Raw genomic sequence first — 54,238 nt, forward strand, 5'->3', positions numbered from 1 at the left:
TGTGGCGCTTCCGTAGCGTTACGGTAAATTAGGCCGATTAAAATTATTAAACAAGAATTTTATTTATTGCGGCGGCGCTTCGCGGTTCAAGAAATGAGCCGCCGCTAGACAAGATCTTCTCGGAAAGGGCGGATCATGTGCAGACCTGCGATAGCCGCCTTGGCGACCGGCTTGGTCTTTGCACTCGCCAATTTCTTGCCGAGTGCGGCTCAAGCCCAAATTGATTCCGCTGGGCCCGCCGTCGCCAGCTCGTCGTCGAAACCGATCGGGAAGGTGGTGGCGGCCACGGGCTCGGTCACGATCGAACATGCGGCCGCAGTGGTCGTTCAGGCGAATGTCTCGGGTGAGCCCGGCCGGGCCAAGACGGGTGATCCCGTATATCTCGGTGACGTGGTGCTGACCGGGGCCGATGGCCGAGTCGGAATCAACTTTACCGACGGCAGCTCGTTCAATCTATCGAGCAACGCCCGTATCGAGTTGGATCATTATGTGTATGAGCCGGCGGGCAAGTCCAATGCGGCCCTGTTCGATCTCGCCAGGGGAACGTTCACTCTTGTTGCGGGCAATGTCGCCAAGACCGGTGACATGAAGGTCGATACTCCCGTCGCCACGCTGGGGATCCGAGGCACGACGCCGCATATCGAGATTTCGGATGATGGGTCAGCCAAGTTTTCGACCCTGATCGAAGAAGGCAAGCTCCTGAAGAAGCCGCCGACATCCGCGGCGCCGAAGCCCGATCGGCGCGTCGATCGCAGGCTCAACATCTGTCGGGGATGCTGAGAAGTTTGCCTGACTTGAAGCCGCCGTGATGCAGGCGCAACGCCGGTCGGGCAGATAGACTGGGATGAGCGCTTCGTTCACTCGCGGAGCTTGACGGCTGGTGTGAAAATGACCGCAAGAGCCAGTGTCATCAAGGCAGCGATGCTCATTCTCGTCGTTGTGCTGTCCGGTTCGTCGAGCTTGGCGCAGAAGCCGAAGAAGGGCAGCTCACTCAAGAATGTTGAACTGTGTAACGGCTCAGATCGCGTGTCGCCCGAAGCTCGGATCGATGGCTGCACGGCGTTTATCGATGCGGGCGAGGGGAGCGCCAACGGCTTCGCCGTCGCCCACAACAACAGGGGCAATGCGTACAGCGCCAAGGCCGACTACGAACGTGCGATCAGGGATTTCGTCGAAGCGACCAGGCTTAACCCGAATTATGCGAAGGCCTTCAACAACCTCGGCGTGGCCTATCTGAGAACGGGCTCACACGACCTCGCTGTTGGCGCTCTTGAAGAGGCGCTCAAGCTCAACCCCAACTATGGCGCTGCTTTTGCCAACCGTGCGGCAGCCCACCTGAAGAGGAATGCGTACGACCGTGCAGCGCAGGACTATGACGAGGCAATTCGCCTCGACCCGAAGCTGGAGGCGGCATGGAGCGGGCGCTGTTGGGCCCGAGCCGTCCTTGGCGCTTTGCAGGCTGCGCTGGAGGACTGCGAAATGGCGCTTCGATCGGGGCCAAACGATGCCGCAACATACGACTCGCGAGCCCTGATCAAACTGAAAATGGGACAACTCTCCGCGGCTATCGATGACTACAACTCAGCGCTGCGGTTCGCGCCCAAGCTGGCGAGCGCGCTCTACGGTCGCGGGATAGCCAGATTGAAGCTCGGCGACATAGATGGCAGCAAGAGCGATATCTCGGCGGCCAGAACAATCGACGCTGGAATTGGCGAAGATTTTGTCCGCTATGGGGTGCCGTGAAGGGACTGACCAAACCGCGACGGCACTGGTGCAGATGTTAACAACTCCTTAACCGCCTGCGTCTCAAATCCAAGACTGGCGGATCGGCCCCGCTCGATCCGGCACGGCGCGCTGCCCACAGTGCAAATCAAGATATAGCATTAACAAGTCCTTAATTGGCGAGACCTACAGTCGACGGCACCGCCGGCGCCATTGCCGGCATGACCGCCGAACTGGAAGAAATGCCGCCAATGGCGCGAGAGGCTGCCGCTGGATTTGTGTCGCGAGCCCGCGCGTTGGCACGGGGCTTGTCGCGTCATGTCCGCAAGGCGCCCTTGCTGGCGGCCTGTTTCCTGATTGGCCTCGCGGCGCCGGCCCGGGCGGCCGATCCGATCAGGGGCGAGGCGACGTTTTCCGCCGGCGGCGGCTTTGCCCGTCTGGTCATCAAGCTCGGCGAGGACGTTCCCTCCGAGGTGACGACCGCAGGCTCCATCCTCATCATCCGCTTCGACCGGCCCGTCGATGTTCCCGTCGACCGGGTTCCGGAAGGCGCGCCCGACTACGTCAACTCTGCCCGCCGCGACCCTGACGGCGGCGCCATCCGCCTGTCGCTGTCGCGGCGCGTCACCGTCAACACCATGAACGCCGGCGAGCGCACCTTCGTCGACCTGCTGCCCGAGGGCTGGAAGGGACCGCCGCCGAGCCTGCCCATGGACGTGGTCAAGGAACTCGCCGAGCGCGCACGCGCAGCCGAACGCGCGCTGCGCGCCCAGCGCGCCGCCGCCGAGGCCAAGAAGCGTCCGCAGATCCGCGTGCGTGCCTCGGTGCAGCCGACCTTCGTGCGCTTCGTGTTCGAGATGCCCGAGGGCGTCGGCGTCTCCTCCGTGCTCAACGAGCAGAAGCTCACGCTCGTCTTCAACGCCAACCTCAATTTCGACCTGGCGGACGCGGTCGTCGCGGCGCCGCCGAATGTCGCCTCGATCAAGCAGAAGTCCGACATCGACCAGACCAATGTCGAGATCGCGCTGATCGGCGATTCCGACGTGCATTCGTTCCGCGACGAGAAGAACTATGTCGTCGACGTCTCCTTCCAGCCCGACAAGGGCAAGTCGGCCGCGACGCCCGAGGCGGCGATCGCGCAGATGAAGCCGGCCGGCCAGGGAGCCGCGTCTGCGCCGGAAAAGCCGGCGGCCGAGAAGCCGAAGGATGCCCATCGCGAGATCGCGCCGCCCACGTCAGAGACGATCGCACGCGAAGCCAGGATTGACGTAAAGCCCGAGGCGAAGCCGCAAGCGCCCGCCGCAATGCCGGTCGCCGAAGCGCCGAAGCCGGCACCGGCGCCCGCGACTGAGGTTGCGCACGCTGCGGAAGCGCCCAAGGAGACACCCAAGGAAGCTCCGAAGCCCGCGCCGGCTGTCGCCGAAGCCCCGGCCGCGCCTGCCAAGCCTCTGGGTGCCGAAGCGCCCAGGGAGGCCGTGAAGGAAGCGGCGAAGGAGACAGTCAAGGAATCCCCGCCCGCCGCCCCGGCCGAGACGCCCGCCGCCCCGCAGCCGGCCGTGGCCAGTGTCGATGCGCGTCGCGACAGCGACGGCTTGCGGGTCACGTTCCCGCTTCGGGTTTCAACCGCTGCGGCGGCATTCCGCCGTGGCGATACTGTCTGGCTGGTGTTCGACACGCCGAAGCCGATCGATGTGGAGGCGATCCGCAGCAAGGGCGGCGCCATGATCGGCGAGGTCGGCCGCATCCCGCTCGACAAGGGGCAGGCGGTGCGCATCCGTCTCACCCGTCCGCTGGTCTACTCGCTGACGAGCGAGGAGGTCGGCAAGGAGACCAACTGGATGTTGACGCTCGCCGACAAGATCCAGGCGACGCCGCTGCCGCTGATGATGTCGCGCAACATCACCGATCCCGCGCTTGCCAATATCGCGATCCCCTTCGCCAATCCGGGCCTGCTGCACAAGCTCACCGACCCCGATGCCGGCGATACGCTCTATGTCGTCACCGCGCAGCGGCCGGTGCGCGGCTTCATCAAGCGACAGGACCTCGTCGATCTCTCGCTGCTGGAATCCGCGCACGGCATCGCGATCCGGCTGAACTCCGACGAGGTCGGCGTCGAGGTCGGCTCCGACAAGGTGATTCTCGGCAAGAAGGGTGGATTGACGCTGTCGCCGGTCGACATTTCGGCGGAGCGGGCGCCGACCGCGGTGCGCCCGATCTTCAGCCCCGAAGGCTGGCGCAAGGGCCAGTCGGAGAACTTCATGGCGCGCCAGAGCGAGCTGATGACGTCGATCTCGGCCGTCGAGCCCGCGCTGCGTTCGCTGCCGCGGCTCGATCTCGCGCAGTTCTACATGTCGCGCGCCATGTATCACGAAGCCAAGGCCGTGACCGAATTGATGCTGACCGATCCCCTCAACAAGGAGGAGAGCGGTGCGCTGATCATGCATGCGATCTCGAGCATCCTGATCGGCCGGCCGGCGCAGGGCCTGAAGGACCTCGCCAATCCCGTGATCGGCAACAGCCACGATTCCCAGCTCTGGAAGGCGCTCGCCTTCGCACGCCAGGGCAAATGGGCGGACGCGCGCGAGAAATTCAAGAACGTCGAATTCGCCATCGCCTCTCTGCCGCTCGACATCCAGCGCATCGTGACGATGGACGCGATGCGCGCGTCGCTCGAGGTGAAGGACTATGCCGGCGCCTCCAAGCGCCGCAGCGAGCTCGAGGTGGTCGGTGTCCCGCCCGAGGCTGCGCCAGGCTTCGCCGTGCTGCGCGGCCGGCTCGCCGAGGCGCTCGGCCACGACAAGGATGCGCTCGACGACTACAAGTTCGCGGTCGCCTCGAACGACCGTCCGGCCGCGGCCGAGGCCAAGCAGCTCGAGGTCGCGCTGCGTCAGAAGCGCGACGAGATCGGCAAGGAAGAGGCGCTGCGCGAGCTCGAGACGCTGTCGATGACCTGGCGCGGCGACGCGATCGAGGTCAAGACGCTGCAAATGCTGTCGCGGCTCTATGCCGAGAACGGCCGTTACCGCGATGCGCTCACCGCCGCGCGCACCGCGACGAGGCTGCAGCCGAACGCCGAAGCCTCGCGTCAGGCGCAGGATCTCGCCTCCGACCTGTTCACCCAGATCTTCCTCGGGCCGAAGGGTGACGAGCTGCCGCCGGTCGAGGCGCTCGGGATGTTCTACGAGTTCCGCGAGCTGACGCCGATCGGCCGCCGCGGCGACGAGCTGATCCGCCGGCTCGCCGACCGTCTCGCCTCGATCGATCTGCTCGACCAGGCCGCCGAGCTGCTGCAATACCAGGTCGATCATCGCCTTGAAGGCGCGGCGCGCGCCCAGGTCGCCGCGCGCCTTGCCATGATCTATCTCGCCAACCGCAAGCCCGACATGGCCATCACCGCGCTGCGCGCGAGCCGCATCAGCGATCTCTCCGGCGAGCTCCGGCAGCAGCGCCTGCTGCTGGAGGCGCGCGCGCAGAGCGATGTCGGCCGTCATGATCTCGCGCTCGACATCGTCTCCAACGTCTCCGGCCGCGAAGTGCTCCGCCTGCGCTCCGACATCTTCTGGGCCGCGCGGCGCTGGCGCGAGTCCGCCGAGCAGATCGAGCTCTATTACGGCGAGCGCTTCCGCGACTTCAAGCCGCTCAACGCGGTCGAGAAGAGCGACATCATCCGCGCCGCCGTCGGCTACGCCCTCGCCGACGATTCGATCGGCCTGTCGCGCTTCCGCGAGAAATACGCGCCGCTGATGAGCGAGAGCGCCGACCGTCTCGCCTTCGATATCGCCAGCAAGCCGGCCGCAGCCTCCAGCGCCGAATTCGCCGAGATCGCCAAGCTCGCTGCCAGCGTCGATACGCTCGACGGCTTCCTGCGCGAGATGAAGCAGCGCTTCCCCGACGCCACGGCGCGCGCGCCAGCCGCGCCGCAGGCCAAGGACGAATCCGACCACACCGGCTCGCTGCCGACGATCCCGGTCGTGCGGCAGATCAAGATGACGCGGTAGGGCTCGGCGGCCTTCGGGCCTCTGTGCAGGTTCAGCCCAAAGGAGCGTTGGCGTTCAGGATCACCCGCTGGCTTCGGTTTGGAGCCTGGTCGAAAGCTGCCAAAGAACACCGACAAGACGTTGCAGGTCGTCCGCGCTGATCTCGACGCCCAAATCTCCATGTATCAGGCGATTGCGCTTCTCCGAGAGCGCCCTCATGTGGTCGGCTTCACCAGGTGTCAACAAGCCCTCTTGTCCCAAAACTTCAACGAGGCGATCGGGCGTTTGGGGGCGATCGAACTGGCCCTCAATCGACGCTCTGCCCTCCGCTTCAAACGTAGCCCAAGCAAGCAAGAAAGCGGCGCGCAAGGCCTCGACCTCACGAAGTTGTTCGATCTCGCTCAGGGCACCCTCAATGGCTTGTCGAGACTGCACAGGAAGCGTGGCGCCGGACGAGGTGGGACTGACGAACAGAACTTTCAGCTCCCACTCGCGTTGTTGCGCAAAGCGTGCTGCGATGTCTTTAAGCCTCGCGCTGTTCCGTGCTGACGGCTTGGCCACTTCGAGAACGATTTTCTTTCCTTTTCCTGTGGCGACAGCATCAGGAACGAAGTCTCCGAGAAATTCGGGAACGAGCGGAGCCCGAGGATGAACGAAGACGTCGTATCCTGCCGATTCCAGGCGCTCGATCTCTCGCTGCAAGACCTGCTCTTCGCTTGTCGTTTCGGTCATGTCAGTTCCTCGAGGGGATCGTTGGATACTCGCACGTACAGGACTGGCTTTGGTGCCGTGATTGCGTCGATGATGGTCATCGACCCGTTTGAGAAGCCAAAGACATTCCCCGGTTCGAATTTCTGGACCACCACCCGCTCAACCTGAGCGTCATCAAGGTAAATGTGGGCGCAAAGTGCGTCCAGTACAAGCTTGACAATGTTGTCTATGTCCCCCGGCATCCGACCCTCCGGGAGATAATATAGAGTGACGGCCATGCGCTGGTCCGACACGAAGTGAGGGTGGGGCAGAGCGCCAAAACTTGCGGTTTTGACACGAGCCTTCCAATCCTCTCGAGCAATTGCGCTCTTCGCTTGGGACGAGACGGGCGTCCCATGTACAAGAAATTCGATCGGAAAGGCCATTTCCATTTGATTGTGCCCGCGCGCCAATGCGAGATGTTTACCGGTGCGTGCGCGGGTGTCAAACTCGCTTAGTGGTGGAGCCTTTCCGAGCCCGCCTCACCCCCCGTAACTCTGCACCAAGCTCCCTGCCACCAGCGACCAGCCGTCGACCAGCACGAAGAAGATCAGCTTGAACGGCAGCGAGATCGTCGCCGGCGGCAGCATCATCATGCCCATCGACATCAGCACGGAGGCGACGACGAGGTCGATGATCAGGAAGGGCAGGAACAACAGGAAGCCGATCTCGAAGGCGCGCTTCAGCTCGGAGATCATGAAGGCGGGGACGAGGATGCGTAGTGCGAGGTCGTCGGGCGTGGCCGGCGGCGCCTCGCCCGAGAGATCCAGGAACAGCTTGAGGTCCTTCTCGCGCACGTTCTTCTGCATGAAGCCGCGCAAGGGCACGGAGGCGCGCTGCAGCGCATCCTCGACGCCGATCTGATTGGCGACGAGCGGGCGGATGCCCTCGTCATAGGATTTCTGCAGGACCGGTCCCATCACGAAGAAAGTGAGGAACATCGCGAGCGCAATGATCACCGAGTTCGGCGGCGCGGTCGCCGTGCCCATCGCGGTGCGCAGCAGCGACAGCACCACCACGATGCGCGTGAACGACGTCATCATGATCAGGATCGACGGCGCGATCGACAGCACCGTGAGCAGCGCGATCAGCTGGATCGCGCGCTCGGTGACGCCGCCGCCAGCGCCGCCGCCGAGATTGATGCTGATGTCCTGGGCATACGCCGGCATCGCGAGCGAGGCCGCACCGACCAGGACAGAAAGGAAAAGAACTCTACGCGGGAGGGCCGGCAACCTCACGAAGACGGCTTCGGACGGCCGAGCAGGGAGGCCATCTCGTCTTCGAGATTTTCAAAGCTGGTCTTTTCCGCGGCCGGCTTTGCGGGCGGGGCCGGTGGCGCCGGCGGCTCGCTGCGTGCGGCGCGCGGCGGAGCGGGCGGCGGCTCCGGCGCAACCGGAGGCGCGACTGTTTCGCCGGCCGGGCGGCGCAGCGCAGCCTCTAACCGCTGCGCCATTTCAGCGAGATTCTGCTCGGCGCTCGAGGGCGCAGCAGCAGGTGCCGGCGGCGAAACCGGCGGAGCCTGCGGCACAGGCGGAGGAGGCGGTGGTGCAGCGGCGCGCTCGGTGCGCCCTGGCGGCATCTTCATCGGCTCACTGCCGCGCGACGGACGCGGCATCAGCGGCGGCTCGCCGCGGGGGATGCGCGGCGGCAGCGGCTCGGGCCGTGGTTCGCGCTCCGGACGTGGCGAGATCGGCTCCGGCGCAAAGCCTCCCAGGGGCGGCTCGCTGCGGCGTTCGGCCAATGCAGGAGCAGGCCGGCGCACCTCGTCGGCAAAGGATGGACGCGCGGGCCGCGGCGGCGGCTCGGGCATTTGCGGCTCGGGATGATCGAGCAGTTCGGGTCGCGGCGCTTCGTCGGCCCAGCCGCCGGCATCGGGCATGGGGGCGAGGCGCGGCGGTTCGGCGGCGCTCGGACGTTGCGGGAGCTGGTCGCGGCTGGGCGCGGCGCGAACGATATTGGGCTCGACGACGATGTCGGTCGGGCCGCCGATCATCAGCAGGTGCTCGACATTGTCACGCCGGACCAGCACCAGCCGGCGTCGGCCGTCGACCGCGGCAGCGTCGATCACGGCGAGGCGGGGCATCCGGCCGCGCTGGGTATTGGCGCCGATCCGGCCGCCGGCGAATCTGCGAACCAGCCAAGCAGCGACGCCGATCAACGCCAGAACGACGATGAACGCGACGATGAAGGTAATAGGGCTGCCTTGCATACTTGTCCCCGACAAATGGCGCTTTTCTCGTGCCCATGGTCAGTTTAGCCGACCACGGGCGGACGATGCCCCAAACTGCGATTTCTTAACGTTCCACGGCAAGTTTTGCCGTCCCCAACTCTTAATAACCTATGAATCGCCCGATCCAAAACGACTTCTTGCCCTGTCCACGCGCCGCCAAACGGTTGGGTTAATGCCACTTTTCGCCGCGTAGAATCACGGGGCGCAAGATCGTTCCTCGCTTGGGGGCAGGCGTTAGGAGCGTCCTTAACCAGCTGTTAACCATACGGGCGGCAAATTCTGCCTAGCTTCGGACCTTAGGGTCCGTGAGGGGCGGAAGGAGCCGCGACGATGTCCATCAACGACCTCCCGGTGCTGTCGGCGCTTCGGACCAAGATGCAGTGGCACCAGGAGCGCCAGCGCGTCCTGTCCGAGAACGTCTCCAATTCCGACACGCCCAAATTCCGGCCGCGCGACCTGGTCGAGCCCAAGCTCGACAAGACCGGCGCGGTCACGGGGTCCATGGGGCCTCTGGCCCTGGCCCGTACCAGCGCCTCGCACATGACGCCATCAGGCGCGGCCTCCGCATTCGACCAGAACAAGAATGCGGGCTTCGAGACCCGCCCTGCGGGCAATGCCGTCAATCTCGAGGAGGAGATGATGAAGGCCGCCAGCAACCAGATGGACTACGCGGCGGCGACCTCGCTCTATTCGAAGAGCCTGCGCCTGCTCAAGACCGCGATCGGCAAGGGCTAGGCGCGATCGCGGAACCAGGAGAGCTAGAGGTGCATCATGGCGAATGACAGCAGCGACTTTGCCCGCTCGATGGCGATCGCCACCTCCGGCCTGCGCGCGCAGGCCGGGCGCATGCGGGTAATCTCGGAAAACATTGCGAATGCCGATTCGACGGCGCAGACCGCCGGCGGCGATCCTTACCGGCGCAAGGTTCCGACCTTCTCCTCCGCACTCGACCGCACGCTCGACGCGCAGGTCGTCACCCTCGGCAGGATCAAGCCCGACCAGTCCAACTTCCGCGTCAAATATGAGCCGAACAATCCGGCGGCGGATGCGGGCGGCAACGTCAAATATCCCAACGTGAACTCGGTGGTCGAGATGACCGACATGCGCGACGCGCAGCGGTCCTACGAGGCCAATCTGAACATCATCAGTGCGACGCGCCGGATGATCCAGCGCACGCTCGACATCCTCAAGAGCTGAACAGGACAATTGAGCCATGGCATCACCGACAATCGCCGCCAACGCCTATGCCAACCTCGCCCGCGTGCTGGAGAACAGCGGCGCCGGCAAGGGCAGCGAGCCGAGCGGGCAGTCTTTCGCCTCGCTCCTGAAAGACGCCGTCGGCAGCGTCATGGAGTCGGGCCGCAAATCCGACGCGCAGACGGTGGCGATGGCCGCCGGCAAGGCCAACGTGATGGACGTGGTGACGGCGGTCGCAGACACCGATGTCGCGGTATCCACGCTGGTCTCGGTGCGCGACCGCGTGATCGCGGCGTATGAAGACATCATGAAGATGCCGATCTGATTTGAAGCGAATGGCGAATGGCCAGCTCTGGCCACCATTCGCTACTCGCCATTCGCTACTCGCTTCTCGCGCCTTCCTCTAACCCATCGGAACATCCAAATGACCGGACCCGAGACCCTCGACGTCGCGCGTGATGCGATCTGGACCATTGTGATCGTGTCGTCGCCGCTGATGGTGGTCGGCCTCGTGGTCGGCGTCATCGTGTCGCTGTTCCAGGCGCTGACGCAGATCCAGGAGCAGACGCTGATCTACGTGCCGAAGATCCTGGCCATCTTCGCCACGATGCTATTGGCGCTGCCGTTCATGGCCGACTCGCTCCACGCCCACATGCTGCGGATCTCGTCGCGAATCATCGGCGGCTGAGGCACAATGCGTCAATTATGCGCATCGACGTCTCGCTGCTGCCGGCGCTTGCCGCTTCCTTCATGCTCGCCTTCGCCCGGGTCGGCGCGATGGTGATGCTGCTGCCCGGCCTCGGCGAGACCAACATCCCGACGCGGATCAAGCTGTCGATCGCGCTGCTGCTCACGCTGATCATTCTGCCGCTGCATCGCAATGCCTATCAGGTCGACATGGGCTCGCTGGCGCCGCTGCTGGTCCTGATGCTGCATGAGATCGCGATCGGCATCGTGCTGGGCGCGACCGCGCGCGTGACGTTGTCGGCGCTCCAGGTCGCGGGATCCGTGATCGCGCAGCAGATGGGGCTCGGCTTCGTCACCTCGGTCGATCCGACGCAGGGACAGCAGGGCGTGCTGGTCGGCAACTTCCTGACCATGCTGGGGGTGACGCTGCTGTTCGCCACCGACAGCCACCATCTGGTGATCGCGGCGCTGAACGACAGCTACACGATCTTCTCGCCGGGCGAGACCATATCGAGCGGCGACGTCGCCTCGCTCGCGACGCGCGCCTTCGCCGCCGCGTTCCGCCTGGGCTTGCAGCTCTCCGGGCCGTTTCTGGTGTTCGGCCTCGTTTTCAACATCGGGTTAGGTGTGCTGGCGCGGCTGATGCCGCAGATGCAGGTCTATTTCGTCGGCGTGCCGCTGTCGATCTTCGCAGGCTTCCTGGTGCTCGCCGTGGTGCTCACCGCGATGATGGGCACCTTTCTCGACTATTTCATCGGTGTCATGCACCAGATGATGCCGCTCAAGTAACAGGGGTCGATCGATGGCGGAAGACAAGGATCCCGAAAGTCAAACAGAAGACCCGACGCAAAAGCGCCTTGACGATGCGCTCGAGCGCGGCGACGTCGCCAAGAGCCAGGAGATCAACACCTGGTTCATGATGGCGGGCGGCACGCTCGTGGTCTCGACCTTCTCGGGCTCGGTCGGCGGCGGCCTGCTGACGCCGATGCGCAACCTGCTTGCCAATTCCTGGATGATCAAGACCGACGGCAGGGCCCTGCTCGCGCTGACGCAGCAGATCGAGTTCGCCGTGCTTGCAGCGATCGGCGTGCCCCTCTTGATGCTGGTGCTGGCGGCCATTGCCGGCAACATGCTCCAGCACCGCCTGGTCTGGTCGGCCGAATCCCTGAAGCCCAAGTTCAGCAAGATTTCGCCCGGGGCCGGCTTCAAGCGCATCTTCGGCAAACAGGCGGCCGCCAATTTTCTCAAAGGCATCGGCAAGCTGGTCGCCCTCAGCGTCGTCATGACCATGATCCTGTGGCCGGAGCGGCATCGCATGGAGGCGATGGTCAGGCTCGATCCGGCCGCCATGCTCGGCGCCACCACCAGCATGACCATCCATCTGCTCGGCGCGGTGGTCGCGGCGCTCGCGATCGTCGCCATCGCCGACTATTTCTTCCAGTATCGCAGCTGGTTCCAGCGGCAGAAGATGTCGCTCCAGGAGATCAAGGAAGAGTTCAAGCAGTCCGAAGGCGATCCGCACATCAAGGGCAAAATCAGGCAGTTGCGGCAGCAGCGCGCCAAGAAGCGCATGATGGCGGCGGTTCCCAAGGCGTCCGTGATCATCACCAACCCGACCCACTATTCGGTGGCGCTGTCCTATGAGCGCGGCATGACCGCGCCGATCTGCGTCGCCAAGGGCGTCGACAACCTCGCCTTCAAGATCCGGGAGATCGCGCGCGAGCACGACATTCCCATCGTGGAGAACGTGCCGCTGGCGCGCGCGCTCTACGCCACTGTCGACATCGACCAGGAAATCCCGACCGAGCACTACCATGCCGTCGCCGAAGTCATCGGCTACGTCATGCGGCTGAAGCGCGGATTCAGCGCCGGGCGGGGATAAAACACCCGAAAAGTACCGGAAATGGCCGTAATCTGGGAATCAGCATACGTTTCGCCCCTGCTGCCCTTGCACTTTTGGGTCCGATTCAGGCAGGGAGGACCCCGCGCGCCCCGTAGCGCGTTGATTCTCTGCCGACAGGCTGCGCCAGCTCGAGAATGACCGTCGAGACCGACCACGACCTCACACGCGAGCCCGTTGCGGCGCACGAGCCGTCGCCGCGCTCGGGCAGCATTGCGCTGGTGCTGCTGGTGGCCGCCGGCCTCGTTGCGGTCGCCGTCGGGCTGATGACGCTCGGGCGCGCGCAGGCGCAACCCTATATCCTCGGCATCCTCGCCGTGCTGGCGATGGTCGGCCTGTTCAACCTGTTCGCCTTCGCCGCCGGCATCATCCGCTTCGCGGACCGCAATCTCGATGATCCCATCATCGGCCGCATCTCCGATCATGCCTTCGACGGTCTCGCGGTCACTGATAGCCGCGGACACGTGGTCTATTCCAACGCCGCCTATCTGACGCTGACCGGCGCCAGCGGCCCGCAGGACGTGCGCCCCGTCGAGCGCGTCTTCATCGGCAACCCCGATGTCTCCGAAGCGGTGTTCCGGCTGCTCAAGGCCGCCCGCGAGGGCAAGCGCCAGCAGGAAGAGGTGCGCATCTCCGGCCATGACGGCAGCCAGGGCCGCTGGTTGCGCATGCGGGTGCGCCCGCTCGGCACCGGCAAGCGCGAGGCGAAATACGCGGTGTGGTCGATCGCCGACATCACCCGTGACCGCGAGCGCCAGGAGGACGTGTTCCAGGAGCTCCAGCACGCGATCGAATATCTCGATCACGCGCCGTGCGGCTTCTTCTCGGTCAATCCGGCCGGCGAGCTCGCCTATGTCAACGCGACGCTGGCGAACTGGCTCGACTACGATCTCGCCGAGATCGGCTCGGGCGGCCTGAAGCTCACCGACATCGTCTCCGGCGACGGCGCCTCGCTGCTGACCTCGATCGTCGCGGTGCCGGGCGAGGTGAAGACCGAGGTCTTCGACATCGACCTGCGGATGCGCACCGGCAAGACCATGCCGGTGCGGCTCTATCACAAGCTCGCCTTCGGCGCCGACGGCGCGCCAGGGCCGTCGCGCACGCTCGTGATCAGCCGTGCCCGCGACGAGCGCAGCGACCCTGATCGTGCCGCCGAAGTGCGCTTCATGCGTTTCTTCGACCACACGCCGATGGCGATCGCCACCGTCGATCGCGCCGGCAACGTGGTGCGCGCCAACGCGCGCTACGCCAAGCTCGGTCAGGCCTTGGGCCTGGACAGCGCCTCCAAGTCGATCTTCCGGGCAGTCAATTCGCGCGACCGGCACCTCTTGATCGCGGCCATCAACCAGGCCGCCGAAGGCAAGGCCGACATCGCGCCGGTCGAGGTGGCGCTGGAAGGGGCCAAGGAGCGCTGGGGCCAGTTCTTCGTGACGCCGGTGGACGCGGCCGAGAACGAGGCGGAAGCCGCCATCGTGCACATGCTCGAGACCACCGAGCGACGCGCGCTGGAGAACCAGATCAACCAGTCCCAGAAGATGGAGACGGTCGGCCAGCTCGCCGGCGGCATCGCCCACGACTTCAACAACGTGCTGTCCGCCATCATGATGGCAAACGACTTCCTGTTGAACGCGCATAAGCCGACCGACCCGTCGTTCCAGGACATCATGCAGATCAAGCAGAACGCGACGCGGGCCGCGACCTTGGTGCGGCAGCTGCTGGCGTTCTCGCGGCGGCAGACGCTGCGGCCGCAGGTGCTCGATCTCGGCGACGCGCTTTCCGATCTCACCATGCTGCTGCGCCGGCTGATCGGCGAGAAGGTCAAGCTCGACCTCGTCCACGGCCGCGACCTCTGGCCGGTGAAGGTCGACGTCTCCCAGTTCGAGCAGGTGATCGTCAACCTCGCGGTGAACGCGCGCGACGCCATGCCCGACGGCGGCAAGCTGATCATCCGTACCGCCAACGTCACCACCGAGGACGCAGGCAAGCTCGCCTACAAGGGCATGCCGGCTGCGGATTATGTCCGGATCGAGGTCGCCGACACCGGCACCGGCATTCCCGCCGACATCCGCGACAAGATCTTCGAGCCGTTCTTCTCGACGAAGGAAGTAGGCAAGGGGACCGGGCTCGGCCTGTCCACCGTCTACGGCATCGTCAAGCAGACCGGCGGCTTCATCTACGTCGATTCCGAGCCGGGGCAGGGTACCTCGTTCCACATCTTCCTGCCGCGCCACCACGCCGAGGCGGAGGTGCAGGTCGAGCAGCCCGCAACGGTGGTCAGCGCGACCAACGGCGCCACGAAAGAGGCCGCGCCGGCCGCAGAGGCCAAGCCGCGCACCGATCTCACCGGGCAGGGCACCATCCTTCTGGTCGAGGACGAAGAGGGCCTGCGCGCGCTCAATGCCCGCGGCCTGCGCTCGCGCGGCTACACCGTGGTCGAGGCCGAGAACGGCGTCGAGGCCATGGAGGTGCTGGAGGAGCAAAGCGGCGCGATCGATCTCGTCGTCTCCGACGTCGTCATGCCGGAGATGGATGGCCCGACGCTGCTCAAGGCGATGCGCGAGAAGAACCCCGACATCAAGTTCATCTTCGTCTCCGGCTATGCCGAGGACGCCTTCGAGAAGAGCCTGCCCGAAGGCCAGCAGTTCGACTTCCTGCCAAAGCCCTTCACCCTCAGCCAGCTCGTGGCGGCGGTGAAGGAGACGATGACGAAGCAGGGGTGAGGAGCGCCCTCTCCAGGTTTTCCGTCATTGCGATCAACGGCCTGCCGGAAAAAGCGGAAATCCGGACCCAAGCGCGCCGGTAACCCGCGACCACGGTTCCCCGACGCACCCCGGCCAAACCCCCGCCAAATATGGGCTTTTGCCACATCCCCGCGACTGAGGGCCGCAGCCACAAGGTCCGAAACCGGCTTCACTTTTCGGGAAGTCTGCCCATCTTAGGCGCACCTCCCCATGTCGGGGATTTGGGAAACGCACATGACTTTCTCGCTACGCTCCCGCAATCTCTTCAAGACGATCGCCGTCGTGCTGGCGCTTGCGCTGCCGACCGCGCTGGCGATCTCGTCCGCCGACGCGCGTGTTGGAGGCGGCATGTCGTCGGGTTCGCGCGGCTCGCGCACCTATTCGGCGCCGCCGTCGACCACGACCGCGCCGGGCTCGACTTCGCAGTTCAACCGCACCTACACCCAGCCGGGTGCAGGCATGAACTCGGCTGCTACCGCGCCCGCGCGCGGCGGCCTGTTCGGCCGCGCCGGCGGCTTCATGGGCGGCCTTGCGGCCGGCTTCCTCGGCGCCGGCCTGCTCGGCATGCTGTTCGGCGGCGGCCTGTTCGGCGGCCTCGGCGGCCTGTCTTCGATCCTCGGCCTGATCATTCAGATCGCGCTGGTGGTGTTGGTGGTGCGGCTGGCGATGTCCTGGTGGCAGCGCCGTCACGCCCCGCGGACGGCTTATGCCAATGCTGATGCAGGCGCAGCGCCTGGACCGCAGACGAACTACCGCAGCGGTCTCGCTGGTGGACTTGGCAGTGGACTTGGCAGTGGGCTTGGCGGCTTCGGCTTCGGCGCCAACAATGCGCCGCTCGAGATCAAGCCTGATGACTATGAGGCGTTCGAGCGCCTGCTCGGCGAGATCCAGGCCGCCTGGTCGAACGAGGACGTGGCCAAGCTGCACACGCTCGCGACGCCGGAAATGGTCTCCTATTTCGAGCAGGATCTTGCGCAGAACCGCGCGCGCAACGTCGTCAACAAGATCACCAACGTGAAATTGTTGCAGGGCGACCTCGCGGAAGCCTGGCGCGAAGGCGAGACCGACTACGCCACGGTGGCGCTGCGCTTCGCGCTCACCGATAAGACGGCCGACCGCAACACCGGCGCGATCGTCGCCGGCAGCGAGCAGCCGGGCGAGGCGACCGAGATCTGGACCTTCGCCCGCCGGCCGGGCACCGGCTGGGAACTGTCGGCGATCCAGCAGACCAACTGATCGCTTGGAGATTGAAGACAAGGGCGTCGTGCTCCGGCACGGCGCCTTTTTCTTTTTGGGCGTCTCGTATCGCGGGATGGGAATAAGCGGGTGCGCCTCGGGTTGAAGTCAGGCGGCGAACGAAAACACTCCTGGGAGGACAAGATGCTCCGTATCGAGAGACCCGTGACGATTTCAGGGCTCGCGCTCACGTTGGCCTTGCTCGCGGCGCCATCCCTGCACGCGCAATCAGCTGACATGACGTTCTTCGTGACCTCCAACGGCCCGGGCAAGGGCGCCGATCTCGGCGGCCTGGAGGGAGCCGATGCGCAGTGCGCGAGGCTCGCTCAGGCCGCCGGCGCCGGCACCAAGATCTGGCGCGCCTATCTGTCGACGCAGGCCGCCGACGGCAAGCCGGCGGTGAACGCGCGCGATCGCATCGGCAAGGGACCGTGGCAGAACGCCAAGGGTGCGGTGATCGCAAAGGACGTTGCCGACTTGCACAGCGCGGCCAACAATCTCACCAAGCAGACCGCACTCAGCGAGAAGGGCGAGGTCATCAACGGCGCCGGCGACACGCCGAATCGGCACGACATCCTCACGGGATCGCAGGCCGACGGCACCGCTTTTGCCGCGGGTGACGACAAGACCTGCAAGAACTGGACGTCGAGCACGCAAGGCGCGGCGGTCGTTGGCCACGCCGATCGTAAGGGCCTGCGCGACGACGAACCGTCGAAGTCCTGGAACAGCTCTCACCCCTCGCGCGGTCCCGACGGCGGTTGCTCGCAGGCCGATCTGAAGAGCACCGGCGGCGACGGTCTGCTGTATTGTTTCGCGGCGAATTGAGCTGAGGCGCGAAGCTCTCTCCACCGTCGCGGAGCTCTCTCCATTCGTCATTGCGAGGAGCTCTTGCGACGAAGCAATCCAGAGTGTCTCCGCGGAGGCATTTCTGGATTGCTTCCGCCTTCGCCAAGGCTTCGGCGGACAAGTCGCTGCGCTCGCAATGACGGAGTGTTTGGCGAGAGCCGTTCCGTCCAACTCTCACGGAACCCGGAGCCGCATGCTACATTGGTCCGATCGCTCCCACGCTCACGGACCCTCCCATGAAATACGAGCTCTATTACTGGCCCGAGATCCAGGGCCGCGGCGAATATGTGCGGCTGGCGCTGGAGGAGGCGGGGGCCGCTTACGTCGATGTCGCGCGCGGTCCGCGCGGAACGGCTGCGATGATGAAGATGATGGACGCGCAGAAGGGCACGCCGCCCTTTGCGCCTCCGTTCCTGAAAGCGGGTAAGCTCGTGATAGGCCAGACCGCCAACATCCTGCTCTATCTCGGCGCCCGCCATGGGCTTGCGCCTAAGACGGAAGCCGGCCGGCTCTGGGTGCACCAGCTCCAGCTCACCATCACCGACCTCGTCGTCGAGATCCACGACACCCATCATCCGCTCGGGCCCTCGCTCTATTATGAGGACCAGAAGGCGCCGGCGAAGAAGCGCACGGCCGAGTTCTGGGACGAGCGCGTGCCGAAATATCTCGGCTATTTCGAGCAGCTGCTCGTCGGGAGCGGCGGCACCTATGTCACCGGTCGCCGCCTGACTTACGTCGACCTCTCGCTATTCCAGATCGTCGATGGGCTGCGTTATGGCTTCCCCAGGCGCATGAAGGCGTTCGAGAAGGATGTCCCGGGCCTTGTCGGCCTGCACGACCGCATCGCCGCGCGGCCGAACATCAAGGCCTATCTCGAAAGCGAGCGCCGCATTCCCTTCAACGAGCAGGGCATCTTCCGTCGCTATCGCGAGCTGGATGGGTAACCATCCGGAAGAGCGATCAGGCCTCACCAGACGCCGGGCACGAGGCGATAGCGCACCCGCGCCGCATAGTCGGTATAGCCCGGCAGGCCCTCGCGCAACGTGCGCTCCTCGATCGGGATGCGGATCGCGAACAAGGCGATGAAGAGCGGCATCATCGCAAGTCCCCACCACGATCCCAGCAGCAACGGCACGCCGGTGAAGAACAGGACCAGGCCGCTGTACATGGGATGGCGGACATAGGCGTAGGGACCGGTCGAGATCACGTGCTGCGCGCGCTCGGTTTGCAGCTTCACCACGGGCGCGGCGAACGAGTTCTCGCGGAAGACCCACATGGTGAACAGTGTCGAGGCCAGGAACAGCCCGAGGCCGAGCACCTGCAACGCGACCGGCATGTCGGAGGATTGAACGCGCCGGTCGAGCCCCATCACGACCAGCCAGGCCAGCATTGCGACGACGAAGAGGGCCATGAACATCTTGTCGGCGGCGGGCTGATCCTTTTGCAGGACCGGTCGCAGACGTTCGGCGAGCAGCGCCGGATCGATCCGGTAGAGCCACCAGCCGCAGAGCGGGCCGAGCAGCGCGGAGGTGGCGAGGAACGTCCAGGCCGCCGGCCATTGCAGTGTTCCGGCGCACGCGAACAGCAGCGCGCCCATTGCGACGACGAAGACCGTGTTCTGCAACAGCAGCCGTGCGATCATGCGCAGGTCCCGGGTGAACGACGCACGATATTGGTCCAGCTATCCGGCAAAGATGCGGCCGGACGCGCCAAAAGCCCGATCGACCGGATCGGGCGCTTCAGCTTCGGCAAGCCTGATCAGGCGAGTTGATCGATCCGCGTGCCCTGCCCCGGCGGCAGCGGCGCGGGCGGCTGCGGCTTGAAGGTCGGATCCTCGTCCTTGACCTTGGTCTGATCGTCCTGCTGCTTGGTCGTGTCGTAGCTCGGAACCACGATCGCGATCGGCGGCGGCGCAACGGTGGAAACCTTCATCCGCAAATCCTCACACATGGAAACAATCGAACCTGCCCTGCGAGGAGCGAAATTTCCTTCAAGGCAATTGTTAAAATGCGAGGGATTGGGGTGCGGTGGGATGGGCCGTGTTCGTGTCTCATCCGCGCGACGCCAAAGGAGGCGACGAGCCTCTCCTCGTCATTGCGAGCGAAGCGAAGCAATCCAGATCTGTTTCCGCGGAGAGACTCTGGATTGCTTCGCTTCGCTCGCAATGACGGAGTGTGTGGCGACTGGCGGGCGATGCAGGCGCTGCCTTACCCGCTGCAAGAGAAGACGAGGATCGCCTATTCGTCCTTGCCGCGCGTAATGGCGATGGAGGCGTCCGTCTTGGTGCGCGTGCATTCCATGTTGAGGCGGCGGTAGCGCATGTTGACCTTGTCGCCGCGGAGCAGGCCCATCCGCTTCAGGCAGCGCGTCGCGCCCGTCGTGGTGTCGTCCTTGGTCACGGTGAAGACGATCGCCGCCATCGACCCCACCAGCGCGTAGAACTCGGGCTTCGGCTTGCGATCGCCCTTGGCATAGAGCTCGATGGAATATTTGTCGCCGCGGCAACCCACGGACAGCTCCTTGGCCGCCGGATGCGTCAGGTAAACGACGTTGCCGGCCCGGAAATTCACCTTGAGGCGGTCGACCTGGTTCGCCAGCTCCTTGGCGCTGTCGTCGCAGCGGTCGGCGCGGGCAGGCGAGGAGACGGTCACAAGACCGGCGATGGCGGCGGCGACCAGGATCGCGCCGCGGACGTTCAGTTTCAAAATCATGATGAAAAGCCCCTTAGGGCGCGCATTCAAGCGTCGCTGGACGCGAAGCGCAAGGGTGGGGTCTTCCTTGTTGGCAGGTGCGTGATATAAAGAACACATGAGCAAGGAGCAGGTAAAGGCGATCCTGGACCGCGTTCTGACCTGGCCGCCCGAACGCCAGGAGGACGCAGCGAAGATGTTGATGCTCATGGAGTCGCAGGACGAGAGTGTCTATCGGTTAACCGACGAGCAGGTCGAGGAGGTTCGCCGCCGTCGGTCGGATCCGAATGCGCGGCGGCTCACGCTCGAGGAGTTCAAGGAGAGGCTCCCTACATCATCCTCTATGCGGTCGATCAGCCAGACCAGCTGATCGAGGTGCTGGCCATCCTGCGCGGGGCGAGGGATCGCGAAATCTAGGCCGCCCCCATGAGCGGGCGGGCTTCCCGGGCGCTTCCCTTTGCGGCAAAAAAGCTTAGAACGCTTCTATGCTGAGAGGCCCGCCAGGGCCCCAAAACCCCGAGATTTGCCCCATGAACGCTCCTACCGCCTTCCCCGACCAGTCCAAGCCCGTTCCGCCCTACAAGCACACCCCGCTGTTCCCGCTGGGCAAGGACGAGACGCCCTACAAGAAGATTTCGTCCGAAGGCGTCAGGGTCGAGAAGGTGCTCGGCAAGGAGATGCTGGTGGTCTCGCGCGAAGCGCTGCGGGTGCTGTCGGAGGCGGCTTTCGGCGACATCAATCACTATCTGCGGCCGGGCCATCTGAAGCAGCTCCGCGCGATCCTGGAGGACGGCGAGGCGAGCCCGAACGACAAGTTCGTCGCGCTGGACTTTTTGAAGAACGCCAACATCGCGGCCGGCGGCGTGCTGCCGATGTGCCAGGACACCGGCACGGCGATCATCATGGGCAAGAAGGGCTGCAACGTCATCACCGACGGCGACGACGAGGCGGCGCTGTCGGAAGGCGCGCGCGATGCTTACTTGCGCCGCAATCTGCGCTACTCGCAGGTCGCACCCTTGTCGATGTACGAGGAGAAGAACACCGCCAACAACATGCCGGCGCAGTGCGAGATCTACGCCGAAGGTGATGACGCCTACAAGTTCATGTTCATGGCCAAGGGCGGCGGCTCCGCCAACAAGAGCTTCCTGTTCCAGGCCACGCCCTCGGTGCTGACCAAGGACCGGCTGCTTGCGTTCCTGAAGGAGAAAATCCTGACGCTGGGCACTGCGGCGTGCCCGCCTTATCACCTCGCCATCGTGATCGGCGGCACCTCGGCCGAGCTCTGCATGAAGACGGTGAAGCTCGCCTCCGCCCGCTATCTCGACGCGCTGCCGACCCACGGCTCGCCCGACGGCAACGCCTTTCGCGACGTCGAGATGGAGAAGGAAATCCACGAGATGACGCAGTCGCTCGGCGTCGGCGCGCAGTTCGGCGGCAAGTATTTCTGCCATGACGTGCGCGTGATCCGCATGCCGCGTCACGGCGCGTCGCTGCCGATCGGGCTTGGCGTGTCCTGCTCGGCCGACCGCCAGGTGCTCGGCAAGATCACCAAGGACGGCGTCTATCTCGAGGAGCTCGAGCACAATCCGGCGCAATACCTGCCGCAGGTCGAGCAGTCGCTCGGCGGCGAGGTCGTCAAGATCGACCTCAACCAGCCGATGAAGGACGTTCTGGCGACGTTCTCGAAATATCCGATCAAGACCCGGGTCTCGATGACCGGCACCATGATCGTCGCGCGCGATAGCGCCCATGCCAAGCTGCGCGAGCGGCTGGAGAAGGGCGAGCCGCTTCCGGATTACTTCAAGAACCACCCGGTCTATTACGCCGGCCCCGCCAAGACGCCCGAGGGCTATGCCTCCGGCGCGTTCGGTCCGACCACCGCGGGCCGCATGGATTCCTTCGTCGACCAGTTCCAGGCCGCCGGCGGCTCGATGGTGATGGTGGCCAAGGGCAACCGCGCGCCGGCCGTGCGCGAGGCCTGCAAGAAGTATGGCGGCTTCTATCTCGGCTCGATCGGCGGTGCCGCGGCGAACCTCGCCGAGCACTGCATCAAGAAGGTCGAGGTGCTCGAATATCCCGAGCTCGGCATGGAAGCGATCTGGCGCATCGAAGTCGTCGACTTCCCCGCCTTCATCATCATCGACGACAAGGGGAATGACTTCTTCAAGGAATTGAATTTGGGCTGAGGCGGCGTTCCCCTGATGCTGCGCAGCATGAAATGCTGCGCTGCTGATCCGGGGTCCATCGTGGAGCCTGGGTCCCGGCTCTGCGTCGCATCACTTCGTGCTGCGCCGCGTCCGGGACACGAGCGTTGCGCTTGCTCGCTTTATCTCGCTAGCTGCAATTCGTGACCTGGTTGGAGCACAGCGCGCGCCACCAGCCGCGGACGCCATCGTGGCTCTCGACGAGACCCCAATATCCGCTGCAAGCGAGCACGCGCTTTGGTCCGCCGTCTCCGTCAATCGGTCCGCCGAGTTCGCGCTGGGCTGGCATCCATTTGGCGTCGACGAAGGGCGCTTGGAACAGTCCGCCCGCGCGCGTATAGCCGTTGGCATAGTTCGCGCCGACCTTGTTCGATGCGACCCAGCCACGCCCGGCATAGGGCTTTGGCGCGTTGCGCGGATACTTCCTCTCGTCCTCGTAATCCTTGCCCGGCGGCCTCGCGCCTTCGATCAGGAACCAACCGTCCTTGAAGCCGATGATGCGGAATTCGGTGAGCCAGCCACCCTCGGGCGTGTTCTCGCTGCCGCCGAGCTTGAGCCGGTAGGGCGGCGGCAAGGTGCCGAGCACGCGCGCCTTGACCGACGGTTCGGCGCGCACGTTGAGGCCGCTGGGGTCCTGGTCGATGGACCAGGCGCCGAGATCGCAGGGCTCGGTGCCTTCGGGCAGGCTTGCGCGTTTCGCGGCGAGATCGGCGTGCAGCTTGGCGAAATCATTGTCGTCGTTATCAGGATCCGGCTCGGTGCGCGGCTTCAGCTCGGCTGACATCGCGCGCGTCGCGTCCACCGTCAGCGTGACGACCAGAGCCTGACGCACAGCAAAGACACTTGCCGGTGTCTTCGGATCGTTCGATGTCGTGGGATAGACGGCGAGAAAACCGGTCGAACCTTCGGTTCGGTAGGCGGTGCCAGCGACATAGCCTGCCGGCACCATGGCGAGCGCGCTGGCGCGCCACGCCGGTTCGGTGTCATCCGCGTGCGCTGCTTGTGTCGCGACAGAGAGGACCGTCGCCGCGATGAGACGGAGCGAACGCATGCTCATTTGACCTGAGGCGTTACGCCCGCGCGCCCGTGAACGGGAAGCTGCCCATCGGGCCGATGCCCATCTCGCCGCTGATGCTGTCGCCGGAGACCGTGCCGGTGAACTCGAGCGTGAGCGGCATCGGCTTGTCGATCGAGACCTTCCAGGAGACGTTGTCGCCAGAGACGGTGCCGTCGAAGATCTCGGCGGTATTACCCTCCGCGCCCTGTGTGCCCGTGAGCGTGCCGTCCGCAGCCTTCAGGTTCAGCGTCGCCTGGCGCTCGCCCATCGGCGTCGTCATGGTCAGATTCCAGTTGCCGTCTACGGCCATTCCCGTCTCCCGAACAAATCTCGGCGGTCCGCGACGATCCGCGGCCGTCCTGAACGAGCCTATAGCCCAACTCGCAGTTCCTGCCTAACCCAGCGATGGGGCAATTAGGCGCGGGCGGCGGCGCGCCGCCGGCTGGTGACGACGAGCCGCAGCACCGCATACTGCACGGCGAAGGCCAGGATCTTGGCGCCGCCGGCAACCACGGTGATGTAGAACGCCCACAGCTTCAGATCGCCCGTGGAGGCGACCACGATCATGCCGGCGCCGATCACGAACATCAGCCCCGCCCAGGCATAGCCTGCAGCCGTGACATATTCCGGAACGGTCTCGGCGACGATCGGCGGCATGTAGCGCAGCATCCAGCCGCGCTTGAGCATGATGAGGCCGATCGCGAAATGCGCGATCGAGGGTTTTGCCAGCATGAAGCGCGGATCGTTTGTCAGCAGCGTGATCGCGCCCAGCACGACGACGAGCGCGAGGCTCGCATAGGTCATGTAGTTGAGCCGCTGCCCCTTGAGGCGGGCGTAGATCACCTGCGCGATTGCACCGGCGATCGCCACCGACGTCGCGAGGATGACGTTGTCGGTGATGAGGTAGACGGCCAGGAAGATGATGGCGGAGAGGAAGTCGGAGGCGAGGCGGGCGAATACGTCCTTCATCGTCGATCCTGTTCAGCGGGCGTCTGGGAGAGCGCGGGCGGGCGTACCGTACTTGATCTGGCGATATTCGGGATACCACTTTGTGAAGTAGATCGCACTGTTGCGGGCGGCAAAGGCGACCGCAAGGCTCGACCAAAGCGGCAGGCCAGGGACGTAGAGCAGCACGAGATTGGCGGCCGCCATCAACAGCGCTGCTGCTGTCCACGCGGCGGTGATGATGTAATTGGCGCGGAGAAAGCCTGGCATTGCCGCGGTCTCGGCCGGCACCGATTCAAGCGCATATTGCAGCGTGAAGGGATGGCGGACGAGCATCGAGCCGAGCGAGATCAGGAAGATGCCGATATCGACCGACAGCTTGACGCTGAGCGTGCCGAGCGCAGGGTCGATCAGCGCGAGGTAAAGGCCGATTGCGGCGAACACGATTGCGGAGCCCGCGGCCAGGATCTTCACCGAGCGGCCGTGCGCGACATCGATCGCGACGGTGGCGAGGCAGATCGCCGATGCCGCAAACACGCTGAGCACGGCCGACGTCACCAGCATCAGGAAGGTGTAGACGCCGTAGGGCGCGAGGATCAGGAAAATCGCCATGGGCCGCCTCGGGTCAGGTCGATCTTTACGATGTAAAGATTGGTAATGCGCGGACGATGCCGGGTCAAGCGAAATCTTTACAGTGTCAAAATGACGTAAGCGACCTCCAAAACATGAAGGGCCGCAATGACTTGGTCCAATGCCTCCTCGGCCAATTCCGTCCAGGGCAGGAGCGGCAGTGCGGCGGCGGTCAGCAGACCGAGGCAAAGCAAGATACCGCCGTTGAAGACGGTATGGCGGCTTCGCCGCAGCCGGATCATCTGGAATGCGAGCGCGGCACCGGTCAGCGCGAGGAGGGCCAGGCAAGCTGCGGTGATCGAGGGCATGTGCATGGAAAACTCCTTTGTCGTCATTCCGGGTTCGCGCCAAGTGGCGCGCCCCGGAATGACGAGAGCTACGCCGCGCCCACCCAATTGCCGTGGAAGCCGTCAGGTACGCGGTGGCCGAGCTGCACCAATGCGGCTGGGCCGGCCTCGATATCGGTGGCATTGAACACGGCGAGATCGCTGCGATTTTCCCGCGCGCGCCAGACCACCGCGAGCAGCCAGCCGTCGCCTTCGGCAGCATCCTTGGATCGCTCGACGAAGATAGGCTCGGAGATGGTGTCGCCGGCCGGCAGCAGGTAATGGCCGAGCCGTCGGCCGTTGCCGTCGACATGGACGATGCCCGACAGCGCGCCGAACATCGGCAGTTTCGGATTGGCGCAGGCGTACCAGCCGTGACGACTCTTCAGCCCGGCACGGCGGTCGTCGATGCGCGGGAATTCCCCGGTGAGATCGTCCAGGTAGGTCTGCTGGAAGCGGTCGGTATTGCCGGCGAGATCGAAGGTCCAGCGGCAATGGCGGGCGCGCGACTTCTCGGGATCGGTGGGCCGGCCGTCCGGATGCGGAAACAGCGGCGCCTCCTCGAACTGCATGACGTCCGCGATGATGCGGCCCTCGTCCTCCCACGCATTCATGACGTGGAAGACGTAGCAGGCCTCGGCACGAAACCAGACGATATCCTTCGCCGTGCCGCTGCGCTTCATCACCCCGACATAGGCGCCCTTGTCCGGCTCCCAGGCATAAGGCGGCCGTCCGCTCATCGCGCGCTCCATGCTGCCCGTGATCGGGAGGATCGGAAACAGCACATGGTTTTCGGTGACGATGAAATCGTGCACCATGCTGGCATAGGGTGCCTCGAAGCGCTCGAAGCGCGTCGCCCTACCTGACGCGTCGATCGATCCGTAGGAGAGGGCAGGCGTCAAAGGACCCGCAGCGTTGTAGCCGAAGAACACGAGCTCGCCGGTGACGGGATCGATCTTCGGATGCGCGGTGAAGCTGCCGGCGACGCGGCCCTGGTAGTTGTGATAGCCGCGCGTCGCCAGTGTGCCCGGCTCGATCTCGGTCGGCAGATGCGCTTCTTCCAGCGCCAGCAGCTTGCCGGCATGGAAGATGATGTTGGTGTTGGCGACGCCGCCGTCGGTGAGGTTGGCGGGGGCATCCGGCAGCTTGCGACCGAAGCCGCCGAACAGCGCGCGGCCGGCGTCGTGCTCGGCGAGCCATTTCGGCGTGCGGACCCAGCGGTTGCGATAGCTCGCACGTCCGTTATCGAGATGAAAAGCGTGCAGCATGCCGTCGCCGACGAACCAGTGCGCCCCGGGCGAATCGAACTGCGGATTGGGGCCGTTGCGATAGAGCGTGCCGTTCAGCTCGCGCGGCAATTCGCCGAGGATCTTCAGGAAAGGCGCATCCGCTTCGAACGGGATCGGCGCGATATTGTTGCGGCGCTCGGTGATGGCGTCGTGCTGCACGGCGTATCCCTCCCTATCTTTACATCGTAAAGATCGGATAGAGCCGATCGCGGCTTCCGTCAAGTGAAATCTTTACACTGTCAATATTGCGTCATATAGCTTGCAAATGGCCAAGACCGACACCAAGAGCGAGACGGCGCGAAGCTCGCGCGCCCCCGGAAGAACGACGTCGACTGCGGCATCGCGCCCGGCACGCCGCGCGACGGGCGCGAAGACCGAGACGCCGTATCATCACGGCGCGCTGCGCGAAGCGCTGCTCCAGGCCGCCGAACGGGTGCTGGAGCGCGACGGCCTCGCCGGCCTCACATTGCGCGCGGTGGCGCGCGAGGCGGGCGTCTCGCATGCCGCACCGACCCATCATTTCGGCGATCTCACCGGTCTTCTCAGTGAGCTTGCGGCCGTCGGCTTCCGCCAGTTCAACGCGGCGATGGCGTCGGCCTGTGACACCGCCACCACGCCGCTGGAGCGCGCGCTGGCGCGGCCGAAAGCCTATGTCGCCTATGCGCAGGCCCATCCCGGCATGTACGGCATCATGTTCCGCACCGAGCGGCTCGATTATTCCAGGCCCTCGCTGCACGAGGCGGCCGAAGCGTCTTTCGCCGGACTTGCAAATGCGATCGGCATGATGCGGCAGGAGCAGATCAGCGGCGACGCACTGACGCTGAACCAGGGCGCCGCGATCGCACGCGCCTGGTCCATGGTGCACGGCTTCACCATGCTGCTGCTCGACGGTCGGCTCGAAGACATCCTCGAGCGGCTGCCCGAGGGTACGACGGCGGAGCGGCTGCTCGAGGCGATGCTGACGGCGCCCGTGACCTCAAAGTTTCCGGTGTAGCGGCTGTTGAACCGCGAAGCCTAGCGCATGGTCGCGAGCTCGACGGCGCGGCCGCGCGTGCCGATGATCTTCACCTCGTCCTTGCGGCACGTGAAGCCGCGGGCGAAGTCGTCTGCGGCCTTGCGCGCGAGCTCGTTGGCGTTCGGGTTGGCGATGGCATCGACATAGGCGACGTGGCAGACCGGGCCCGGCGGCAGCCGGGTCACGACCAGCATGGCCTTGGTGTTCGGCCGCCCCTGCTTGTCGGGATCGGCATTGTCGGCGATGTGCCAGCGCTGGATGATCGCAAACGGCTTTGCGCCGGCAGCGCGCCATTCGACTGTGGTCTCCGACGAATTGAATGGGGCAAACCAGATCTTCGCCGCCGGTTCCTCGGCTGCAGCCTTGCGATTGTGGCCGACCGAGACGATTTCGCGAAGATCGTCCTCGGCGATCAGCACCATCAGGCCGTCCTTGCCCGGACACACCCGCATGGTGCTGCCGTCGGGCGCGCTGGGCTTGCCGATCTGGCGGCAATCTTTTGGTGCCGTCGAGGTGTAGGTGCTGCCCGCGGATTGGGCGTCGGCACTGCTTGGGCCGATGCAAGTCATCAAGACAGCTAAGCCGATGCTGGTCATGCGGTTCATATGCGGCTTCGATGCAGTGGGAACTCCATACCATCAGACGTCTTGATTGTGGGCAAGGTTCAAACAGTGACAGGATATACCTGACAGCGGCGCGGAATCGTTCTAGAAGAGCGGCTTCGCTTTAAGCCGATCCGGCCTCGTTCGCGTCCTCATTCTCCTGATCATGCCAACCACCTCGAACAAACCTTATCGCGTCGGCCGCTCCAAGACCGGACTCGGCCTCTTTGCCACCAAGCCGATCAAGAAGGGTAGCCGGATCATCCGCTATTTCGGACCGATCCTGGACTCGCGCATCCCTGAGCAGGACGAGATCGAGAACAAATATCTGTTCGAGCTCAACGGCCGCTGGACCATCGACGGGTCGGTGCGGAAAAATCTCGCGCGCTACATCAACCATTCCTGCCGGCCCAACGCCGAATCCGACGTCCGGCCGCGCGAGCGCAAGGTCTTCATCCGCGCGATCAAGAACATCGAGCCGGGCGACGAGATCAACTACGATTACGGCACCGACTATTTCAAAGCCTATCTGAAGCCGATCGGCTGCAAGTGCGTCTCCTGCGAGGCCAAGCGCAAGAAGCTGCGTGCCGAGGCCCGGGCCGAACGCACCAAGGTGAAGGCGCGCACGGAAGCCAAGGCGCAGAAGGCGGGCGCGAAAACCACCGCTGCGAAAAAGAAGAAGCTGAACGGTAAGCACTTCCCCGGCAAGGTCGGCCGCGCCAAGGCGTAGCCTCGCATCGGTTGTCGCGCGCCCTGGACAGGCTTCGCGCAACGCCAAAGCCCTCCTCTCGGCTCGCAATGACGGAGAGGAGACGAGAACGTCGTTCTCGGGCTGAGGGCGAGCGAAAGCGAAGCAATCCAGAATCCTGCCGCGGAGGAACGCCGGGTTGCTTCCGCCTTCGCTGAGACTTCGGCCGCCAAATCGCAGCGCCTGCAATGGACTGTATGGTGACGCGACGGACATCGGCTCGGTGGCGAAGCGATCAGATCTCCAGCACAAGCGGATTGGCCTTCAGCGTTTTCACCTTGAGCTTGCCGCCGCTCTCGGCCTTCGCTTCTGCCAGCGCCTTCTCGACCAGCTCGAAGTGCTTGAGCGATTTCTCCAGCTTCGTGGTCGACTTGCCGGCTGCCTCCTTGGCTTCGATCTGCTTCTTGAGATATTGGCTCGAGCAATTGAGCCACACCGTAAAGGACTGGCCGGCCTCGGGATTGGGCGAGAGCTCGTCGTCCTCGCCGAGGCGGGACTTCAACAGCACCTCGATGATCCGCAGGTCGGGATTCTCGTGCTCGCCATTGGCGCAGAAAACGTAGTGATCGGCGGTGATACGCTTGACGAAATCCCGGTCCAGGTTGTGCTCCGAGCCGTGATGCTGGATCTTGAGCAGGTCCACATGAAGTCCCTTGCCGTCTGGGAGGAGGCCGTGATGCTTCAGCCCGGCCAGGATGTCCTCGTGGTGGCCGTCGCCGGTCATGATGGCGCGCGTGACGCCGCCGCCGGCTTTTGTCTCCTCCAGCAGCAACATGAGCGAGGCGAGATTCGGCTCCGTGACCTTCGCGCGCCGGCCAATCTCGTCGTCGATTGACAGGCCGAGCGTCCCGGCTGGAAGACCCGCGCGGTTGGTTTCGAGCCACTCCTTCAAGCTTCTTACCGCATTGGCGTTCTTCACGTCCTGCAGCCATGCATTCCAAAAATCCCGGAGTATCTCCAAATCCTTCTTGAATGGCCCGATGACGCGGATCGATAGCTTGCTTTCAGGTTTGAGCTTGATGGCGTTGTTGCCGCGTACCATTGCAAGGCGGTTATTGAACTCGCCATTCAAGGGGATGTCGAGCTGATCGGCCGCAATGCGCCGCGAAACCTTGATCGCCTCCGGGATGGAGTTGGCGATGTTGCTGTAGGCGGCCGCGAGCTTCATCGCGACGGGATTGCCCGAACTCGACAGAGTGTTGGCCCGCGCCGCCAGCATGGTGCCGATTTCGCCTGCGTTCTCCGGAACCAGCGCCTTGAAGGAATTGTGCCAGATGCGCTTGACGGCCGGCGGCTCATCAAACTTGGGCTTGGTCGAAGGCCGATTGTGCGCGACCTTGTGCTTGTGCACGCGCCACTGGACCATGTCTTCAAGGAGCTGCAGGACGCCGGCGATGTGATCCTGGTCGACATGCGAGACATACACGAGATCGAGCTCGCCACCGGCCGCAGCGAAGCGTCCGAGAAAGGGCCGTACCTCGGCCGTGTAAGAGCCGGGCATGCCGCCATCCGCGAGGATTGCGACGTCCTCGGATTCGATCAGCAAGCAATCGCCCTTCTCAGAGGGCAGCAACGTGATCTTCATGACACGCGCCCCTTGAAACGATCCTTCGCGTCGAGCCGGGCCGTGACGTGTCCCGCCTCCCTGAGGCAGGCGTCCGGCATGATCACCCCGAAGCCGCAATCGTTCACCCATTCGAACGTGCCGCCCGGCAACGGTTGTGCGGTCGCTTTCAGAATGCCGAGGATCTGTGCCGCCGTGAGGGTCTTCTCGACTGAGAGCATCAATCCGATCACGCCCGCCACACGCGGGCTCGCCATGCTGGTGCCAGTCATGGGTATCCACGGCTCAGCCGGATCGCCGAAACCGTTCGCGGCGACGATGTCTGTGCCGGGTGCCAAGATGTCGGGCTTGGGCCGGCCGTCGCGGGTCGGCCCCTGGCTCGATGTGATATGCGCGCTGCGGCGCGCCTCGTGGAGATTCGCCACCGAGACGACGCGCTGGCCGCAAGCAAGCGCGCTTACTGAGGAGGCATCGACGTTCGATCGCGGCGAGAAGAACGACGGCCAGTAGTGCGCGCCGTCGCCGATATCGACCGGATCGTCGCGTTCGATCCAGGCGTGGAAGCGGCCGTCGCGGACGACAAGTCCGTGGAGCTTCACGAGCCAGGTTCCTGCCTTCACGCCGACCACGACGTCGCCCATGAAGGGCGTCAAGTAGACCGCGATGTAGTTGGCGCCGTTCGCGGGATGATGCAGCTCGTTGTAAATGCTCAGCATGGTGCGGTCGGCGAGCTGGAAATTCTCCAGAAATTCGCCCGGCGCGATCGGTCCGATCCATTGCCCATCCGGCGGACGGATGCTGATCGCGAAGCGGTCCTGCGGTTCGTACCAGATCTCCATCTCGTTTTCGGAAGCATCAATGATGCGGTCTCCGACCACTTCCCATTCAAGGTCGTGATCGAGTCCCTGGGCCGCGATGCGCGATCCCGCGTGAATGCGACCCAGCATGTATCCGAGATCGTCCGGAGCTTCGGGTCGCTCCTGGCCCGCATTGCCGGCCGCAATGCAGATCGATCGGCCGGGTTCGGCCAGCAGGACATCGAGCCACCGATCGAGCGCGCTTGAGCCGTCATGCGCATGTCCGTTGGTTCCGAGGCTGATATTGATCGAGATCGGTCGGCCGGCGGCGAGATCAAGCAGGTAGATCACGGCATCGAGCAGCCGCGTCGAATCGTAGAATGAAGTCCTGCGCTCGAGGTCTTCGTCCGGAAGCGAAATCAGGACTGCGGCGATGTCGGCCTTGCTGCAAACGCCACTATTGCCGGCCGCAATGCTGGCCACATGCGTCCCGTGCGAGCCGACGACCATCTGCGACTGCGGCTCGAGATCATGCGGCGACACGTGCACCTGCTTGGCCCCGCTAACCGCCTGAGCCATGTCGGCAGAAGTGATGACGCGGCCGTAATCGAAGCCTGTCGGTCGCGTGCCGTCTTTCGCGCCCTGATCCCAGATGCTGACGAATCTCGATTTGCCGGCCTGGTCCTGGAAATCGGGATGGGCCCAATCGAATCCTTCGACGTCGATGACCCCGATGATGACGCTGGCACCGTCACCATGCTTCTTGCGTTCGTTGGCGACCACGCGAGCCGTCGGGGTACTGGTCGTCGCGCTGCCCTTGAGCGGCCGCGGCGGTTTCAAAGTCTCGGCCGGCTCGATGATGACGATATTGGCATCGCCGGCGAGGTTCTCGATCTCCTCAAGCCCGAGGCGCATTGCGGCGAGCCGGCCTTGAGCGCGATCATGCGGTCCGAGCCTCACCGGCTCGGTCGAGCGGACGAAAACATTCACCTCGACATTTTCGCGCCGGTCGGCGGTATTCAGGTCTTTGACCGCGGTTTTACCTTTGGAAATCTGCCCGGGCGCAACTGCGGCTCCGAGGCTCGGAGCCTGTGCGGCGAGGGTGGAGGTCACCTTGAGACAGCCCTGTATTTCAGCTTTGGCCGCGTTCACCCGCGCATCGCTGTTAGCCAAGACACGAAGCTTCGGATGCATCCGCCGTCGCGCTAGCGACTCGTAACTGTCGGTCATGGTTGTTACCTCCCACTGACAACCATGGCACGAAAGTTTTGCAGTTTCTACCATATGGAACCAGCTGCGTCCTTTTGCCGGGGGGCGTGTAAAGCTGCTCGGTAGGGGTCTTAGTGACGGTAGAAGCAACTGCCTCTTCGGACGAAGTTGCGACGATACTGGTCATGAGAGAGGAGCGATGGCTCCCATGAGGATTGGTGTTCTGCCGCTACTCGGTCGTTGCTTGGTCGCGGGGCTCGTCCCAATAACGGAACGGCGAGGCGTCGGGCAAAACACCCAAAACCCGTCAACCCCTCCCGGCATAAATATATCGCTTTTCCGAATTTCGGATTTGTGGCATACAGGACCCATCCCGGCCCTGCCAGAGGGGCGCTTCGCGATCGTCACGAGATGCGGGCCGGGGTGCGGTGGACGCGGTAGCGCCGGCGCGATTTGCGTGAGGACAGGGCGGGCAACCGTGAGTCTCAGGCGATGCGCATACGACACGGCGCGGTCACAGCGGTTTGGTCGATGGTCTGGGGTGCGCACACTAAGCCCAGGGCGCTGAGGCCAAATCGTCCGCGGACGGAGAAGTCGTGTGGTCCCGACGCCCGGGGTTCTGGCGTCAAGGCTCGCGGTGATGCGGCGGCCCGACCGGGTACGCGCATCGATCAGCCGCGAGGCGACGGGGGCAATAGTGCAACGCTCCCCGAGGAGAGCACGAAGGACACCGTTAAAACCATCCGCGCAGGGAAGGCCGGGCGACCGGCATCACCTGTGGTCACCCCGTGTGCATTTCCTTGTACACGGACTCGGGTGCCGCCGGCGCCCGGCCTTCCCTGCGCCCTCCGGCAACGAAGGGTGCGACCGATCAGGCAAAGCTCGGGCGAAATGCGCCGCGAGAACGCGAGGTCATGCATGCATTCGGATGCGATGCGAGTTGTGGAGACGTTCGCGCTCCCTCGGGCTGTGCCGCGTAATGTCAAGAGCCATCACGCCGCGACCGCGCGCCCGCTCTTCTTCAATCCGACATATTGCAGCTCGGCGAACACGCCGGTGGCGATCGCCTGCGCGACGACCATGAGCTCGCCGGCGAGGTTCGGCGACACCGCGCCGGAGAGCAGCAGCGCGATGCTGCCGGCGGTCCAGGCCGCATTGCCGATCACGACCAGCAGGACGAGCGGCTTTGCCACCGTGGTCCGCGAGGCGAGCCAGCCGACCAGGGCGGTGTAGGCGATCAGGAACAGGCCGGTCTCCCGCAGCAGCGCTTCGGGCAGGTTGAACAGTGCTGCGAATGCGCTCGCGCCGAAGGTGAAGCCGAGCGCGGCGACGCCGCTGAAGATGGCGTCGGCGAGCAGGGCGCGGCGCAGGAAGGTGGAAGCGTCGATCATCAGAGGTCTCCATGGTTGTGGTGGGCTCGGGGTGAACTCAGCGCCGTCCGCGCCACCAGGCGCGGAGCAGGCGGGCGAGACGGAACGGGCACATGCTCCTGCCGACGCCGTGCTCGAAGGCGATGACCTGCGCGACCACGTAATCGCCGGTCGAATGCACCAGCGGCTCGGGCATGTTGAGGCTGCGCGCCAGCATCCGTGTTGCGAATGCCATGGCCCAGGGAACAAGGTGGTCTGCGATGGTCCGATAGAGCAGCAGCGCGATCATGGTCATCTCCTGTTGCGACCGAAGATGCGCCGGCCCGAGGGCCAATTCGATTACCTCGCGGGTAATGGAAGCGCCGAAATCCGCATGCTAGGTTTCTGGTCATGAACGCACATGCATCCACGGCACAGGCGGAACGCAGCCAGCCGGTCCATATCGGCGACCATTTGCGCGAATGGCGGCAGCGCCGCCGCATGAGCCAGCTCGATCTCGCCGGGGAGGCCGAGATCTCGGCACGGCATCTGAGTTTTGTTGAAACCGGCCGCGCGGCGCCCTCGCGCGACATGGTGCTGAGGCTCGCCGAGCGCCTCGACGTGCCCCTGCGCGAACGCAACGTGCTGCTGGTCGCGGCCGGTTTCGCGCCGGCCTTCCCGCAGCGCCCGCTGGAGGATCCCGCCTTGAAATCAGCCCGCCAGGCGATTGACCTCGTGCTTAGGGCGCATGAGCCCAATCCGGCGCTTGCGGTGGACAGGCACTGGAACCTGGTTTCCGCCAATCGCATGGTGGCGCCGCTGCTCGACGGCATCCCGCAGCATCTGCTCGGCCAGCCCGTCAACGTGCTCAGGCTCGCCTTCCATCCCGAGGCGCTGGCGCCGCGCACGGTCAATCTCGCCGAATGGTGCGGGCATCTCCTGGAGCGGCTGCACCGGCAATGCGAGGCGACGGCGGATCCCGAGCTGATCAAGCTCTACAATGATCTCAAGAGCTATCCGATTCCGGCGCGATCTGCGCCGCTATCGAGCGACAATGTCGCGATTCCCTTCAAGCTGCGGCATGGCGGGGAGATACTAAGTTTCTTCTCCACCACCATGGTGTTCGGCACGCCCGTGGACATCACGCTGTCGGAGCTGGCACTGGAGACCTTCTTTCCGGCGGATGAACGCACTGCCGAGCGGCTGAAGAAGATGGCGGCAGCTATGACGTAGCGCCCTTGCCTCGGGGCAGGTTCGGCTTATCTTTGGCACAACCTTTTACCGCCAAGGAGGCGCCTGACATGAGCACGCTCAAACCGCTCCAGATCGATGTCGTCTCCGACGTGGTGTGCCCCTGGTGCTATATCGGCAAGCACCGCATCGAGAGCGCGCTGGCGCTGGTGCCCGATGTTCCCGTCAAGCTCAACTTCCGTCCCTTCTTCCTCAATCCCTGGGTGCCGCGCGAGGGCATCAGCCGCGAAGCTTATCTCACCCAGAAGTTCGGCTCGGTCGAGGCCTATAAGGGTATTGCCGGGCGCGTCGTCGCCGCCGCAAGCGAGGAGGGGCTTGTCTACAAGCCGGAGCTCGTGGCGCGTCAGCCCAACACGACCGACTGCCATCGCCTGATCCTGTGGGCGGAAGCGATCGGCAAGGCGCCCGAGATGAAGCAGCGGCTGATGGAGCTCTATTTCCGCGACGGCGGCGATCTCACCGATGTGAACGTACTGGTGCAGGCAGCCGCCGATGTCGGCCTCGATGCCGACGACGTGCGCAAGCGACTCGCCACCGACGAGGACGTGGCGCGCGTCTCGGCGGATGCGCAGGAGGCGGCCGAGAAGGGCATCTCCGGCGTGCCGACCTACGTGTTTGCGCAGAAATACGCCGTCTCCGGCGCGCAGGACCCGAACCTGCTCGCCCGCGCCATCCGCCAGGTCTCCGAGGAGATCAACGCGCAGGCGGCGGAGTAGGCGCTTGGAGATCGAGATAGTCGTGCACGAAGCAGAGGAGGGCGGCTATTGGGCCGAGGCTCCTTCTTTGCCTGGCTGCGTGACTCAGGGTGATAACATTGAGGAGTTGTTTCAAAACATTTGCGAAGCCGTCGAGGGATGGACCTTGGCCAGCTAGACTGTCTTGCGCGTTCGCCGAATCAAGTGAACCACGTTCCGCGCCGTTTCGTGCGCGATGCGAAGCGTAATCAGCACCGCATGGATCAGTCCCACCACCGGGTCGTGCCGCCGCAGCGGGATCAGCACGTCGCCGATCGCGAAGCGTCCGCGCCAGATCGGGTTGATCATGGGGTGATCGGCGCTCGCCGTCGAGTCCGCGCTGGCGATGGCGGGGTCGGCGCAGAGATGGCGGGTGAGGTCGAGCGTGAGCTGCACGCCCGGCGAATATTTTGCGAAGCGCTCGTCGATGCCGAGCTTGAAGAAGAAGGCGCGGTCCTGATGGCGCAGCACGATGCCGGCGGCGACCGGCGTCGTACCGGCGCGAAGCGTGACGATCTCGCACTGCGCGGTCTCTGCCAGCGCCGGCACGGCGCGGCGGATGAAGGTCGCATCCCCGGCATGCTGGGCCAGCGCGGTGCCGCGCTTGCCTTTCCAGCCGCTGGCTTCGAGCTGCAGGAATGTTTCGAGCGCCGGTCCGATCTCGTCGGTGCTGCGCGCAACCTCGAACACGACGGGGCCGTGCTCCTCGAGACGATGACGCTGGCGGCGCAGCTCCTTGAGCTTTTTGGCGCCGAGCGCGTCGCGCAAAAGAGTTTCGCCATCCTGTGTCGTATCGAGGCTCGCACGGATATAGGAGCTGAGGATTCTCGGCTTCAGGCCGTCGCGTTTCAGGACCTGATCGAGCGATGCCATCGCCGCACCGTCGAGCGCGACGTCGTTCAGCACGAGCGCATGCGCGCCGGCATCGCGCGCCTGCTGCAACAGACGCGTGGCCGCCGCGAGCGGAGCGTCGCGGTCGAGCAGCGGGCTACAAAGCGTGCCGTAGGGATGCGCGCTCACCAGCGCGGGCAGGGGGATCTTCAGAGCGCGCCAGAGCGAGATCACCGGCATCAGCCCGATCAGCCGGGCCGCAGAGTCGTCAAATGCGGGCAGTGCCGAGGCATTGCTGCGGCCGCGCGCGGTCGCACTGACGGCCAGCTCCCAGGCGGGCAGGTAATATCCGTTCGGCTCGACCGCCCGCTGCGCGAGTGCGCGCCATTGACCGGGTTCGATGGCCGTGAGCGGGACGCACGCGCGCGCCATCGCGACATCCCTTGCCGATGTCGGATTGATCGCCGCTTGATGCGCGATGTCGACCACGTCCCGCCGTCCCCGTTCACGCGAGCTGAGCCCGTGTTACCGGTCATGCTTAGCGCAAAGATTGGAAAATACCGTTGGAACGCCGCTGCAATTTGAGCGGTAGCGTTAACATTTCATACAGCATCCGGTCGCGGCTGTTCTGCCGAACGGTGGCTAGTCTCCCGGCACGAAATGATCGCGGGTGCTCGCGCGACCGCCACTGGTCGTATCGGTGATGGTGATGTCGACGTCGCGGGAGGTCTTCGGCAGGTCGCTAGGCCCGATCTGCACCGACAGCCTGACCTCGCGCGTCTGATCCTGCCCGACCTCGATGACGGGCTTGCCGCCGGGGCCGGTCTCGATGCCGGCGACGCGAGCGGCCGCGCCCGGCAGACCGGAGACTTCGAGCGCAAACGATCGCTGTGCGCCCTTGTTGAGGATGCGCACGGTGTAGTCGTTGCGCACGCCCCCATCCGAGAGCTGGACGAAGAGGGGATTGCGCTCGTGCAGCACGTTGACGTCCATCGTCGCGCGGGTGGCGAGGGTGTAGAGCATGATGCTGCCCACGATGGCGATGGCCGCGGCATAGATCAGCGTGCGCGGACGGACGATGCGGTAGATCGGCGGCTTGCCTTCGCGCCGGCGCTGCATGTTGATGTCGGTGTCGTAGCCGATCAGGCCTTTGGGCCGGCCGATCTCGCGCATGACGTTGTCGCAGGCATCGATGCACAGGCCGCACTGGATGCAGCCGAGCTGGATGCCATGGCGGATGTCGACGCCGGTCGGACAGACGTTGATGCACTGATGGCAGTCGACGCAATCGCCGGCGGGATTGCCCTGCGCGCGGGCAGCATCCGCCTTCTTCACCGACATGCGCGGCTCGCCGCGGTCGCGGCGATAGGTGACGTTGAGCGCCCATTCGTCGGTCAGCGCCGCCTGGATCCGCGGCCACGGGCACATGTAGATGCACATCTGTTCGCGGGCATGACCGGCGAAGACATAGGTCGTGGCGGTCAGGATGCCGATCCAGAGATAGGCGAGGAACGGGGCCTGGAAGGTGGCGAGCTCCTTCACCAGCGTCGGCGCGTCGGCGAAATAGAGCACCCAGGCGCCGCCGGTCCACCATGCGATCATGATCCAGAGGAAGTGCTTCAGCGCGACCTTTCGGATGTGACCGAATGTCCAGTAGTCCTTGTCGCCCTGCATGCGCTGGCGCCGGTCGCCTTCGACCCAGCGCTCGACCGCATAGAACAGGTCGGTCCACACGGTCTGCGGACACATGTAGCCGCACCATAGCCGCCCGGCGACCGCGTTCATCAGGAAGAGCGTCATGGCCGCGATGATCAGGAGGCCGGTGAAGTAGTAGACTTCCTGCGGCCACAGCTCGATGAAGAAGAAGTAGAAGCGCCGATGCGGGAAGTCGATCAGCACGGCCTGGTCGGGCAGGCCGGGCCCGCGGTTCCAGCGCACGAACGGCAGCAGATAGTAGGTTCCGAGCGTGACGCAGAGAATCGCCCATTTGATGCGGCGGAACGGCCCGTGGACCGACTGCGGATAGACCTTCCTCCGCTTCTCGTAGAGAGGTCCTTCGATGTAGGTGTCGTCGGTCATGGCAAATTCCCCCGCAGGCTGCATCCACGCGCGTTCAGGAGAACGCGCAGCCGCTGCTCAGGCCCAGCTTCTTGAACACGATCGCTGCCGGACAGAAGCCGGTGAACGAGGCCTGCAACATGTTCAGTCCGGCAAATGCCGTCAGCAGGTACCAATACGCATTCACATAGGTGCCCAGTGCGAGACCGAGCAGGACGACGAACCCCGCAAAGGCGAGGACGGCTTTATCGACATTCATGGCAGGCTCCTTTTCATCTGGCGACTTACGAACGGGTCAGGTTGGATTCAGTCCAGGCGACGATGTTGCGCGCATCCATCGCGCCGGAATGACGGGCGATCTCGCGGCCGCCGCGCATCAACAGCAGGGTCGGGATGCCGCTGATGTTGAGGCGCGACGACAGTGCAGGTGCGTTGTCCGAGTTGAGCTTCAACAGCCGGACGTTCGGCTCCAGCTGCTGCGCGGCGCGCTCGAACATCGGTGCCATGGCGCGGCACGGGCCGCACCACGGTGCCCAGACGTCGACCAGCACGGGAATGTCGCTGCTCGCGACATGGCGGCTGAAGGCCTCCTCGTCCACCTCAATCGGATGAGCGGTGAACATCGGCTGGTGACAGGCGCCGCAACGCGCACCTTGCGCTGCGCGTTCGGCAGGTAGGCGGTTGATGCGCCCGCAACTGCCACAGACGATCTGACGCGTCGTGCTCATGTGCCGGTTCGGACCTCCTTGAGCTTGGCGATGTTCAGCTTGTCGAGAACGAAGCGCTCGTAGAAAGGCTCGCTCTCGCCGCGCCGCATCTTGCGCAGGAAGTATTTCTCGAAGGCGACCTTGGCGAGGTGCACCCATTCGCCCTTGGAGGACCAATTGACGTTTCGCGGCGGGATCTGCGGCTGCGCAAGGAAGGCGACGCCGGAGTCGCCGAAGTCGGCGAGACAGATCGCGTTCCAGGTCGGCTGCGCCGTGGGTGCCCTGCCGCGAAGCAGGGCGCCGATGTTCATCGCTGTCGCCGTCACCATGGATTCGATCATGAAGCCGGTCTTGGGGACGCCGACCGGCACCGGTGTCGCGCCGACCGGCGCGATCGCGACGCAGACACCGACCGCGAAAACGTTGGGAAAGGCGGGATTTTGCTGGTGCTTGTCGACGACGACGAAGCCACGTGGGTTGGTCAGTTTCTCGATGCCGCGCACCGCTTCGACGCCGCGGAAGGCGGGCAACATCATCGAATAGGCGAAGGGCAGCTCGTGGGCCTTGCGAGACGTGCCGTCGTCGGCGAACTCCTCCACCGACATCAGGCCGGGGGCGACGTTGTCGACGCGGGCGTTGGTGATCCACTTGATGTGCTTCTCCCGCATCTCGCTTTCCAGGAGACCCTTGGTGTCTCCGACGCCGTCGAGACCGAGATGGCCGATATAGGGTTCCGAGGTGACGAACGTCATCGGGACGCGGTCGCGCAGCTTTCGCCGGCGCAGCTCCGTTTCCAGGATGAAGAGGAATTCGTAAGCCGGCCCGAAACAGGAAGCGCCCTGCACGGCGCCGATGACCACCGGGCCGGGATTGGCCGCGAGCTTCTCGAAGGCTTCACGGGCATGCGCGGCATGATCGACGTGGCAGATCGACTGGGTATGGCCCTGTGGCCCGAGACCCGGAATCTCGTCGAACGCCAGTTCGGGACCGGTCGCGACGACCAGATAGTCGTAGTCGATCGACGTGCCGTCGCCGAGCTCGACACGGTTCTCGGTCGGATGGACGCGCCTTGCGCCCTGCGTCAGCAGCCGCACGCCCTTGCGTTTCATGACGTCCGCCAGATCAATCTCGATCTCTTCGCGCTTGCGCCAGCCGACCGCGACCCAAGGGTTCGATGGGACGAAATGATAGACGGCGCCTTGCGAGACGACGCTGAGGCGATCCTCCTTTCTCAACTGCGGCAGCAATTCATAGGCCATCAGCGTTCCGCTCAGACCAGCTCCGATTACGACAACTTCCGCCATGGGTTTACCTCCGTTGGACCAAGCCGCTCCGCCGGTTCAGTTCCGGCTGTCGTGCAGCGCTTGACGATATATTCGTAATTGCGTATATACGCAAGTATGAAGATGAACGTTGAAGTCATGGAGCGGGCGGCGGATCAGGCGAGCGAACTGCTGAAGGCACTCGCCAACCGGCATCGTCTGCTGATCATCTGCCAGTTGATCGATGGCGAGCGGTCGGTGGGCGAACTCGCCGAGTTCCTGAGCCTGCGGGACTCCACGGTGTCCCAGCATCTTGCGCTCCTTCGCAAGGATGGTCTGGTGTCTGCCCGGCGTGAAGCACAAACGATCTTCTATTCGATCGCGAGCGAGCCGGCGCGCGAGGTGCTGAAGACGCTCTACCAAGCATTCTGCGCGCCGAAGTCCGCCAGGACCAGATGAAACCTAGGAGAGTTCGGAGGAGGGCGCCTTGACCAGGATCAACACGCCCCTTTCTGATGCAGATGAAATGAGCTGCGCAGCGGCGTGGTGATGCTTTGGTCATGACACGGAAGAGTCCCATGCGATGTATGGCGAGTTATTTTGGCCTGCTGGCTGCTTTCGCGGCGATAGGCTTGTCTGGAACACCGGCGACAGCGGCCGAAACGCTCGTGGTCGCGCGGCAATCGATCACCGATGAAAAGGCCGTCTTCGCCACGGTCGAAAGCACCAGCGTGGTGCCGGCGCGCGGACGCATCGGCGGCACGGTGGTTCAGCTCAAGGTCAGGGAAGGGGATCGTGTCGCCGCCGGCCAGGCGATCGCGACTATCGGCGACGAAAAGCTCGTGCTGCAGATGAAATCGCTCGACGCGCAGATCGAGGCGCTGCAGGCGCAGGCGAACCAGGCGCAGCTCGACTTCAGCCGGACAGAAGGGCTGGTCGAACGCGGTATCCTGCCGCGGATCAAGCTCGACGAGCAGCGCACCGCGCTGAACGTCGCCGAGAACGGCCTGCGTGCCAAGACTGCCGAACGTGCGGTGATCAACGAGCAGCTCAACCAGGGGCAGGTGCTCGCGCCGGCGGATGGTCGGGTGCTGAAGCGGTTGATCACGATAGGATCCGTCGTGCTCGCGGGCGATCCGATCGTCACCGTCGCCCAACAGAACTTCAAGCTGCGGCTTCGCGTGCCGGAGCGGCATGCGCGCTTGCTCAAGGCGGGCGACAGGATTCGCATCGACGGCGCGGAGTTCGTCGGAGAAGCCGCCAAGTCGGGCGTCATCGACCTCGTCTATCCTCAGATCGAGGAGGGGCGCGTCATTGCGGATGCGACCGTCGAAGGCCTCGGCGAATATTTCGTCGGCGACCGCTTGCGGGTCTGGATCTCCGGCGGCATGCGACCGGCCTTCGTCATCCCCTCGAGCTATGTGACGAGCCGGTTCGGCATCGACTATGTTCGGCTTCAGAAGGACAGCGGCACGATAGACGTGCCGGTGCAGCGTGGCCGCGAATTGCCGACGCCGGCGCACCCCGACGGGCTTGAGATCCTGTCCGGCATTTCAGCCGGCGACCAATTGGTGCGGCCGTGAATCTCGGGCTCTCAGGACGGTTGACCAAGTCGACCATCGCATCGCCGCTGACGCCGCTGTTCCTGCTCGCGGCGCTCGTCGTGGGGCTGATCGCCGTCGTGGTGATCCCGCGCGAGGAGGAGCCGCAGATCAGCGTTCCCATGGTGGACATCCGTGTCAATGCCGACGGCCTGCGCGGCCCGGACGCGGTGGAGCTGGTGAGCAAGCCGCTGGAATCGATCGTCAAGGGCATCGACGGCGTCGAGCAGGTCTATAGCCAGACGGAGGACGACCGCGTCATGGTCACGGCGCGCTTCCTGGTCGGCACCAAGTTCGAGGACGCCATCCTGCGGGTGCACGAGAAGATCCGCGCCAATCTCGACCGCATTCCCGTCGGCATTCCCGAGCCGCTGATCGTCGGCCGGGGCATCAATGACGTCGCGGTGACGGTGTTGACGCTGTCGCCGAAGCCGGAAGCTGCCAGCCGCTGGACCGACAAGGATCTCTACGAGCTCGCCGACAAGCTGCGCGCGGAGCTGATGAAGGTCGACGATATCGGCCTGACCTATATCTCCGGCGGGGCGGCGCAACAGATCCGGGTCGAGCCCGATCCGGAGAAGCTGTCGCTGTTTGGCATCACGCTGCAGCAGCTCGTGGCCAAGGTCAAGGACGCCAACCGCTCGTTCCTGGCGGGGCAGGTCCGCGATGCCGGCGTGGTGCGAAGCGTCGCGGCAGGGCAGACGTTGTCCGGCATTCCCGATATCGGACTATTGCTCATCACGAGCCGTGACGGCCGGCCGGTCTACGTCAAGGACGTCGCCTCCGTCGTCGTCGGCCCGAGCACCATCGAGCATCGCGTCTGGACGGAATCACGCGATGCCTCCGGACAGTGGGCGCGGACGCCCGCCGTCAGCCTGGCGCTGGCCAAGCGGGCCGGCGCCAACGCGGTCGTCGTGTCCGAGAACATCGCGAGCCGCCTCGAAGGATTGAAGTCGCGCCTTCTTCCCGAAGATATCCAGGTGACGGTGACGCGCGACTATGGCGAGACGGCGAACGAGAAGGCCAACGAACTGCTGTTCCACCTCGCCCTCGCGACGGTCTCGATCGTCGTGCTGATCGCGATCGCGATCGGCTGGCGCGAGGCGCTGGTGACCTTCGTCGTGATTCCCACGACGATCCTGCTCACGATGTTCGCCGCCAATTTGATGGGCTATACCATCAACCGCGTCAGCCTGTTCGCGCTGATCTTCTCGATCGGCATTCTCGTCGACGACGCCATCGTCGTGGTCGAGAACATCGCGCGGCACTGGGCCATGCGCGACGGCCGGTCGCGCCTGCAGGCGACCATCGAGGCGGTGGCGGAGGTCGGCAACCCCACCATCGTCGCGACCTTGACCGTGGTCGCGGCGCTGTTGCCGATGCTGTTCGTGTCGGGCCTGATGGGCCCCTATATGGCACCGATCCCGGCCAATGCGTCGGCTGCCATGCTGTTCTCGTTCTTCGTCGCGATGGTGGTCGCGCCCTGGCTGATGCTCAAGCTGGCACCGAAGGGCGAGGTTGCCTCGGTGCATGCGGCCCACGACGAAGGCCGGCTCGGCCGGCTCTATCGGCGCTTCGCCGCGCCGATCGTGCGGAGCAAGCGGTCGGCCTGGATATTCCTGCTCGGCGTCGGCATCGCGACGCTGCTGTCGATGACGCTGTTTGCGACCAAGTCGGTGACGGTCAAGCTTCTGCCGTTCGACAACAAGTCCGAGATCGCCGTCGTCGTCGACCTGCCGGAAGGGGCGAGCCTGGAGGCGACCGAGCGGACGCTGTTCGGCGCGGCCGAGATTGCGCGGCAATTGCCGGAGGTCAGCTCGCTGCAATCCTATGCCGGCACGCCGGCCCCCTTCAATTTCAACGGCCTGGTGCGGCACTATTACTTGCGGGAGAGGCCCGAGCTCGGCGAAGTGCAGGTCAACCTGGCTGCGCGCGGCGAGCGCAAGCGCGCGAGCCATGAGATCGCGCTCGAGCTGCGCGAGAAGCTGAAGGCGCTCGGTCCGCCCACCGGCACCAGCATCAAGGTGGTCGAGGTGCCGCCCGGGCCGCCGGTACTGTCGACGCTGCTCGCCGAGGTCTACGGTCCCGATGCGACCACGCGGCGCGCGGTCACGGCCGAGCTCAGGAAGATCTTCGCGGAAGTTCCGTTCATCGTCGACATCGATGATTCCGTCGGCGAGAAGCGGCCGCGGCTGCGGCTTTCGATCGATCAGGACCGGCTCGAATTCTTCGGCGTCGAGCAGCGCGACGTCTACGACACCATCCAAACGCTGTTCGGCGGCACCTCGATCGGCTATTCGCATCGCGGCGAGGACCGCAACCCGATCGAGATCGCTGTGCACCTCGGAAAGCGCGACCTGGTCTGGGACGAGGCGTTGGCCTCCACGCCGGTGCCAGCCAATACATTGCCCGGCAGCAAGACCGTGGTCGAGCTCGGCCAGGTCGTGAAGGCAACCATGGAGGAGGGCTCGCCGACGATCTTCCGCCGCGACGGCCGCTTTGCCGACATGGTGATGGCTGAGCTCGCCGGGCGCTTCGAGGCGCCGCTCTACGGCATGCTCGCGGTCGCCGATCGCGTGGATGCCCATGATTGGGGCAAGCTGCCGAAGCCCGCGATCAGCCTGCACGGCCAGCCATCGGACGAGTCGCGTCCGACGCTGCTGTGGGACGGCGAATGGGAGATCACCTGGGTGACCTTCCGCGACATGGGCGCGGCCTTCGGCGCGGCCATCCTCGGAATCTACGTGCTGGTCGTCGCCCAGTTCAGGAGCTTCCGTCTGCCGCTCGTCATCCTGACGCCGATCCCGCTGACGCTGATCGGCATCCTGATCGGACACTGGCTCCTGGGCGCGCCGTTCACCGCGACCTCGATGATCGGCTTCATCGCGCTGGCCGGCATCATCGTGCGCAATTCGATCCTGCTCGTCGACTTCATCCGCCACAGTGGCGCCGAGGGCAAGCCGCTGCGCGAAGTGGTGCTGGAAGCGGGCGCCGTCCGCTTCAAGCCGATCCTGCTCACTGCGCTTGCGGCCATGATCGGGGCTGCAACCATCCTGCTCGATCCGATCTTTCAGGGATTGGCGATCTCGCTCCTGTTCGGGCTGGCGTCGTCAACGCTGCTCACCGTGCTGGTGATTCCCGCAATCTACATCGCCTTGCGCGCGCCACGCGAGGCGGCTCCTGCCATAGCCAAGTCCAGCTAGCGAGGATCCGATGGACAAGAACTACGTCGATATCACCAGGAACATCTCCGCCAACCTGAAGAAGCTGCGGGGCGACATTCCCGACACCATGAAGGGATTTGCCGCGCTCGCCCAGGCCGCCGCGCGTGACGGCGCGCTGGACAAGAAGACCAAGGAGCTGATCGCGTTGGCGCTCGGCGTTGCCGGACATTGCGACGGCTGCATCGGCTTTCACACCGAGGCGCTGGTCAAGCTCGGTGCAACGCGCCAGGAGATCGAGGAGACGCTCGGCATGGCCGTCTACATGGGCGGCGGGCCGTCGCTGATGTACGCCGCCGATGCGATCGCGGCCTACGAGCAGTTCCAGCAGCAATCGGCCGCCGTATAGCGGTTAGTATGATCATGCGAACGGGACCGGGCGAGTCGTCTCGTCCGGTCCCGACCATCAAGCCTCGATCGATCACCAGCGGTCGTCGACACCGACACCAACGCTGACGCCAGGCGCGCGAATGCCGACGCCGGCGCGCGGACCGTCATCCCAATCGCGATGATAGGTCCGGCGCTCGTAATAGCGCTCGCGCGGCATGTAGCCATAGGAATCGCGTACGATCACACGCGAACCGCTCCGTGTGCGATAGCAGCGGCCGAAATCGTCGCAGACAAGTCGTACCTGCTGAACGAGATCCGGATTGGCGTACTCGCTGCTCGTATAGATATCGGAAGCCTTTGCCCCCGAGGCGGCTGCCAAGGCACCGGCGCCCGCCAACAGCGCAATAGTCAACGTCCTCATCATGTCCTCCTCGAAACTGCCCTCGGCGGTAACAAGAAGGGGAGGCGGTGATCGTTCCCGGCCGCGGTACTGGTTTTTCCCGGAACCGCATCGTCAAGGGCGGGTTCCTAGATCCGCTCGTAAGTCTCCGACCCGCAGATGTCGTCGGCTTCCGCCCGCCGGCGGTCCACGACCTTCCCGCCGTTGATCGTCACGATGTAGGTCTGGGCGCCGAGCGACGTGCCGGTGGCGGAGGTGAGCTGCGCGCGGACGCATGCCGTCCAGCCCGGTCCTCGCACCTCACGATGGGGCGGGGCGACATGCACCTCGCGTGGATAGGACGTTGCGAGAAAGACGACGTCGATCTGCTCGCGCACCACGCGCTTGACGTCGGGAGGCGCTTCGGGCGGCGGCTGCTCCGCCTCCTTCATGCGCATGAACTCCGGCACCGGCGCGCGGCTGTCGGCAAAGCCGCAGGCACCGAGCGCAAGCGCGCCGGCGAGCAGCGCCGCATGAATAACAATCCGCAACATCCGTGAAGGTCCCCTGCGGGCCAACAGATAGGCACGAATGCGATCCGACGAAGTCCCGGCCGATCAAGATTTGCTGAAAACCTGGAACCCGCGGCATTTGCTATTCCGCAATTGCCGGCTAGTTTGTACCCCACACGAGGGGGATTGCACCGATGAGGATTCTGGTCATAGCAGCCGCCGTCTTGGCACTGACGGCGGCCTCGGCGCAGGCGCAGGGCCGGCGCCCGCCCAATGATGGCGCCAAGCCGGCGGACAACACGCCCAAGGTCGACGAAAAAGCCTACAAGGCCGCGCTCGAGCGCATTCCCGAGCCCAAGGACAAGTACGACCCGTGGGGTGGCGCCCGTCCGAGCGTATCTGCCAAGAAACCGAAATAACAAGAAACCGAAATGAAGTGAGGCGGATGGTGCGGACCTGCCTCTTGGTTTCGGCGAAGCGCCGTCGCTCCTGTCGCGCACGATCGATCGTCCGGGCGGACGAATTGTTGCGGGGTCGTCATCAATCGCGCTCACGGTCGTCACGCGCGTGATTGCGAGCCCGCTGGCAGCCGCCACCGTCGTATCGAAGCAAACATGATCGTGTTGTGCATGCGATGCGAACACTCGTTCACATCGCGCGTGCTATTGCACGAAAACGAGGCCGACGCGCTTGTCGCTGCGCCAAACTGTGCGACAATGCCTTACGAAATCGTCGCGCGCGATCGAGAGCGTGAACGATTGCGGCAACATGACGGGGGCGTCGAGGTCGATCGCCGCGCCGCCCGCCGACATGTTTCGCACCGTGCAAGGAATGCCGCTGTTTTCGAAGGTGATCGTTCCACCTTTGAAAACACGGTGACGTTGCGATGCGCGCTTCTCGATCATCCGCGTCAGTCCTGCTGATGACTATGAAGTAGTGCATAGAAATTACGTTGAACTAAACTCAATACTGGCGCTACTTGCACGGCGCTTCAGACTTTGTTTACGACGTTGGAGCGGAGAGCCGCTCCGCGAGCTTCCCTACGAGCCCTTCTTTTATGGCGTTACGCGCCGATGGAGATATTGATGAAGACCGTGCTTTCGATTCTGTTCGCCGCAGCGCTCTCGCTGTCATCGATGCCCGCCCACGCGGTCAAGTGGGACCTCTCGACCATGAGCTGCAAGCAGTTCCTCGAGAGCGGCGAAGACAACATCGCGGTCGTGCTGACCTGGATGGACGGCTGGTACAAGGGCGACGAGGACAACGCGATCATCGACACCGACGTCTTCATCGAGAACGCCAAGAAGTTCGGTTCCTATTGCGGAAAGAATCCGACCGTCAGCGTCGTCACCGCGGCCGACGAGATCCTCGGCAAGTAACATCGCATGGGTGACGAGGCGAAGCGCGACCGCGATCGCGCTTCCTCTCCCGACATGATTGCATCGAGAGCCGCGCGGCGCTTTGCGCTCCCGCGGCTCTCTTTTTTTCAGCGCGCGTTTACCCCGGCAGCATCGCGAACGCGCTCGACACCATCGCGACCGGCTTGCTGTCGGCGGCGGAGAGCAGCGTAACGCGGCCAAAGCTCATGGTACGCCCGAGCCGCACCACGCGCGCGTCCGCCAGCACGTCCATTGAGGAGACCGCGCGCATGAAATGCGTGGTCTGGTCGACCGTGGTCATGGGGCGGTAGCCGCGATTGGCAGCGAGGATCGCGATCACCATCGCGGTGTCGGCGAGCGCCATCAGGGCCTGGCCGCAGACCACGCCGCCGTTCCGGCACAGTCGCTCCGAGAACGGCATGCGCAGCAGCGCGCCCGGCTGCCAGTCCGGTACGTCTGCCGGCTGCGCATGCTCGATGCGCTCGACCGCGAGGTTGAGATCCTGGACCCAGGGCGCAAAGACCTCGCCGAGGATGCGTCGGGCGTCGGCGAGGCCGAATTCGGCTTCTGGCTGCATTTGCATTGCTGGCGCGCTCTCCTGTGTTGCCGGATGTTTCGCCGCATTGTGCGCGCATCGGCGCGGCAAAGTCACCCGGTCTCGCGCCGGACCGATCGGCTTGAAAATGCCCGACTTGGCCCGATATGATGCCTCGCTTGGGTACGGGTGGATGATGTTGCGTCGGTGTGTCCTCGTCGTTTGCATGGCCGCGCTCGGTCTCGCGCTGAGCGGATGCACCAAATGCGGTCCGATCTGGGACGACTGGCTGCATGCGCCCAAATCGTGCAGATCGGATCGGTTCTAGCGTGCCCACGCGGCCTTGGGCGGCTCGGGATCGCGACCGGGCTGCGACAAGGATGACACGGCGCGGGGCGATCCGCGCCTCATGGATGATCAAGGAGTAGACGATGAAGCTTTTCCGTTTGGCCGCGGTGCTGGCCGTGCTGGCGGGACCTGCCTACGCGCAAATGCCCAACCTCAATTTGCTGCAGGAAGGGCCGGGCAAGACCCCCGAGGAGAAGGCTGCCGAAGCCGAGCGTGAAAAGGCCTACAAGGAAACGCTGAAGAAGATTCCGGATTCCAAGGCGTCCAACGATCCCTGGGGCGGCATGCGCTCCGATCCGCCGAAGCAGTCGGCGGCACCGAAGGCGTCGGCCGCAACCAGCGCGCCGAAGAAGACCAAGAGCGGCACGGCGGCCAACTGACCGCACGCTCCGTTCGGGGGCGACACGGCGCCTTTCGGACGGGACTCCTCTTGATCCGGCCCGCGCCCTACATTTGGCTCAGCGTAGCGCGTAGAGGAGGGCACGACATGGCCGATCGTCCGCGGGATCTCGCCGAGCGGATGGCGCGCCGGCGCAACATGGCCGGCAAGCCGGGCCGGACGGCCGGCGACGGCTATCTGCGCGAGACCTTCACGCTGCCGCGCGCCGAGGCGCGGGAAAGGGCGCAGGCCTTCTTCGCCCGCTACCCCAAGGCCGGCTATATGAGCGCGGTCGAGACCTGGCGCGAACTGCCCGGCGGCGACATCGAGTTCACCATGCGGCGGCTGCCCAGCGCGGACTGACGCGGGCCTGATCCGAAAGGTCTTGCTAGTCGAAGGTTTCGGCAACGATGCGGATCCGGAACACCGGCTCCTTGGCCTCGTCCAGCAGCTCCATGTGCCATTCGGAATTTTGCTGGAGCTTGCGGGCAATGCCGGCGCTCATGTCGGCGCAGACATTGGTCATCTCCTTCCAGGCCGCATTGCGATCGGCAAATTCCGTCGCCTGCTCGGCGCAGCCGGAATAACGGCCGTTGCGGATTCGAAAGAAATAGAGCGGCATGGCTGGCACCGATACGCACATGATGCCTCGCCCCCAAGGCCCCTGGGCGCACAGTGCAATCCCAAACCAGCGTCAGATCAATTCCGGGCGGCTACGGATCGCGTCCCGCGGGACCCCGTGGCGCGCTGCGGCGCATGAGAGTGCCCCGCCGCTGTCGATCTCACCCGGCCGGTTCAGGCCGTCTTTCGCGCGAGGGCCTTCAGCTCCCGGTCGATGCGCAGCTGCACGCGCCGGATCGCCAGCAGGTCAATCTTCGTCTCGGTCTTGCCGGTCTTGATCTGCTCGCCGATGCGGAACTGCCACTGCCAGACTCCGGGAATCGCCGTCTTGGCCACGGTGAACTCGACGCCCCTGTGATTCATGGCGACCTCCCACGATTCACCTTCCATGCCTGCAAACATGTTGGTCGTCACAATATTCCGGAGACAAGCAAAATCTGCCGCTAGCCGCGGATCATGCGCGACCGGCGCTCGCCCTCCGTCGTTCTCCGGCCATGAACAGAGTTCCTGAACACATCCCAAGTGCATCCGGGCGCCGAGCAAGGCGCGTGCCTGCAGGGGGGATTCCAGGGGCCCATCGAGGTGACGGCATGTGCCTTGCTTGCCAGATGAGGGCAAGCAACCATGGACGCCTCATGCTCGGCATTCCCCGCCGCTACTCTCATTTCGTCTTCGGCATCATCCAGTCCGGACTGACCTCGCTGATCGCGGCAGGGATCGCCAGCTTCCCTGCAGGCAGTGCGATGATCTTCGTTCGGCACTGGATGCTGTCGTGGCTGATCGCATGGGCCGCGATGCTGCCGGTCGTGCTGCTGGCGGCGCCCGCGATCCGCGCCTTCTCGCTGCGCCTGACCCGGGAGGAGCGGGACCCGCGCGCCGGCCGGCAGGCATGAAAAAGCCCCGCCTGGGGAGAGCCAAGCGGGGCAGAGCGTGATTGGAGGCTGAGGTGCTGGGCTGCAACACCATCGCCGAGCGACCCTAGCCGGCTCAGCTTACGACAGCCTGACTGGCGGCAGCCGTGAAGGTCGCGATTCGAAAGGCCGCAGACTGGCCCCGCACCGGTCCCAATTTCGACATCCGCTCGCACCACTGCGGACACACCCGTCGGCAAGATTTTATCCGTTCGGCGCAGCCATGGGGGAAACGTGGCGCGCCGACAACGGGGTGGCATCATGGATAACGTAGAGCGGTCATTCGCCGCCGCGACGGCGGCTGGCTTCGTGGTGCTGGTGATCGGCCTGGTGCTGCTGGCGGTGCTTTAGCGGGATACGCGTGCCGGGGAACGGCGGCCGTGCCTCCGATGGATGGCACGAGGCACGCTGCGGCTTTCAAAAAACGGAAAACAACCCCATGCACAGTAGGTTGCTGGGCAATTCCTTTGATCGGCCAATGGGTTACAAGTAGTATTTGGATACCTGACCCGTCCGCGCACCTGCCTTTGCGGCCATGCCGACCCGCGACGCAGGATCGAGATCAGGCGATCCCGTCCGCTTGGAACGGCGGCCGACTGCCGCATCGCGGGGCGGGCCTCAGCCCGCTCCGGAAAGCCGGTCTTGGCAAATCCGGTCTTGGCAAAGCCGGTCTTGGCGGGGGCCCTAGTGGATCTTGATCTCGTTCAGGGGAAGATTGAGCTCGGCGGCGCGCTCCTCACGATCCCTCTTGCGGAATTCGTTTTCCTTGCGCTCGAACTTCACCATCTCCTCGCGCGCTGCCTCCAGCAGCGGATTGCGCCTGGTCGTATCGCGATACGTGTTGTTGTCCGTCATGACTCGAGGTCCCCAGACTTGCGGTCCCATCCCCACAGAAGGCCGGAGACCGCGAAAAGGTTCGGTGCCGCAGGATTACGGAAATATGACGGCGCGCCGGCCGCGCGTCCTTGAGGCAGGTCATGTTCGGTTGAAGCGGAACGCGACGGATGCAAGGTGATTTGACCCAGTCGTGCAGATGATTGCCTGTAAATCCGGGAAAGAACATATTGCGAACCTAGAACAAATAGGGTACATTGCTTTTATCGCCGAGCTGCCTCGCAATCGTTTGTCCCCCTAGCGAATCCTCGCCATAAGGAGCACGACCCAATGTCCGCAACTGCCCTGCGTATCGTCGAAGGATCTTCCATGGACAAGAGTAAAGCTCTGGCCGCCGCGCTCTCCCAGATCGAGCGCCAGTTCGGCAAGGGCTCGGTGATGAAGCTCGGCAAGAACGACCGCTCCATGGACATCGAGGCGGTATCGTCAGGTTCGCTCGGGCTCGACATCGCGCTCGGCATCGGCGGCTTGCCCAAGGGGCGCATCGTCGAGATCTACGGGCCGGAATCCTCGGGCAAGACCACGCTGGCGCTGCATACGGTGGCGGAAGCGCAGAAGAAGGGCGGCATCTGCGCTTTCATCGACGCCGAGCATGCGCTCGACCCGGTCTATGCCCGCAAGCTCGGCGTCAACATCGACGAGCTCCTGATCTCGCAGCCCGACACCGGCGAGCAGGCGCTGGAAATCTGCGACACGCTGGTGCGCTCGGGCGCCGTGGACGTGATGGTGATCGATTCGGTTGCGGCGCTGGTGCCGAAGGCCGAGCTCGAGGGCGAGATGGGCGATGCGCTGCCGGGCCTTCAAGCGCGGTTGATGAGCCAGGCGCTGCGCAAGCTGACGGCGTCCATCAACAAGTCCAACACCATGGTGATCTTCATCAACCAGATCCGCATGAAGATCGGCGTGATGTACGGCTCGCCGGAAACCACCACCGGCGGCAATGCGCTGAAATTCTACGCCTCCGTCCGCCTCGACATCCGCCGCATCGGCGCGATCAAGGAGCGCGACGAGGTGGTCGGCAACACCACGCGCGTCAAGGTGGTGAAGAACAAGCTGGCGCCGCCGTTCAAGCAGGTCGAGTTCGACATCATGTACGGCGAGGGCGTCTCCAAGATGGGCGAGATCCTCGATCTCGGCGTCAAGGCCGGCATCGTCGAGAAGTCCGGCGCCTGGTTCTCCTATGACAGCCAGCGCCTCGGCCAGGGCCGCGAGAACTCGAAAGCGTTCCTGAAGGCCAACCCCGACATCACCGCCAAGATCGAGACCGCGATCCGCCAGAACTCCGGCCTGATCGCCGAGCAGATTCTCGCCGGCGCCCCCGAGCGTGACGCCGACGGCGAGGAGCCGGCGGACGAGTAAGACCTAACGCGAAGAGCTTTTCGCGAGGAGCGGGCGCTGAGGACGTTGAGTTGCCGACGTCTTCGGTGCCCGTTTCGTTTTGCGTGGGGAAGGGCGCGTTGAGATGAAGCGTGTGATCCTGACCAGTTCGGCGGGCGTCGGTCTTGCCCTCGCCGATCGCGCCGACATGGTCGTCCCCTTCATCTATCGGTTTGTTTCAGGACCGCTTCCGTCGGCTGCCCACCTCGATCGCTATCTCGGCTGGCGCGAGTCCAAGTTTTATGACGAAATTCATTGGTCCAATTTCGTCCGTCGATGTCCCTTTGTCAGCGACCAGGATCGGGCAGGTGCGTTGCTCTGGGTCTGCGAAACCTACGGAGTCGATCTCATCGAACTGTGGTTCGATCCTGAACCCAATAGTCAATTGCAGTTGATCTGGATCCTCGATTACCTGCGTTCCGAACCATCCATCACGGAGAATCTGAGACTACGACGCGTCGATTTCGATCTGCGCGGAGCAGATCCCTCAGAGCTTCGCCACCGCGACGTGTGGCAGTTCGATATCGTGGAAAGCGATCTTGGAATCGCCAGCATGGCCTGGGAAGCCTACCGCGCGCCGACGCCCGAGCTTTGCGCCGGGCTGCTCGACAGGCCGCTCGGCAAGCTGTCTTTCCTGAAGCCGGCCATGGAAGACCTGCTCGCAGAACTGCCGTCGCCGGCGACGGGACTGGGGGCGACGGAGACGCGGCTTCTCGAGCGGATTGCAGGCGGACACAATCGTACCGATGAGCTGTTTCGGCCGGGCGCGCTGGGAACACGCGTGTTCGATCAGTGGGAGTTGGGCGCGCTGCTCGAAGGGCTCGCATTTGGCCCGGCGCCAGCGATCGCGGGTCTGGACGGCAAGCTGGCGACACTCGATCCGGACAACGCGAGAAGTCGCAATGCTGCCTTTCGCCGGAGCCGGCTGTCGCTGACGGAGTTTGGCGAAGCGGTCCTGGCGGGCCGGGAAGATTTTCGTCGTCACAACCCGATCAAACGCTGGTGGGGCGGCACGCTTCTGACCAATGACCGGCTTTGGCGGTGGGATCGCGAAAACCGGTTGTTGATTGCGCCCTAGCCGGCGCATTCAGTGCTGTAGGGTGGATTAGCCGAAGGCGTAATCCACCACTGTTTATCTCCGCGAAAGCTGAAGTGGTGGGTTACGCCGGCGGCCTGCGCTTCGCGCGACCGCCCGCT

General features: G+C 64.5%; 60 protein-coding genes. 30 read left to right on the forward strand and 30 right to left on the reverse strand.

The features are described 5' to 3' along the window. The first annotated feature begins 159 nt into the window (after positions 1–159). The 3 genes from JQ566_RS08675 to JQ566_RS08685 all read left to right on the forward strand — a co-directional run bounded on the left by JQ566_RS08675 (position 160) and on the right by JQ566_RS08685 (position 5,720). A complete protein-coding gene (locus JQ566_RS08675) occupies positions 160–780 on the forward strand; it encodes a FecR family protein (RefSeq protein WP_349643312.1) in 621 nt (206 codons plus the stop codon). 108 nt (positions 781–888) lie between these two features. Beyond that, positions 889–1,743, forward strand: coding sequence for a tetratricopeptide repeat protein (locus JQ566_RS08680; protein ID WP_212371834.1), 855 nt, complete (start codon positions 889–891; stop codon positions 1,741–1,743). A 230-nt stretch (positions 1,744–1,973) separates the two neighbouring features. Next, a complete protein-coding gene (locus tag JQ566_RS08685) occupies positions 1,974–5,720 on the forward strand; it encodes a tetratricopeptide repeat protein (protein ID WP_212372131.1) in 3,747 nt (1,248 codons plus the stop codon). Between the two features lie 60 nt (positions 5,721–5,780). Here JQ566_RS08685 and JQ566_RS08690 read toward each other — a convergent pair whose 3' ends face one another. The 4 genes from JQ566_RS08690 to JQ566_RS08705 form a co-directional block, all read right to left on the reverse strand. Next, positions 5,781–6,431 carry a hypothetical protein gene (locus JQ566_RS08690; protein WP_212371835.1) on the reverse strand — a complete coding sequence of 217 codons (651 nt, stop codon included), beginning with the start codon at positions 6,429–6,431 and terminating at the stop codon, positions 5,781–5,783. Further along, on the reverse strand, positions 6,428–6,841 hold the full coding sequence (locus JQ566_RS08695) for a RusA family crossover junction endodeoxyribonuclease (protein ID WP_212371836.1): 414 nt from the start codon (positions 6,839–6,841) through the stop codon (positions 6,428–6,430). Before JQ566_RS08695 ends, JQ566_RS08690 begins: the two co-directional genes overlap by 4 nt. Positions 6,842–6,931: 90 nt before the next feature. Next, positions 6,932–7,687 (reverse strand): flagellar type III secretion system pore protein FliP, encoded by a 756-nt coding sequence (gene fliP, locus JQ566_RS08700; RefSeq protein ID WP_212371837.1) that lies wholly within the window; start codon positions 7,685–7,687, stop codon positions 6,932–6,934. Continuing rightward, positions 7,684–8,658 carry a flagellar biosynthetic protein FliO gene (locus tag JQ566_RS08705; RefSeq protein WP_212371838.1) on the reverse strand — a complete coding sequence of 325 codons (975 nt, stop codon included), beginning with the start codon at positions 8,656–8,658 and terminating at the stop codon, positions 7,684–7,686. The genes fliP and JQ566_RS08705 overlap by 4 nt, the downstream gene beginning before the upstream one ends. A gap of 351 nt (positions 8,659–9,009) precedes the next feature. Here JQ566_RS08705 and flgB point away from each other — a divergent pair, with 351 nt between their 5' ends. The 10 genes from flgB (at position 9,010) to JQ566_RS08755 (ending at position 18,230) form a co-directional block, all read left to right on the forward strand. Next, on the forward strand, positions 9,010–9,414 hold the full coding sequence (gene flgB / locus JQ566_RS08710; protein WP_212371839.1) for a flagellar basal body rod protein FlgB: 405 nt from the start codon (positions 9,010–9,012) through the stop codon (positions 9,412–9,414). Between the two features lie 36 nt (positions 9,415–9,450). Beyond that, a complete protein-coding gene (gene flgC / locus JQ566_RS08715) occupies positions 9,451–9,876 on the forward strand; it encodes a flagellar basal body rod protein FlgC (RefSeq protein WP_212371840.1) in 426 nt (141 codons plus the stop codon). 16 nt (positions 9,877–9,892) lie between these two features. Next, positions 9,893–10,201, forward strand: coding sequence for a flagellar hook-basal body complex protein FliE (gene fliE, locus JQ566_RS08720; protein ID WP_122402438.1), 309 nt, complete (start codon positions 9,893–9,895; stop codon positions 10,199–10,201). Between the two features lie 99 nt (positions 10,202–10,300). Continuing rightward, positions 10,301–10,564 (forward strand): flagellar biosynthesis protein FliQ, encoded by a 264-nt coding sequence (gene fliQ, locus JQ566_RS08725; RefSeq protein WP_011088555.1) that lies wholly within the window; start codon positions 10,301–10,303, stop codon positions 10,562–10,564. Positions 10,565–10,581: 17 nt separating this feature from the next. Beyond that, on the forward strand, positions 10,582–11,352 hold the full coding sequence (gene fliR / locus JQ566_RS08730; protein ID WP_212371841.1) for a flagellar biosynthetic protein FliR: 771 nt from the start codon (positions 10,582–10,584) through the stop codon (positions 11,350–11,352). Positions 11,353–11,365: 13 nt separating this feature from the next. Continuing rightward, positions 11,366–12,445: a flagellar biosynthesis protein FlhB gene (gene flhB, locus JQ566_RS08735; RefSeq protein WP_212371842.1), complete on the forward strand. Its 1,080-nt coding sequence runs from the start codon at positions 11,366–11,368 to the stop codon at positions 12,443–12,445. 155 nt (positions 12,446–12,600) lie between these two features. Beyond that, positions 12,601–15,183 (forward strand): cell cycle histidine kinase CckA, encoded by a 2,583-nt coding sequence (gene cckA, locus JQ566_RS08740; protein WP_212371843.1) that lies wholly within the window; start codon positions 12,601–12,603, stop codon positions 15,181–15,183. Between the two features lie 231 nt (positions 15,184–15,414). Beyond that, a complete protein-coding gene (locus JQ566_RS08745; protein WP_212371844.1) occupies positions 15,415–16,440 on the forward strand; it encodes a Tim44 domain-containing protein in 1,026 nt (341 codons plus the stop codon). Positions 16,441–16,584: 144 nt separating this feature from the next. Next, positions 16,585–17,265 (forward strand): lectin, encoded by a 681-nt coding sequence (locus JQ566_RS08750; protein WP_212371845.1) that lies wholly within the window; start codon positions 16,585–16,587, stop codon positions 17,263–17,265. A gap of 257 nt (positions 17,266–17,522) precedes the next feature. Beyond that, a complete protein-coding gene (locus tag JQ566_RS08755) occupies positions 17,523–18,230 on the forward strand; it encodes a glutathione S-transferase (RefSeq protein ID WP_212371846.1) in 708 nt (235 codons plus the stop codon). A 23-nt stretch (positions 18,231–18,253) separates the two neighbouring features. Here the strand turns inward: JQ566_RS08755 and JQ566_RS08760 are convergent, their stop codons facing one another. The 3 genes from JQ566_RS08760 to JQ566_RS08770 form a co-directional block, all read right to left on the reverse strand. Further along, positions 18,254–18,928, reverse strand: coding sequence for a methyltransferase family protein (locus JQ566_RS08760; RefSeq protein WP_212371847.1), 675 nt, complete (start codon positions 18,926–18,928; stop codon positions 18,254–18,256). Positions 18,929–19,044: 116 nt separating this feature from the next. After that, positions 19,045–19,218 (reverse strand): hypothetical protein, encoded by a 174-nt coding sequence (locus tag JQ566_RS08765; RefSeq protein WP_164937146.1) that lies wholly within the window; start codon positions 19,216–19,218, stop codon positions 19,045–19,047. A 305-nt stretch (positions 19,219–19,523) separates the two neighbouring features. Further along, positions 19,524–19,997, reverse strand: a complete 474-nt coding sequence (locus JQ566_RS08770) for a hypothetical protein (RefSeq protein WP_212371848.1) — start codon at positions 19,995–19,997, stop codon at positions 19,524–19,526. Between the two features lie 97 nt (positions 19,998–20,094). Between JQ566_RS08770 and JQ566_RS08775 the strand changes: the two genes are divergently transcribed. Next, complete coding sequence (locus tag JQ566_RS08775) at positions 20,095–20,346, forward strand: hypothetical protein (RefSeq protein WP_212371849.1); 252 nt, start codon at positions 20,095–20,097, stop codon at positions 20,344–20,346. Positions 20,347–20,506: 160 nt separating this feature from the next. Beyond that, positions 20,507–22,162, forward strand: a complete 1,656-nt coding sequence (locus tag JQ566_RS08780; protein ID WP_212371850.1) for a fumarate hydratase — start codon at positions 20,507–20,509, stop codon at positions 22,160–22,162. Between the two features lie 148 nt (positions 22,163–22,310). On the opposite strand, the gene JQ566_RS08785 is transcribed toward JQ566_RS08780, so the two are convergent. The 6 genes from JQ566_RS08785 to JQ566_RS08810 all read right to left on the reverse strand — a co-directional run bounded on the left by JQ566_RS08785 (position 22,311) and on the right by JQ566_RS08810 (position 26,586). Beyond that, positions 22,311–23,231 carry an SH3 domain-containing protein gene (locus JQ566_RS08785; protein WP_212371851.1) on the reverse strand — a complete coding sequence of 307 codons (921 nt, stop codon included), beginning with the start codon at positions 23,229–23,231 and terminating at the stop codon, positions 22,311–22,313. 19 nt (positions 23,232–23,250) lie between these two features. Continuing rightward, positions 23,251–23,547 (reverse strand): hypothetical protein, encoded by a 297-nt coding sequence (locus tag JQ566_RS08790; protein WP_212371852.1) that lies wholly within the window; start codon positions 23,545–23,547, stop codon positions 23,251–23,253. Positions 23,548–23,651: 104 nt separating this feature from the next. Then, a complete protein-coding gene (locus tag JQ566_RS08795; RefSeq protein WP_212371853.1) occupies positions 23,652–24,206 on the reverse strand; it encodes an inner membrane-spanning protein YciB in 555 nt (184 codons plus the stop codon). 12 nt (positions 24,207–24,218) lie between these two features. After that, a complete protein-coding gene (locus JQ566_RS08800; RefSeq protein WP_212371854.1) occupies positions 24,219–24,794 on the reverse strand; it encodes a hypothetical protein in 576 nt (191 codons plus the stop codon). 77 nt (positions 24,795–24,871) lie between these two features. Continuing rightward, complete coding sequence (locus JQ566_RS08805) at positions 24,872–25,126, reverse strand: hypothetical protein (RefSeq protein WP_212372132.1); 255 nt, start codon at positions 25,124–25,126, stop codon at positions 24,872–24,874. Between the two features lie 62 nt (positions 25,127–25,188). Further along, positions 25,189–26,586 carry a carotenoid oxygenase family protein gene (locus JQ566_RS08810; protein ID WP_212371855.1) on the reverse strand — a complete coding sequence of 466 codons (1,398 nt, stop codon included), beginning with the start codon at positions 26,584–26,586 and terminating at the stop codon, positions 25,189–25,191. Positions 26,587–26,692: 106 nt separating this feature from the next. On the opposite strand from JQ566_RS08810, the gene JQ566_RS08815 reads away from it, so the two are divergent. Further along, positions 26,693–27,421, forward strand: a complete 729-nt coding sequence (locus JQ566_RS08815; RefSeq protein WP_212371856.1) for a TetR/AcrR family transcriptional regulator — start codon at positions 26,693–26,695, stop codon at positions 27,419–27,421. A 20-nt stretch (positions 27,422–27,441) separates the two neighbouring features. Here the strand turns inward: JQ566_RS08815 and JQ566_RS08820 are convergent, their stop codons facing one another. Beyond that, complete coding sequence (locus JQ566_RS08820; protein WP_212371857.1) at positions 27,442–28,047, reverse strand: hypothetical protein; 606 nt, start codon at positions 28,045–28,047, stop codon at positions 27,442–27,444. 163 nt (positions 28,048–28,210) lie between these two features. On the opposite strand from JQ566_RS08820, the gene JQ566_RS08825 reads away from it, so the two are divergent. Next, positions 28,211–28,774, forward strand: a complete 564-nt coding sequence (locus JQ566_RS08825; protein ID WP_212371858.1) for an SET domain-containing protein — start codon at positions 28,211–28,213, stop codon at positions 28,772–28,774. A gap of 253 nt (positions 28,775–29,027) precedes the next feature. On the opposite strand, the gene JQ566_RS08830 is transcribed toward JQ566_RS08825, so the two are convergent. From JQ566_RS08830 to JQ566_RS08845, 4 genes are all read right to left on the reverse strand, one after another. Further along, a complete protein-coding gene (locus JQ566_RS08830; RefSeq protein ID WP_212371859.1) occupies positions 29,028–30,377 on the reverse strand; it encodes an MBL fold metallo-hydrolase in 1,350 nt (449 codons plus the stop codon). Further along, on the reverse strand, positions 30,374–32,512 hold the full coding sequence (locus tag JQ566_RS08835) for a S8 family serine peptidase (RefSeq protein ID WP_249139334.1): 2,139 nt from the start codon (positions 32,510–32,512) through the stop codon (positions 30,374–30,376). Before JQ566_RS08835 ends, JQ566_RS08830 begins: the two co-directional genes overlap by 4 nt. An 842-nt stretch (positions 32,513–33,354) precedes the next feature. Next, positions 33,355–33,753 carry a hypothetical protein gene (locus tag JQ566_RS08840; protein WP_212371860.1) on the reverse strand — a complete coding sequence of 133 codons (399 nt, stop codon included), beginning with the start codon at positions 33,751–33,753 and terminating at the stop codon, positions 33,355–33,357. 37 nt (positions 33,754–33,790) lie between these two features. Continuing rightward, entirely contained in the window at positions 33,791–34,021 is a 231-nt protein-coding gene (locus tag JQ566_RS08845; RefSeq protein ID WP_212371861.1) for a hypothetical protein, read from the reverse strand. A gap of 101 nt (positions 34,022–34,122) precedes the next feature. Between JQ566_RS08845 and JQ566_RS08850 the strand changes: the two genes are divergently transcribed. Continuing rightward, positions 34,123–34,944 (forward strand): helix-turn-helix domain-containing protein, encoded by an 822-nt coding sequence (locus JQ566_RS08850; RefSeq protein WP_212371862.1) that lies wholly within the window; start codon positions 34,123–34,125, stop codon positions 34,942–34,944. A 68-nt stretch (positions 34,945–35,012) separates the two neighbouring features. Beyond that, positions 35,013–35,678 (forward strand): DsbA family oxidoreductase, encoded by a 666-nt coding sequence (locus tag JQ566_RS08855; protein ID WP_018642782.1) that lies wholly within the window; start codon positions 35,013–35,015, stop codon positions 35,676–35,678. Positions 35,679–35,831: 153 nt separating this feature from the next. Here the strand turns inward: JQ566_RS08855 and JQ566_RS08865 are convergent, their stop codons facing one another. From JQ566_RS08865 to JQ566_RS08885, 5 genes are all read right to left on the reverse strand, one after another. Further along, complete coding sequence (locus JQ566_RS08865) at positions 35,832–37,016, reverse strand: GNAT family N-acetyltransferase (protein WP_212371864.1); 1,185 nt, start codon at positions 37,014–37,016, stop codon at positions 35,832–35,834. A 153-nt stretch (positions 37,017–37,169) separates the two neighbouring features. Further along, a complete protein-coding gene (gene ccoG / locus JQ566_RS08870) occupies positions 37,170–38,606 on the reverse strand; it encodes a cytochrome c oxidase accessory protein CcoG (protein WP_212371865.1) in 1,437 nt (478 codons plus the stop codon). A gap of 34 nt (positions 38,607–38,640) precedes the next feature. Beyond that, on the reverse strand, positions 38,641–38,844 hold the full coding sequence (locus JQ566_RS08875) for a YgaP family membrane protein (RefSeq protein WP_011088520.1): 204 nt from the start codon (positions 38,842–38,844) through the stop codon (positions 38,641–38,643). Between the two features lie 25 nt (positions 38,845–38,869). Further along, entirely contained in the window at positions 38,870–39,313 is a 444-nt protein-coding gene (gene trxC, locus JQ566_RS08880) for a thioredoxin TrxC (protein WP_212371866.1), read from the reverse strand. Next, positions 39,310–40,596: an NAD(P)/FAD-dependent oxidoreductase gene (locus JQ566_RS08885; protein WP_212371867.1), complete on the reverse strand. Its 1,287-nt coding sequence runs from the start codon at positions 40,594–40,596 to the stop codon at positions 39,310–39,312. Before JQ566_RS08885 ends, trxC begins: the two co-directional genes overlap by 4 nt. A gap of 117 nt (positions 40,597–40,713) precedes the next feature. Between JQ566_RS08885 and JQ566_RS08890 the strand changes: the two genes are divergently transcribed. From JQ566_RS08890 to JQ566_RS08905, 4 genes are all read left to right on the forward strand, one after another. Beyond that, positions 40,714–41,013, forward strand: a complete 300-nt coding sequence (locus JQ566_RS08890) for an ArsR/SmtB family transcription factor (RefSeq protein ID WP_371740165.1) — start codon at positions 40,714–40,716, stop codon at positions 41,011–41,013. Positions 41,014–41,141: 128 nt separating this feature from the next. Beyond that, positions 41,142–42,137 (forward strand): efflux RND transporter periplasmic adaptor subunit, encoded by a 996-nt coding sequence (locus JQ566_RS08895; protein WP_249139335.1) that lies wholly within the window; start codon positions 41,142–41,144, stop codon positions 42,135–42,137. After that, complete coding sequence (locus tag JQ566_RS08900; protein ID WP_212371869.1) at positions 42,134–45,358, forward strand: efflux RND transporter permease subunit; 3,225 nt, start codon at positions 42,134–42,136, stop codon at positions 45,356–45,358. Before JQ566_RS08895 ends, JQ566_RS08900 begins: the two co-directional genes overlap by 4 nt. A 10-nt stretch (positions 45,359–45,368) precedes the next feature. Continuing rightward, the gene (locus JQ566_RS08905) at positions 45,369–45,725 is read left to right on the forward strand and encodes a carboxymuconolactone decarboxylase family protein (protein WP_212371870.1); all 357 of its coding nucleotides are present in this window, start codon (positions 45,369–45,371) and stop codon (positions 45,723–45,725) included. Positions 45,726–45,797: 72 nt separating this feature from the next. On the opposite strand, the gene JQ566_RS08910 is transcribed toward JQ566_RS08905, so the two are convergent. Both JQ566_RS08910 and JQ566_RS08915 read right to left on the reverse strand, forming a co-directional pair. After that, positions 45,798–46,130: a hypothetical protein gene (locus JQ566_RS08910; protein ID WP_212371871.1), complete on the reverse strand. Its 333-nt coding sequence runs from the start codon at positions 46,128–46,130 to the stop codon at positions 45,798–45,800. A gap of 104 nt (positions 46,131–46,234) precedes the next feature. Further along, a complete protein-coding gene (locus JQ566_RS08915) occupies positions 46,235–46,639 on the reverse strand; it encodes a hypothetical protein (RefSeq protein ID WP_212371872.1) in 405 nt (134 codons plus the stop codon). Positions 46,640–46,791: 152 nt separating this feature from the next. Between JQ566_RS08915 and JQ566_RS08920 the strand changes: the two genes are divergently transcribed. Further along, positions 46,792–47,016: a hypothetical protein gene (locus JQ566_RS08920; protein WP_212371873.1), complete on the forward strand. Its 225-nt coding sequence runs from the start codon at positions 46,792–46,794 to the stop codon at positions 47,014–47,016. A 243-nt stretch (positions 47,017–47,259) separates the two neighbouring features. On the opposite strand, the gene JQ566_RS08925 is transcribed toward JQ566_RS08920, so the two are convergent. Beyond that, a complete protein-coding gene (locus JQ566_RS08925; protein ID WP_212371874.1) occupies positions 47,260–47,502 on the reverse strand; it encodes a PilZ domain-containing protein in 243 nt (80 codons plus the stop codon). Between the two features lie 180 nt (positions 47,503–47,682). Between JQ566_RS08925 and JQ566_RS08930 the strand changes: the two genes are divergently transcribed. Next, positions 47,683–47,976 (forward strand): HdeA family protein, encoded by a 294-nt coding sequence (locus JQ566_RS08930; RefSeq protein WP_212371875.1) that lies wholly within the window; start codon positions 47,683–47,685, stop codon positions 47,974–47,976. A gap of 118 nt (positions 47,977–48,094) precedes the next feature. On the opposite strand, the gene JQ566_RS08935 is transcribed toward JQ566_RS08930, so the two are convergent. Next, the gene (locus JQ566_RS08935; protein WP_028181100.1) at positions 48,095–48,559 is read right to left on the reverse strand and encodes a PaaI family thioesterase; all 465 of its coding nucleotides are present in this window, start codon (positions 48,557–48,559) and stop codon (positions 48,095–48,097) included. Between the two features lie 383 nt (positions 48,560–48,942). Here JQ566_RS08935 and JQ566_RS08940 point away from each other — a divergent pair, with 383 nt between their 5' ends. After that, positions 48,943–49,239 carry a hypothetical protein gene (locus JQ566_RS08940; RefSeq protein ID WP_212371876.1) on the forward strand — a complete coding sequence of 99 codons (297 nt, stop codon included), beginning with the start codon at positions 48,943–48,945 and terminating at the stop codon, positions 49,237–49,239. 107 nt (positions 49,240–49,346) lie between these two features. Further along, positions 49,347–49,601: a hypothetical protein gene (locus tag JQ566_RS08945; protein WP_212371877.1), complete on the forward strand. Its 255-nt coding sequence runs from the start codon at positions 49,347–49,349 to the stop codon at positions 49,599–49,601. A 25-nt stretch (positions 49,602–49,626) separates the two neighbouring features. Here the strand turns inward: JQ566_RS08945 and JQ566_RS08950 are convergent, their stop codons facing one another. Both JQ566_RS08950 and JQ566_RS08955 read right to left on the reverse strand, forming a co-directional pair. Beyond that, positions 49,627–49,860 carry a DUF6894 family protein gene (locus tag JQ566_RS08950; protein WP_212371878.1) on the reverse strand — a complete coding sequence of 78 codons (234 nt, stop codon included), beginning with the start codon at positions 49,858–49,860 and terminating at the stop codon, positions 49,627–49,629. 173 nt (positions 49,861–50,033) lie between these two features. Further along, positions 50,034–50,222: a hypothetical protein gene (locus JQ566_RS08955; RefSeq protein ID WP_212371879.1), complete on the reverse strand. Its 189-nt coding sequence runs from the start codon at positions 50,220–50,222 to the stop codon at positions 50,034–50,036. A 272-nt stretch (positions 50,223–50,494) separates the two neighbouring features. On the opposite strand from JQ566_RS08955, the gene JQ566_RS08960 reads away from it, so the two are divergent. Then, positions 50,495–50,752: a DUF2798 domain-containing protein gene (locus JQ566_RS08960; protein WP_212371880.1), complete on the forward strand. Its 258-nt coding sequence runs from the start codon at positions 50,495–50,497 to the stop codon at positions 50,750–50,752. Between the two features lie 702 nt (positions 50,753–51,454). Here JQ566_RS08960 and JQ566_RS08965 read toward each other — a convergent pair. Next, complete coding sequence (locus JQ566_RS08965) at positions 51,455–51,625, reverse strand: hypothetical protein (RefSeq protein WP_212371881.1); 171 nt, start codon at positions 51,623–51,625, stop codon at positions 51,455–51,457. Between the two features lie 309 nt (positions 51,626–51,934). Here JQ566_RS08965 and recA point away from each other — a divergent pair, with 309 nt between their 5' ends. Together recA and JQ566_RS08975 are read left to right on the forward strand one after the other, a co-directional pair. Beyond that, a complete protein-coding gene (recA, locus tag JQ566_RS08970) occupies positions 51,935–53,023 on the forward strand; it encodes a recombinase RecA (protein ID WP_212371882.1) in 1,089 nt (362 codons plus the stop codon). A 103-nt stretch (positions 53,024–53,126) separates the two neighbouring features. Continuing rightward, positions 53,127–54,119, forward strand: a complete 993-nt coding sequence (locus tag JQ566_RS08975; protein WP_212371883.1) for a hypothetical protein — start codon at positions 53,127–53,129, stop codon at positions 54,117–54,119. Positions 54,120–54,238: the final 119 nt, after the last annotated feature.

Origin of the sequence: Bradyrhizobium sp. SZCCT0231 (assembly GCF_018130245.1) — a bacterium.
GTDB classification, from domain to species: domain Bacteria; phylum Pseudomonadota; class Alphaproteobacteria; order Rhizobiales; family Xanthobacteraceae; genus Bradyrhizobium; species Bradyrhizobium japonicum_F.

Coding starts and splice junctions, on each gene's coding strand:
- JQ566_RS08680 (WP_212371834.1), top strand. CDS start 889: ATGACCGCAAGAGCCAGTGTCATCAAGGCAGCGATGCTCATTCTCGTC.
- JQ566_RS08685 (WP_212372131.1), top strand. CDS start 1,974: ATGGCGCGAGAGGCTGCCGCTGGATTTGTGTCGCGAGCCCGCGCGTTG.
- JQ566_RS08690 (WP_212371835.1), bottom strand. CDS start 6,431: ATGACCGAAACGACAAGCGAAGAGCAGGTCTTGCAGCGAGAGATCGAG.
- JQ566_RS08695 (WP_212371836.1), bottom strand. CDS start 6,841: ATGGAAATGGCCTTTCCGATCGAATTTCTTGTACATGGGACGCCCGTC.
- JQ566_RS08705 (WP_212371838.1), bottom strand. CDS start 8,658: ATGCAAGGCAGCCCTATTACCTTCATCGTCGCGTTCATCGTCGTTCTG.
- flgB (WP_212371839.1), top strand. CDS start 9,010: ATGTCCATCAACGACCTCCCGGTGCTGTCGGCGCTTCGGACCAAGATG.
- flgC (WP_212371840.1), top strand. CDS start 9,451: ATGGCGAATGACAGCAGCGACTTTGCCCGCTCGATGGCGATCGCCACC.
- fliE (WP_122402438.1), top strand. CDS start 9,893: ATGGCATCACCGACAATCGCCGCCAACGCCTATGCCAACCTCGCCCGC.
- fliQ (WP_011088555.1), top strand. CDS start 10,301: ATGACCGGACCCGAGACCCTCGACGTCGCGCGTGATGCGATCTGGACC.
- fliR (WP_212371841.1), top strand. CDS start 10,582: ATGCGCATCGACGTCTCGCTGCTGCCGGCGCTTGCCGCTTCCTTCATG.
- flhB (WP_212371842.1), top strand. CDS start 11,366: ATGGCGGAAGACAAGGATCCCGAAAGTCAAACAGAAGACCCGACGCAA.
- cckA (WP_212371843.1), top strand. CDS start 12,601: ATGACCGTCGAGACCGACCACGACCTCACACGCGAGCCCGTTGCGGCG.
- JQ566_RS08745 (WP_212371844.1), top strand. CDS start 15,415: ATGTCGGGGATTTGGGAAACGCACATGACTTTCTCGCTACGCTCCCGC.
- JQ566_RS08750 (WP_212371845.1), top strand. CDS start 16,585: ATGCTCCGTATCGAGAGACCCGTGACGATTTCAGGGCTCGCGCTCACG.
- JQ566_RS08755 (WP_212371846.1), top strand. CDS start 17,523: ATGAAATACGAGCTCTATTACTGGCCCGAGATCCAGGGCCGCGGCGAA.
- JQ566_RS08760 (WP_212371847.1), bottom strand. CDS start 18,928: ATGATCGCACGGCTGCTGTTGCAGAACACGGTCTTCGTCGTCGCAATG.
- JQ566_RS08765 (WP_164937146.1), bottom strand. CDS start 19,218: ATGAAGGTTTCCACCGTTGCGCCGCCGCCGATCGCGATCGTGGTTCCG.
- JQ566_RS08770 (WP_212371848.1), bottom strand. CDS start 19,997: ATGATTTTGAAACTGAACGTCCGCGGCGCGATCCTGGTCGCCGCCGCC.
- JQ566_RS08775 (WP_212371849.1), top strand. CDS start 20,095: ATGAGCAAGGAGCAGGTAAAGGCGATCCTGGACCGCGTTCTGACCTGG.
- JQ566_RS08780 (WP_212371850.1), top strand. CDS start 20,507: ATGAACGCTCCTACCGCCTTCCCCGACCAGTCCAAGCCCGTTCCGCCC.
- JQ566_RS08785 (WP_212371851.1), bottom strand. CDS start 23,231: ATGCGTTCGCTCCGTCTCATCGCGGCGACGGTCCTCTCTGTCGCGACA.
- JQ566_RS08790 (WP_212371852.1), bottom strand. CDS start 23,547: ATGGCCGTAGACGGCAACTGGAATCTGACCATGACGACGCCGATGGGC.
- JQ566_RS08795 (WP_212371853.1), bottom strand. CDS start 24,206: ATGAAGGACGTATTCGCCCGCCTCGCCTCCGACTTCCTCTCCGCCATC.
- JQ566_RS08800 (WP_212371854.1), bottom strand. CDS start 24,794: ATGGCGATTTTCCTGATCCTCGCGCCCTACGGCGTCTACACCTTCCTG.
- JQ566_RS08805 (WP_212372132.1), bottom strand. CDS start 25,126: ATGCACATGCCCTCGATCACCGCAGCTTGCCTGGCCCTCCTCGCGCTG.
- JQ566_RS08815 (WP_212371856.1), top strand. CDS start 26,693: ATGGCCAAGACCGACACCAAGAGCGAGACGGCGCGAAGCTCGCGCGCC.
- JQ566_RS08820 (WP_212371857.1), bottom strand. CDS start 28,047: ATGAACCGCATGACCAGCATCGGCTTAGCTGTCTTGATGACTTGCATC.
- JQ566_RS08825 (WP_212371858.1), top strand. CDS start 28,211: ATGCCAACCACCTCGAACAAACCTTATCGCGTCGGCCGCTCCAAGACC.
- JQ566_RS08830 (WP_212371859.1), bottom strand. CDS start 30,377: ATGAAGATCACGTTGCTGCCCTCTGAGAAGGGCGATTGCTTGCTGATC.
- JQ566_RS08840 (WP_212371860.1), bottom strand. CDS start 33,753: ATGATCGACGCTTCCACCTTCCTGCGCCGCGCCCTGCTCGCCGACGCC.
- JQ566_RS08845 (WP_212371861.1), bottom strand. CDS start 34,021: ATGATCGCGCTGCTGCTCTATCGGACCATCGCAGACCACCTTGTTCCC.
- JQ566_RS08850 (WP_212371862.1), top strand. CDS start 34,123: ATGAACGCACATGCATCCACGGCACAGGCGGAACGCAGCCAGCCGGTC.
- JQ566_RS08855 (WP_018642782.1), top strand. CDS start 35,013: ATGAGCACGCTCAAACCGCTCCAGATCGATGTCGTCTCCGACGTGGTG.
- ccoG (WP_212371865.1), bottom strand. CDS start 38,606: ATGACCGACGACACCTACATCGAAGGACCTCTCTACGAGAAGCGGAGG.
- JQ566_RS08875 (WP_011088520.1), bottom strand. CDS start 38,844: ATGAATGTCGATAAAGCCGTCCTCGCCTTTGCGGGGTTCGTCGTCCTG.
- trxC (WP_212371866.1), bottom strand. CDS start 39,313: ATGAGCACGACGCGTCAGATCGTCTGTGGCAGTTGCGGGCGCATCAAC.
- JQ566_RS08885 (WP_212371867.1), bottom strand. CDS start 40,596: ATGGCGGAAGTTGTCGTAATCGGAGCTGGTCTGAGCGGAACGCTGATG.
- JQ566_RS08890 (WP_371740165.1), top strand. CDS start 40,714: ATGGAGCGGGCGGCGGATCAGGCGAGCGAACTGCTGAAGGCACTCGCC.
- JQ566_RS08895 (WP_249139335.1), top strand. CDS start 41,142: ATGGCGAGTTATTTTGGCCTGCTGGCTGCTTTCGCGGCGATAGGCTTG.
- JQ566_RS08905 (WP_212371870.1), top strand. CDS start 45,369: ATGGACAAGAACTACGTCGATATCACCAGGAACATCTCCGCCAACCTG.
- JQ566_RS08910 (WP_212371871.1), bottom strand. CDS start 46,130: ATGATGAGGACGTTGACTATTGCGCTGTTGGCGGGCGCCGGTGCCTTG.
- JQ566_RS08915 (WP_212371872.1), bottom strand. CDS start 46,639: ATGTTGCGGATTGTTATTCATGCGGCGCTGCTCGCCGGCGCGCTTGCG.
- JQ566_RS08920 (WP_212371873.1), top strand. CDS start 46,792: ATGAGGATTCTGGTCATAGCAGCCGCCGTCTTGGCACTGACGGCGGCC.
- JQ566_RS08925 (WP_212371874.1), bottom strand. CDS start 47,502: ATGATCGAGAAGCGCGCATCGCAACGTCACCGTGTTTTCAAAGGTGGA.
- JQ566_RS08930 (WP_212371875.1), top strand. CDS start 47,683: ATGAAGACCGTGCTTTCGATTCTGTTCGCCGCAGCGCTCTCGCTGTCA.
- JQ566_RS08935 (WP_028181100.1), bottom strand. CDS start 48,559: ATGCAAATGCAGCCAGAAGCCGAATTCGGCCTCGCCGACGCCCGACGC.
- JQ566_RS08940 (WP_212371876.1), top strand. CDS start 48,943: ATGAAGCTTTTCCGTTTGGCCGCGGTGCTGGCCGTGCTGGCGGGACCT.
- JQ566_RS08945 (WP_212371877.1), top strand. CDS start 49,347: ATGGCCGATCGTCCGCGGGATCTCGCCGAGCGGATGGCGCGCCGGCGC.
- JQ566_RS08950 (WP_212371878.1), bottom strand. CDS start 49,860: ATGCCGCTCTATTTCTTTCGAATCCGCAACGGCCGTTATTCCGGCTGC.
- JQ566_RS08955 (WP_212371879.1), bottom strand. CDS start 50,222: ATGAATCACAGGGGCGTCGAGTTCACCGTGGCCAAGACGGCGATTCCC.
- JQ566_RS08960 (WP_212371880.1), top strand. CDS start 50,495: ATGCTCGGCATTCCCCGCCGCTACTCTCATTTCGTCTTCGGCATCATC.
- JQ566_RS08965 (WP_212371881.1), bottom strand. CDS start 51,625: ATGACGGACAACAACACGTATCGCGATACGACCAGGCGCAATCCGCTG.
- recA (WP_212371882.1), top strand. CDS start 51,935: ATGTCCGCAACTGCCCTGCGTATCGTCGAAGGATCTTCCATGGACAAG.
- JQ566_RS08975 (WP_212371883.1), top strand. CDS start 53,127: ATGAAGCGTGTGATCCTGACCAGTTCGGCGGGCGTCGGTCTTGCCCTC.